General features: G+C 39.2%; 47 protein-coding genes, 2 pseudogenes and 2 riboswitches (2 of these 51 running past the window's edge). Of the genes and pseudogenes, 26 read left to right on the top strand and 23 right to left on the bottom strand.

What is annotated here, in order from left to right:
- On the top strand, nucleotides 1-681 hold the 3' portion of the coding sequence (locus H5120_RS02635; RefSeq protein WP_182673509.1) for a M48 family metallopeptidase. Its footprint begins 117 nt before the window's first position; the window shows 681 of its 798 coding nt (coding positions 118-798); its start codon lies off the left edge, out of view; it ends in the stop codon at nucleotides 679-681.
- Between the two features lie 110 nt (nucleotides 682-791).
- On the opposite strand, the gene H5120_RS02630 is transcribed toward H5120_RS02635, so the two are convergent.
- The 3 genes from H5120_RS02630 to H5120_RS02620 form a co-directional block, all read right to left on the bottom strand.
- Nucleotides 792-1,808 carry an alpha/beta fold hydrolase gene (locus H5120_RS02630; protein WP_182673508.1) on the bottom strand — a complete coding sequence of 339 codons (1,017 nt, stop codon included), beginning with the start codon at nucleotides 1,806-1,808 and terminating at the stop codon, nucleotides 792-794.
- Between the two features lie 198 nt (nucleotides 1,809-2,006).
- Nucleotides 2,007-2,795, bottom strand: a complete 789-nt coding sequence (locus H5120_RS02625; RefSeq protein WP_024604219.1) for a nucleoside-binding outer membrane protein — start codon at nucleotides 2,793-2,795, stop codon at nucleotides 2,007-2,009.
- A gap of 132 nt (nucleotides 2,796-2,927) precedes the next feature.
- Nucleotides 2,928-4,241, bottom strand: a complete 1,314-nt coding sequence (locus H5120_RS02620; RefSeq protein WP_182673544.1) for a Na+/H+ antiporter NhaC family protein — start codon at nucleotides 4,239-4,241, stop codon at nucleotides 2,928-2,930.
- 354 nt (nucleotides 4,242-4,595) lie between these two features.
- Between H5120_RS02620 and dapB the strand changes: the two genes are divergently transcribed.
- From dapB to ribB, 6 genes are all read left to right on the top strand, one after another.
- Nucleotides 4,596-5,399 (top strand): 4-hydroxy-tetrahydrodipicolinate reductase, encoded by an 804-nt coding sequence (gene dapB, locus H5120_RS02615; protein ID WP_182673507.1) that lies wholly within the window; start codon nucleotides 4,596-4,598, stop codon nucleotides 5,397-5,399.
- A 361-nt stretch (nucleotides 5,400-5,760) separates the two neighbouring features.
- The gene (carA, locus tag H5120_RS02610) at nucleotides 5,761-6,897 is read left to right on the top strand and encodes a glutamine-hydrolyzing carbamoyl-phosphate synthase small subunit (RefSeq protein ID WP_182673506.1); all 1,137 of its coding nucleotides are present in this window, start codon (nucleotides 5,761-5,763) and stop codon (nucleotides 6,895-6,897) included.
- A 16-nt stretch (nucleotides 6,898-6,913) separates the two neighbouring features.
- Nucleotides 6,914-10,132 carry a carbamoyl-phosphate synthase large subunit gene (gene carB / locus H5120_RS02605; protein WP_182673505.1) on the top strand — a complete coding sequence of 1,073 codons (3,219 nt, stop codon included), beginning with the start codon at nucleotides 6,914-6,916 and terminating at the stop codon, nucleotides 10,130-10,132.
- Between the two features lie 48 nt (nucleotides 10,133-10,180).
- Nucleotides 10,181-10,657 carry a transcription elongation factor GreA gene (gene greA, locus H5120_RS02600; RefSeq protein WP_004335404.1) on the top strand — a complete coding sequence of 159 codons (477 nt, stop codon included), beginning with the start codon at nucleotides 10,181-10,183 and terminating at the stop codon, nucleotides 10,655-10,657.
- Between the two features lie 337 nt (nucleotides 10,658-10,994).
- Nucleotides 10,995-12,053 carry a S66 peptidase family protein gene (locus H5120_RS02595; protein WP_182673504.1) on the top strand — a complete coding sequence of 353 codons (1,059 nt, stop codon included), beginning with the start codon at nucleotides 10,995-10,997 and terminating at the stop codon, nucleotides 12,051-12,053.
- A 76-nt stretch (nucleotides 12,054-12,129) separates the two neighbouring features.
- Nucleotides 12,130-12,301, top strand: a riboswitch (FMN riboswitch).
- Nucleotides 12,302-12,546: 245 nt separating this feature from the next.
- Nucleotides 12,547-13,200, top strand: a complete 654-nt coding sequence (gene ribB / locus H5120_RS02590) for a 3,4-dihydroxy-2-butanone-4-phosphate synthase (RefSeq protein WP_182671740.1) — start codon at nucleotides 12,547-12,549, stop codon at nucleotides 13,198-13,200.
- A gap of 80 nt (nucleotides 13,201-13,280) precedes the next feature.
- Here ribB and H5120_RS02585 read toward each other — a convergent pair whose 3' ends face one another.
- Entirely contained in the window at nucleotides 13,281-13,937 is a 657-nt protein-coding gene (locus H5120_RS02585) for a nitroreductase family protein (protein WP_004335410.1), read from the bottom strand.
- A gap of 344 nt (nucleotides 13,938-14,281) precedes the next feature.
- Nucleotides 14,282-15,306: pseudogene (locus tag H5120_RS02580) on the bottom strand (zinc-binding alcohol dehydrogenase family protein).
- A gap of 133 nt (nucleotides 15,307-15,439) precedes the next feature.
- Here H5120_RS02580 and H5120_RS02575 point away from each other — a divergent pair.
- A complete protein-coding gene (locus H5120_RS02575) occupies nucleotides 15,440-16,375 on the top strand; it encodes a LysR family transcriptional regulator (RefSeq protein WP_182673503.1) in 936 nt (311 codons plus the stop codon).
- 55 nt (nucleotides 16,376-16,430) lie between these two features.
- Here the strand turns inward: H5120_RS02575 and H5120_RS02570 are convergent, their stop codons facing one another.
- The 5 genes from H5120_RS02570 to H5120_RS02550 all read right to left on the bottom strand — a co-directional run bounded on the left by H5120_RS02570 (nucleotide 16,431) and on the right by H5120_RS02550 (nucleotide 23,160).
- Nucleotides 16,431-17,321: a dienelactone hydrolase family protein gene (locus tag H5120_RS02570; protein ID WP_182673502.1), complete on the bottom strand. Its 891-nt coding sequence runs from the start codon at nucleotides 17,319-17,321 to the stop codon at nucleotides 16,431-16,433.
- Between the two features lie 106 nt (nucleotides 17,322-17,427).
- Entirely contained in the window at nucleotides 17,428-18,384 is a 957-nt protein-coding gene (locus H5120_RS02565) for a hypothetical protein (RefSeq protein ID WP_182673501.1), read from the bottom strand.
- 124 nt (nucleotides 18,385-18,508) lie between these two features.
- The gene (locus tag H5120_RS02560) at nucleotides 18,509-18,688 is read right to left on the bottom strand and encodes a hypothetical protein (RefSeq protein WP_133120253.1); all 180 of its coding nucleotides are present in this window, start codon (nucleotides 18,686-18,688) and stop codon (nucleotides 18,509-18,511) included.
- 141 nt (nucleotides 18,689-18,829) lie between these two features.
- Nucleotides 18,830-21,979, bottom strand: coding sequence for an efflux RND transporter permease subunit (locus H5120_RS02555; RefSeq protein WP_182673500.1), 3,150 nt, complete (start codon nucleotides 21,977-21,979; stop codon nucleotides 18,830-18,832).
- Between the two features lie 2 nt (nucleotides 21,980-21,981).
- Nucleotides 21,982-23,160: an efflux RND transporter periplasmic adaptor subunit gene (locus H5120_RS02550; protein ID WP_182673499.1), complete on the bottom strand. Its 1,179-nt coding sequence runs from the start codon at nucleotides 23,158-23,160 to the stop codon at nucleotides 21,982-21,984.
- Between the two features lie 169 nt (nucleotides 23,161-23,329).
- Here H5120_RS02550 and H5120_RS02545 point away from each other — a divergent pair, with 169 nt between their 5' ends.
- Entirely contained in the window at nucleotides 23,330-23,593 is a 264-nt protein-coding gene (locus H5120_RS02545; RefSeq protein WP_008134548.1) for a YkgJ family cysteine cluster protein, read from the top strand.
- A gap of 383 nt (nucleotides 23,594-23,976) precedes the next feature.
- Here the strand turns inward: H5120_RS02545 and H5120_RS02540 are convergent, their stop codons facing one another.
- Nucleotides 23,977-25,827 carry a TonB-dependent siderophore receptor gene (locus tag H5120_RS02540; protein ID WP_182673498.1) on the bottom strand — a complete coding sequence of 617 codons (1,851 nt, stop codon included), beginning with the start codon at nucleotides 25,825-25,827 and terminating at the stop codon, nucleotides 23,977-23,979.
- Nucleotides 25,828-26,167: 340 nt separating this feature from the next.
- Between H5120_RS02540 and H5120_RS02535 the strand changes: the two genes are divergently transcribed.
- On the top strand, nucleotides 26,168-26,659 hold the full coding sequence (locus H5120_RS02535; RefSeq protein WP_182673497.1) for a peptide-methionine (S)-S-oxide reductase: 492 nt from the start codon (nucleotides 26,168-26,170) through the stop codon (nucleotides 26,657-26,659).
- Between the two features lie 6 nt (nucleotides 26,660-26,665).
- Here H5120_RS02535 and H5120_RS02530 read toward each other — a convergent pair whose 3' ends face one another.
- The 5 genes from H5120_RS02530 to H5120_RS02510 form a co-directional block, all read right to left on the bottom strand.
- Nucleotides 26,666-27,031, bottom strand: a complete 366-nt coding sequence (locus H5120_RS02530; RefSeq protein WP_182671694.1) for a hypothetical protein — start codon at nucleotides 27,029-27,031, stop codon at nucleotides 26,666-26,668.
- A 124-nt stretch (nucleotides 27,032-27,155) separates the two neighbouring features.
- The gene (locus H5120_RS02525; RefSeq protein WP_024595193.1) at nucleotides 27,156-27,707 is read right to left on the bottom strand and encodes a DUF4136 domain-containing protein; all 552 of its coding nucleotides are present in this window, start codon (nucleotides 27,705-27,707) and stop codon (nucleotides 27,156-27,158) included.
- Between the two features lie 108 nt (nucleotides 27,708-27,815).
- Entirely contained in the window at nucleotides 27,816-30,593 is a 2,778-nt protein-coding gene (locus tag H5120_RS02520) for an ATPase (protein WP_182673496.1), read from the bottom strand.
- On the bottom strand, nucleotides 30,590-31,138 hold the full coding sequence (locus tag H5120_RS02515) for a condensin complex protein MksE (RefSeq protein WP_024605891.1): 549 nt from the start codon (nucleotides 31,136-31,138) through the stop codon (nucleotides 30,590-30,592). Before H5120_RS02515 ends, H5120_RS02520 begins: the two co-directional genes overlap by 4 nt.
- 3 nt (nucleotides 31,139-31,141) lie before the next feature.
- Nucleotides 31,142-32,413 carry a hypothetical protein gene (locus H5120_RS02510; protein WP_182673495.1) on the bottom strand — a complete coding sequence of 424 codons (1,272 nt, stop codon included), beginning with the start codon at nucleotides 32,411-32,413 and terminating at the stop codon, nucleotides 31,142-31,144.
- Nucleotides 32,414-32,635: 222 nt separating this feature from the next.
- Between H5120_RS02510 and nhaD the strand changes: the two genes are divergently transcribed.
- Nucleotides 32,636-33,883 carry a sodium:proton antiporter NhaD gene (nhaD, locus tag H5120_RS02505; protein ID WP_101217585.1) on the top strand — a complete coding sequence of 416 codons (1,248 nt, stop codon included), beginning with the start codon at nucleotides 32,636-32,638 and terminating at the stop codon, nucleotides 33,881-33,883.
- Between the two features lie 101 nt (nucleotides 33,884-33,984).
- Nucleotides 33,985-34,157, top strand: a riboswitch (Lysine riboswitch).
- Between the two features lie 75 nt (nucleotides 34,158-34,232).
- Nucleotides 34,233-35,636 (top strand): lysine-sensitive aspartokinase 3, encoded by a 1,404-nt coding sequence (gene lysC, locus H5120_RS02500; RefSeq protein WP_182673494.1) that lies wholly within the window; start codon nucleotides 34,233-34,235, stop codon nucleotides 35,634-35,636.
- Between the two features lie 33 nt (nucleotides 35,637-35,669).
- Here the strand turns inward: lysC and H5120_RS02495 are convergent, their stop codons facing one another.
- Nucleotides 35,670-36,428, bottom strand: coding sequence for a 4'-phosphopantetheinyl transferase superfamily protein (locus tag H5120_RS02495; RefSeq protein WP_182673493.1), 759 nt, complete (start codon nucleotides 36,426-36,428; stop codon nucleotides 35,670-35,672).
- A 141-nt stretch (nucleotides 36,429-36,569) separates the two neighbouring features.
- On the opposite strand from H5120_RS02495, the gene H5120_RS02490 reads away from it, so the two are divergent.
- Nucleotides 36,570-37,892 (top strand): sodium-dependent transporter, encoded by a 1,323-nt coding sequence (locus H5120_RS02490; RefSeq protein ID WP_007375800.1) that lies wholly within the window; start codon nucleotides 36,570-36,572, stop codon nucleotides 37,890-37,892.
- A gap of 93 nt (nucleotides 37,893-37,985) precedes the next feature.
- On the opposite strand, the gene H5120_RS02485 is transcribed toward H5120_RS02490, so the two are convergent.
- Nucleotides 37,986-38,966 carry a 2-hydroxyacid dehydrogenase gene (locus H5120_RS02485; protein ID WP_182673492.1) on the bottom strand — a complete coding sequence of 327 codons (981 nt, stop codon included), beginning with the start codon at nucleotides 38,964-38,966 and terminating at the stop codon, nucleotides 37,986-37,988.
- Nucleotides 38,967-39,064: 98 nt separating this feature from the next.
- On the bottom strand, nucleotides 39,065-39,625 hold the full coding sequence (locus H5120_RS02480) for a glutathione peroxidase (RefSeq protein WP_182673491.1): 561 nt from the start codon (nucleotides 39,623-39,625) through the stop codon (nucleotides 39,065-39,067).
- Between the two features lie 121 nt (nucleotides 39,626-39,746).
- Here H5120_RS02480 and H5120_RS02475 point away from each other — a divergent pair, with 121 nt between their 5' ends.
- A complete protein-coding gene (locus H5120_RS02475; protein WP_182673490.1) occupies nucleotides 39,747-40,628 on the top strand; it encodes an NAD(P)-dependent oxidoreductase in 882 nt (293 codons plus the stop codon).
- 270 nt (nucleotides 40,629-40,898) lie between these two features.
- On the opposite strand, the gene sbcB is transcribed toward H5120_RS02475, so the two are convergent.
- Nucleotides 40,899-42,344 carry an exodeoxyribonuclease I gene (gene sbcB, locus H5120_RS02470; protein ID WP_182673489.1) on the bottom strand — a complete coding sequence of 482 codons (1,446 nt, stop codon included), beginning with the start codon at nucleotides 42,342-42,344 and terminating at the stop codon, nucleotides 40,899-40,901.
- A 290-nt stretch (nucleotides 42,345-42,634) separates the two neighbouring features.
- On the opposite strand from sbcB, the gene H5120_RS02465 reads away from it, so the two are divergent.
- The 4 genes from H5120_RS02465 to H5120_RS02450 all read left to right on the top strand — a co-directional run bounded on the left by H5120_RS02465 (nucleotide 42,635) and on the right by H5120_RS02450 (nucleotide 46,256).
- On the top strand, nucleotides 42,635-43,267 hold the full coding sequence (locus H5120_RS02465; RefSeq protein WP_007581913.1) for a hypothetical protein: 633 nt from the start codon (nucleotides 42,635-42,637) through the stop codon (nucleotides 43,265-43,267).
- A 42-nt stretch (nucleotides 43,268-43,309) separates the two neighbouring features.
- On the top strand, nucleotides 43,310-44,122 hold the full coding sequence (locus tag H5120_RS02460) for an alpha/beta fold hydrolase (protein WP_182673488.1): 813 nt from the start codon (nucleotides 43,310-43,312) through the stop codon (nucleotides 44,120-44,122).
- 187 nt (nucleotides 44,123-44,309) lie between these two features.
- Complete coding sequence (locus H5120_RS02455; RefSeq protein WP_002963246.1) at nucleotides 44,310-44,714, top strand: hypothetical protein; 405 nt, start codon at nucleotides 44,310-44,312, stop codon at nucleotides 44,712-44,714.
- A 291-nt stretch (nucleotides 44,715-45,005) separates the two neighbouring features.
- Nucleotides 45,006-46,256: a sodium:proton antiporter gene (locus H5120_RS02450; RefSeq protein ID WP_182673487.1), complete on the top strand. Its 1,251-nt coding sequence runs from the start codon at nucleotides 45,006-45,008 to the stop codon at nucleotides 46,254-46,256.
- A 76-nt stretch (nucleotides 46,257-46,332) separates the two neighbouring features.
- On the opposite strand, the gene H5120_RS02445 is transcribed toward H5120_RS02450, so the two are convergent.
- Nucleotides 46,333-46,881, bottom strand: coding sequence for a hypothetical protein (locus tag H5120_RS02445; protein WP_182673486.1), 549 nt, complete (start codon nucleotides 46,879-46,881; stop codon nucleotides 46,333-46,335).
- A gap of 379 nt (nucleotides 46,882-47,260) precedes the next feature.
- On the opposite strand from H5120_RS02445, the gene H5120_RS02440 reads away from it, so the two are divergent.
- The 7 genes from H5120_RS02440 to H5120_RS02410 all read left to right on the top strand — a co-directional run bounded on the left by H5120_RS02440 (nucleotide 47,261) and on the right by H5120_RS02410 (nucleotide 55,183).
- Nucleotides 47,261-47,668, top strand: coding sequence for a hypothetical protein (locus H5120_RS02440; protein ID WP_007583292.1), 408 nt, complete (start codon nucleotides 47,261-47,263; stop codon nucleotides 47,666-47,668).
- A gap of 513 nt (nucleotides 47,669-48,181) precedes the next feature.
- On the top strand, nucleotides 48,182-48,592 hold the full coding sequence (locus tag H5120_RS02435) for a hypothetical protein (RefSeq protein WP_010553497.1): 411 nt from the start codon (nucleotides 48,182-48,184) through the stop codon (nucleotides 48,590-48,592).
- 555 nt (nucleotides 48,593-49,147) lie between these two features.
- Nucleotides 49,148-52,237, top strand: a complete 3,090-nt coding sequence (locus H5120_RS02430) for a pilus assembly protein (protein ID WP_182673485.1) — start codon at nucleotides 49,148-49,150, stop codon at nucleotides 52,235-52,237.
- A gap of 250 nt (nucleotides 52,238-52,487) precedes the next feature.
- A complete protein-coding gene (locus H5120_RS02425; RefSeq protein WP_182673484.1) occupies nucleotides 52,488-52,826 on the top strand; it encodes a methanolan biosynthesis protein EpsI in 339 nt (112 codons plus the stop codon).
- A complete protein-coding gene (locus H5120_RS02420) occupies nucleotides 52,819-54,159 on the top strand; it encodes an SPFH domain-containing protein (RefSeq protein WP_182673483.1) in 1,341 nt (446 codons plus the stop codon). Before H5120_RS02425 ends, H5120_RS02420 begins: the two co-directional genes overlap by 8 nt.
- Before the next feature lie 152 nt (nucleotides 54,160-54,311).
- On the top strand, nucleotides 54,312-54,578 hold the full coding sequence (locus tag H5120_RS02415) for a YrhK family protein (RefSeq protein WP_182673482.1): 267 nt from the start codon (nucleotides 54,312-54,314) through the stop codon (nucleotides 54,576-54,578).
- A gap of 89 nt (nucleotides 54,579-54,667) precedes the next feature.
- Nucleotides 54,668-55,183 (top strand): M23 family metallopeptidase, encoded by a 516-nt coding sequence (locus tag H5120_RS02410; protein ID WP_182673481.1) that lies wholly within the window; start codon nucleotides 54,668-54,670, stop codon nucleotides 55,181-55,183.
- Between the two features lie 74 nt (nucleotides 55,184-55,257).
- Here H5120_RS02410 and H5120_RS02405 read toward each other — a convergent pair whose 3' ends face one another.
- Nucleotides 55,258-56,427 (bottom strand): MFS transporter, encoded by a 1,170-nt coding sequence (locus H5120_RS02405; RefSeq protein ID WP_182673480.1) that lies wholly within the window; start codon nucleotides 56,425-56,427, stop codon nucleotides 55,258-55,260.
- A 243-nt stretch (nucleotides 56,428-56,670) separates the two neighbouring features.
- Here H5120_RS02405 and H5120_RS20180 point away from each other — a divergent pair.
- Nucleotides 56,671-56,804, top strand: a pseudogene (locus tag H5120_RS20180) (LysR family transcriptional regulator); the annotation flags it as partial.
- A 19-nt stretch (nucleotides 56,805-56,823) separates the two neighbouring features.
- On the opposite strand, the gene H5120_RS02400 reads toward H5120_RS20180, so the two are convergent.
- Nucleotides 56,824-57,671: the 3' portion of a LacI family DNA-binding transcriptional regulator gene (locus H5120_RS02400; RefSeq protein ID WP_010553502.1), read on the bottom strand. Its footprint extends 154 nt past the window's final position; the window shows 848 of its 1,002 coding nt (coding positions 155-1,002); its start codon lies off the right edge, out of view; it ends in the stop codon at nucleotides 56,824-56,826.

Genomic DNA, 57,671 nt, shown 5'->3' with positions numbered 1-57,671 from the left:
ACAGCTAGCTTTGCAGATATGAAAAGAAGCCAACCAATTAATAAAGATCCAAAAACAAATGCATATGTAAATTGCATTGCTGAAAAAGTAGTCGCTGTATTACCAAAAGAATACGCGTCGCAAAATTGGGAAGTAGTGGTATTTGAAGATGAATCTGCTAACGCTTTTGCATTACCTGGGGGTTACATTGGGGTTCATACGGGCTTATTAAAAATAGCCACCAATCAAGACCAATTAGCAACAGTGCTAGGGCACGAAGTAGGGCACGTAATTGCTGAGCATTCTAATGAGCGTGTTTCACAAAGCTCTATTTTAGATACCGGTATGCAACTGGGCAGCGCGGCACTTGAAATGGGTAATATTCAATACCGTAACGAAATTATGCAAGGCTTAGGTTTGGGCGCACAATACGGAGTTGTTTTACCATTTAGCCGCTCTCACGAATCAGAAGCCGATACTATAGGTCTGGATTTAATGGCACAGGCGGGTTTTAATCCACAAGAGTCGGTTACACTTTGGGAAAATATGAGTGCAGCGGGCAGCGGTACAACCCCTGAGTTTTTATCTACTCACCCAGCGCCAAGTAACCGTATTAAAAATTTACAAGCGCAAATGAGTAAAGCACTAAGCGAGCAAAGCACTGCTAAAGCACAGGGTAAAAACCCACAATGCACACTGTAGTTAAGCGCTTTACTATCTGAAGTAGTGTACGTTTAGTATTAATGCGTAATTAAAATAAAACCCCTGTAAGTATTTACCTACAGGGGTTTTATTTTAGTTTTTAAGCGTGGTTATTCAGCAGCAAGTGCTTGTTTAAATACATTTTTAAAGCGTTCGAAATCTTCAATGTGCGGCAGGTGCCCTAAATTATCCAGTTCAAATAATTGTGCGTCAGGGATAAGTGTTGCAGCGTGTTTGCCTAATTTATCATATCGACCAAGCTCGTAATCAACACCGTCTTTTTTCCAGTTACGGCCAGGGCCGGTTCTATCGCGTGTACCAATAATTAATTTAACCGGTACTGCTAAATCTTTAAATTCAGTTATTACAGGTTGAGTGAAAATCATATCGTATGTTTTTGCATTTACCCATGCCATTTGTTCTTTATCTGGGCCTTGTATTTGCCCTGTTATAAAGTCGGTTAAGGCTGAATATGTGGCATTCCACTTACCATCGTAGTAATTTTTTTGTTGGTATTTTCTTACGCCTTCTGGCGTTTTTGAAAATTCGTTTTTATAGAAAAAATTTGTATCTTTGTAATCAACATACTGCAGGTAGTTTTCAAGCCCAATAGGGTTAAGTAAAATTAATTTACTTGTTGTGTTTGGGTACATTAATGCAAAACGACTCGCTAGCATCCCACCCATAGAGTGCCCTAATACAATTGACTCTTTTATATTAAGTGAGTCCATTAACGCATGAGTATGATGAGCAAGAGCCGCAAATGAATACTGGTAATTAGTTGGTTTAGATGATTTTCCAAAACCAATTTGATCAGGAATTAATACGCCGTAGCCTAAAGATTGCAGGTATTGCGCAGTGGTAGTCCAGTAATCTGCATTAAAATTTTTGCCGTGCATAAGCGTCACTGTAGGCATGTCGGATTTGGTAGGCTTTAAGTAAATATAGGCCATTTTAAGAGACTGTTTTTGTGACTCAATGTTAAAGTAATTTACTTTAAAGTCGTACTGGTAACTGCTTAAAAGCGCATCATAAGAAAGTGAAGAGGTATCTTGCGTTGTGCTCGCTAATGCATTGTTTGTTAATAACAATAAAGTAGAAAAGCAAATAACTTTAATCGACGACATTTGGTTACTCCAATTAAGGACAAATAATATGAGCTCTAATATATAAAACTCAGAATAATTCATTATAGTAACCAAACATTTAGTACTATTCAATTGAGGCTTTGTCATGCTCAACGTTGTTTAATTTGGAGATGAAAAAAGCGAAGCTAAAAGAGAGCTTCGCTTATTAATGTAGGGTAAAACGAGTATCGTTAAAGCTTAAAACGTCCACTCAATATGGATTTGTGGCACTGACTCAGTGACTTCAGTACCTAGTTTATTGTGCCAGTATTGTAATTCCATACCCAACAGTAGTGTGTTTTCTTTCATTTGAAGAGCGTGGCCCATATCCCATACTAAAATAGGCTGTGCGAGTATCCACGCCTCTACATCGTTACCAAATTCATCTTCACGTTCTGCAATGTATTCAGCGTGGCCTTTAAAGCTAAATTTTTGTGAGCCAATAGTGAAAGGGTATTCAAAGGCAACATCAAGCATCCAGCTATTTGTTTCAATAGGAGCCCCGCCTTTTGCTACACCTTCACTATCGTCAATGTAAGCTGTGAATAGCGTTTGAAAAAAGTTAAACCCAGGTACATCCCAGCTTAATTTAACACCAGGCAAGTATTTCATTACTTTAGCGTCGCCAGCAACGTTAATACCACCGGTAAGGCCCACATCTAATAATGCGCCTGCGCCAATTTTTTCGCCGCTAATGGCCGATAAGCTTACCGTTGAATACCACTCACCATAAAAATCAGCATCTTGGTAACCATCATCGGTATCGTCTTTACTGTAATCGATAAAAAAGAAGTTATCGCCGTAATCGTAACCCGATGCATGTTGAACCGAGTAAACAGTGGTGTTTGACTCTTGCTCAGTGAATGGGTTTTTTTGGTTGCCATTATTAATATGTAGTGCTGTGCTGCTCCAATTAGCCGCAAAAGCAGAAGACGATAAAGCAATTGATGTAAAAGTAACGAGAGGAAGTAATTTTTTAAATTTCATATCTGTATTTAACTATAATTTTAGTGACACGCGAAGGCGCGCATTATAGCAAAAGTGATTGATATGTAGAGTATTATTTTAACATATGTTGCAGCTTACTTATTAAGCTGCAACATAGTGTGGGTGTTTAAACTATGCTTTATTACGGCGTAAGCAAATAACTGCAATGGCTATAAATGCTAAAATAAAGCAGTAATAAGAAGACGTTGATACTTCCCACGGGCTAATTTTAAACGTAGCACCTAATAACAATGCTTGGGCACCGTATGGCAATGAACCCTGTGTAACACAGGCAAATATATCAAGTAAACTGGCAGAGCGTTTACCGCTTATTTCACCGTCATCTGCTAGTTTTTTAGCAATAGGACCCGCGACAATAATAGACACTGTGTTATTAGCAATACATACATTACTTGTTAAAACTAACGCAGCGATACCTAATTGATCTGCCACTTTACGGTGCCATTTTGCAATGATTTTAGTAATCGCTTGAATTTTTTGAGCAATGTAATCAAGACCACCGTTAATACGAATAAATTCAGATAAGCCACCAATAAACATAGAAAGTAAAAATATTTCCTGCATATCAGTAAAGCCTTTGTAAATGTCTTTTACAAAGCTTGCGCCTTCGTAACTTCCTGTAAAACCCATTAATGCGGCAAAAATAATACCGCTAAACAACACTACAAATACGTTTAAGCCAGCAACTGCTAACACTAAAATAAAGGCATAAGGAAGTACTAACCAAATATCATAGTCTTTAGTTTCAACTACTTGTGCAGCAGGTGTTAAATAAAACAACAGGGCGATTGTTAGAATGGCTGCAGGGACTGCAATTTTAAGATTTTCTTTAAACTTGTCTTTCATTTCACAGCCCTGCGTGCGCGTAGCTGCAATAGTGGTGTCTGAAATAATAGATAAGTTATCGCCAAACATAGCGCCAGATACAATCGTACCTGCCATTAATGCTGGGTCTATACCTGTTTTAATTGATACCGCATAAGCGATAGGGCCAATGGCGCCAATCGTACCCATTGACGTTCCCATTGCAGTAGAAACAACGGCCGCAATTAAAAACAAACCAGGGAGCAATAACGAAGGTGGAATAAGTGATAAGCCTGCATTTACTACCGCATCTACTCCACCGGTTGCACTTGCCACAGCCGAAAAGGCACCTGCAAGTAAGTAGATTAAACACATGGTAATAATATTGTTGTGTCCGGCACCTTTAATAAAGGTCTCTACACATTGGTTTACCGTGCCTTTATTTAAAATAAACGCAAGCATAATAGCGGGCAATATAGCAACAGGTGCAGGTAGTTGGTAAAAAGCATAATCAACCCCTTGCGATTGCAAATACAAACCTGAGCCTAAAAATAGCGCTACAAAGGTAAGTAGGGGAAGTAAAGAAAGTATTGCTTTGTTTTTATTAAATGATGGCTGCATCATAATCCTCATAACCAGTAAAATTTATCACAGCCAAAACTCCTCTTTTAGCTGAATTTAGCAGTACAACTTTTTATTTTAAAAAGTTGTTAGCCGCAGCGTCCGCAAGCCAAAGACCAAATCGACGCGAAAGAGAAGTTTAAATGTATAGATGGCTAAAGTAAACTGGTATTGTTATTATTATTAAATTAAAAGGTCACCTGACTATTGCATGACTTTTAGATAATATCTATAAAGCAACGCGATTTTCAGCGATTAATATTTATCCAACTGCATAAAAATACCCACCTGCGTATTTTGTAATGCCCGGATATATGGCTAATAAACGGATTCAAATTAAATTAGGTAAAAACCATGACTACAAATCGAATAGGTGTTTTTGGTGCTAACGGCAGAATGGGCTTAGCCCTATTAGAAGCCGCGACAATTAAAGAGCAAACACAACTTACAGGCGCATATGTTCGTAGTGGTTCATCGCTATTGGGCATTAATGTAAATAAAGTAAATAGCGCAGCCGATAACAGTGTTAGCTTTAGCGACGAAAGTACAATAGATGATGTAGATGTTTTAATCGACTTTACGCTGCCAGCGGGCATGAAAAACCATTTAAAAACAGCTGTTGCACAAAAAATTCCTATGGTAATTGGCACAACAGGTTTAACAAATGATGATATGGCGCTATTACATGATGCTGCTAAACATATCCCTATTGTATTTGCGCGAAATTACAGCGTAGGTGTCAATGTATTACTCAACCTTGTGCAAACTGCAGCGACTAAATTTGGTGACGATTTAGATATCGAAATATTTGAAGCGCATCACCGTCATAAAATAGATGCACCATCGGGTACCGCACTGGCAATAGGTGAGTCAATCGCACAGGCGAAATGCTGGGATCACGACGAGGTTGCGGTATATGACCGAAGCCAAGTAGAAACGGCTAAATCTCAAAATGAGATTGGTTATTCTGTCCTAAGAGGGGGCGATATAGTAGGTGAACATACCGCATACTTCGCTACAATGGGCGAAAGGCTTGAATTAACACATAAAGCGAGTTCAAGAATGACGTTCGCTCTAGGTGCTATAAGGGCTGCAAGCTGGTTAAAAAACAAACCTGCTGGACTTTATGATATGCAAGATGTGCTAGATCTTAAGTAGTTTAGTTACTATTTTAACTGTTTGAGTCTAATTTCACCTACAGTGACTTATTTGTAACAATTAACCAAATAATGTTAGACCTAAATAGCAACTTCATGTAATATGCAGCCAATTTGCCAAAAATTACTAAATGCGTGTTTCCAATTATACCCAAGTGGCTAGTAAATCCAGGGTTTCAGTGGGAATGAAAATAGTTTTAGGCAAGAAAAATGATTGAAGGTTGAATGCTTTACATCTGCATCATTTAAGACTGCGTAAAACAATTTAAGCTCACAAAAATCTGGTTTTGACGATCCCTCTGGGTATTGGCGGGGTGTTAGGCAATTGCTTACTCCCGTTTTTTACTGTTAGGAGGTTTAACTTGACTAAATCCGCTCTGTTAGTCCTAGAAGACGGAACAGTGTTTCGCGGTACTGCAATCGGCGCTGACGGCATGTCAGTCGGTGAAGTGGTATTCAATACGTCTATGACTGGTTATCAAGAAATTTTGACTGATCCATCATACGCGGAACAAATCGTAACTTTGACGTACCCACATATCGGTAATACGGGTACCAACAGCGAAGACGAAGAAGCGAATCAAATTTGGGCTAAAGGCCTAGTGATCCGTGATTTGCCACTGCTAGCAAGTAACTTTCGTAACGAGCAATCGTTAGATGATTACTTAAAAGAACGTAATATTTTAGGTATTGCGGACATCGACACCAGAAAGCTAACTCGAATTTTGCGTGATAAAGGCGCACAAAACGGGTGTATTGTTGCCGGTGACGAGCTAGACGAAAATAAAGCGTTACAAGCCGCGCAAGCCTTCCCAGGCTTAAAAGGTATGGATTTAGCAAAAGTTGTCTCAACCAAGGAAAATTTTGAGTGGCGCGAATCAAGCTGGACATTAGGTGAAGGATTTAAAACCCTTGACGCTGCTGATGAAAAGTTTCATGTTGTTGCCTACGACTTCGGTGTAAAACGTAATATTTTACGTATGCTTGTAGACCGTGGTTGTAAACTTACAGTAGTACCAGCGCAAACTTCAGCCGCTGACGTACTTTCTTTAAACCCTGATGGTATCTTCTTATCTAATGGCCCTGGTGATCCTGAGCCATGTACTTACGCTATTGAAGCCATTCAAGCCTTTTTAGAAACCGACACACCTATTTTTGGTATCTGTTTAGGTCATCAGTTATTAGCCCTTGCCTCAGGTGCTAAAACAGAAAAAATGAAATTTGGCCACCACGGTGGTAACCACCCAGTTAAAGACCTAGACCGTAATGTAGTTATGATCACAGCTCAAAACCATGGTTTTGCAGCTCAAGAATCAAGCCTACCAAGTACGCTTCGTGCTACGCATAAATCGTTATTTGATGGAACGCTTCAAGGTATTCATCGTACTGATAAGCCTGCGTTTAGCTTCCAGGGTCACCCTGAAGCAAGTCCAGGTCCACACGATGCAGCACCATTATTTGACCACTTCATCGATTTGATGCAAGCGCGTAAACACTAATTTAACTGGAGTAATAATGCCAAAACGTACCGACATAAAAAGCATTCTTATCTTAGGCGCAGGCCCAATTGTAATTGGTCAAGCTTGTGAATTTGACTACTCTGGTGCTCAAGCGTGTAAAGCACTTAGAGAAGAAGGCTATAGAGTTATATTAGTTAACTCAAACCCTGCAACTATCATGACCGATCCTGAAATGGCCGATGCTACCTACATCGAACCAATTCACTGGGAAGTGGTAGAAAAAATTATTGAAAAAGAAAAGCCAGATGCAGTACTGCCTACAATGGGTGGTCAAACAGCATTAAACTGTGCACTTGATTTAGACAAGCACGGTGTATTGGCTAAGTACGGCGTTGAGCTAATTGGCGCAACGGCAGATGCAATCGACAAAGCAGAAAACCGTGAACGCTTTGACGTAGCAATGAAAAACATTGGCCTTGAATGTCCTCGTGCTGAAATTGCTCACTCAATGGAAGAAGCTAAAGATACAATGAGCCGAATTGGCTTACCATGTATCATTCGTCCTTCTTTCACCATGGGTGGCACCGGTGGCGGTGTTGCTTACAACATGGAAGAGTTTGAAGAAATTTGTGAGCGCGGTTTAGACTTATCGCCAACAAACGAATTATTGATTGATGAATCACTGATTGGTTGGAAAGAGTACGAAACAGAAGTTGTACGTGATAAAAACGATAACTGTATTATTGTTTGTACCATTGAAAACTTTGACCCTATGGGTGTTCACACTGGCGATTCAATCACCGTTGCACCAGCGCAAACGCTAACCGACAAAGAATACCAAATTATGCGTAACGCCTCTATGGCGGTATTACGTGAAATTGGTGTAGAAACTGGCGGTTCTAACGTGCAGTTTGGTATTAATCCTGAAGATGGCCGTATGGTTATCATTGAGATGAACCCACGTGTATCACGTTCATCTGCACTTGCATCAAAAGCAACGGGTTTCCCAATTGCTAAAATTGCTGCAAAGCTAGCAGTAGGTTACACGCTTGACGAGCTTCAAAACGATATTACTGGCGGTAAAACTCCAGCATCTTTTGAGCCTTCAATCGATTACGTTGTAACAAAAATTCCTCGCTTTAACTTTGAAAAATTTGCCGGTGCTAACGATCGTTTAACTACGCAAATGAAATCAGTTGGCGAAGTAATGGCGATTGGTCGTAACCAACAAGAATCATTACACAAAGCATTACGTGGTCTTGAAGTGGGCGCAACAGGTTTTAACCCAATAGTTGCACTTGATGACCCTAAAGCGAAAGAAAAAATCATCCGCGAATTACGCGAACCAGGTGCTGAGCGTATCTGGTACATTGCCGATGCAATGCGCCATGGTATGAGCGTTGATGATGTTTATGAGCTGACTAAAGTTAATCGCTGGTTCTTAGTACAAATAGAAGATATTTTAAAAGACGAAGCAAAAATTGGTGAAGTAGGTATGGCTGGTTTAAATGCCGACTTCCTACGTAAACTTAAACGCAAAGGTTTCGCAGATCCACGTATAGCTGAAATTGCTGGTGTATCTGAAGCTGAAATTCGTAAAAAACGTCACCTATTAAACATCGTGCCAGTATACAAGCGTGTTGATACGTGCGCCGCAGAATTTAGCTCAGACACAGCTTACATGTACTCATCTTACGATGAAGAGTGTGAAGCAAACCCAACAGATAAAGACAAAATCATGGTTATTGGTGGCGGTCCTAACCGTATCGGCCAAGGTATTGAATTTGATTACTGTTGTGTACATGCCTCGCTTGCGCTTCGCGAAGACGGCTATGAAACCATTATGGTTAACTGTAACCCTGAAACGGTTTCTACCGATTACGATACATCTGATAGATTATACTTTGAGCCAATTACACTTGAAGACGTACTCGAAATCGTACGTGTTGAAAAGCCAAAAGGCGTTATCGTGCAGTACGGTGGTCAAACACCACTTAAATTAGCACGTGAGCTTGAAGCGAATGGCGTTCCAGTAATTGGTACTTCACCTGATGCGATTGACCGTGCAGAAGATCGCGAACGTTTCCAACAACTTGTTGAGCGTTTGAACTTACTTCAGCCAGAAAATGCAACAGTAACTTCAACTGAAGAAGCACTACTTAAATCAGTTGAAATTGGTTTTCCACTCGTTGTACGTCCGTCGTATGTACTAGGTGGTCGTGCAATGGAAATTGTATACGATGAAGACGATTTGCGTCGCTACATGACCGAAGCTGTATCTGCATCAAACGAAGCACCTGTATTACTGGACCGTTTCTTAGATAACGCAATTGAAGTTGACGTTGACGCGATTTGCGACGGCGAGCAAGTAATTATTGGCGGTATCATGGAGCACATTGAGCAAGCCGGTGTTCACTCTGGTGACTCAGCATGTTCATTACCAGCACATTCTTTATCGCAAGAAGTGCAAGATGTGATGCGCAAGCAAGTAACCGACATGGCGCTTGAGCTTGGTGTTGTTGGCTTAATGAATACACAGTTTGCTGTAAAAGATGGCAAAGTGTACTTAATTGAAGTTAACCCGCGTGCAGCACGTACTGTACCGTTTGTATCAAAAGCAACCGGTGTAGCGCTTGCAAAAGTGGCGGCTCGTTGTATGGCGGGTCAGTCTTTGGCAAGCCAAGGTATTACTAAAGAAGTGATCCCTCCTTATTACAGCGTTAAAGAAGTTGTTTTACCATTTGCTAAGTTTCAGGGTGTGGATCCAATTCGTGGCCCTGAGATGCGCTCAACGGGTGAAGTGATGGGTGTTGGTGATACTTTCGCCGAAGCATTCGCAAAAGCACAATTAGGTGCAAGCAACACTTTACCACGCGGTGGTCGCGCGTTATTATCTGTTCGTAATAGCGATAAGCCACGCATTGTTGAATTAGCCAAGATTATGACCGACTTAGGTTTTGAACTTGACGCAACGGGTGGCACGGCACAAGCTCTTGAAGAAGCTGGCATTGAAGTACGACGTGTAAACAAAGTATATGAAGGCCGCCCGCATATTCTTGATTATATCAAGAATAAAGAGTACAGCTATATCGTTAATACCACCGAAGGTCGCCAAGCGATCGAAGATTCGAAGGTGTTACGTCGTGGTGCATTGCAAAATAAAACCAACTATACGACAACCTTGAACGCGGCTTTTGCTAACTGTACTGCTAACAAAGCAGATGACCGTAGTAAAGTAACGTCAGTTCAAGAGCTACACCTGCGATTGAACTAAGGAAATGTGCCAAGGCCAACTAGGGCCTTGGTGTTAAGTGAGAAAAGTATGCAATCAATTCCGATGACAGTTCGTGGCGCAGATTTACTGCGCAAAGAGCTTAACGAATTAAAAACAGTTACCCGTCCAAAAATTATCGCCGACATTGCTGTTGCGCGTGAACACGGTGACTTAAAAGAAAACGCTGAGTACCACGCTGCACGTGAGCAACAGGGTTTTTGTGAAGGTCGTATTCAAGAAATTGAAGCTAAACTTTCAAATGTTCAGATAATCGACGTAACTAAAATGCCAAATACGGGCAAAGTTATTTTTGGTACCACAGTAACTATAGTAAATGTAGATACGGATGCTGAAGTAAAATATCGTATTGTAGGCGATGATGAAGCAGATATTAAAAACAACTTAATTTCTGTTAATTCACCGATTGCACGTGGCTTAATTGGTAAACAAGTAGACGATGCAGTGTCTATCCAAACGCCAAAAGGTATCGTTGAGTACGAAATCATTGAAGTTGAGTATCTTTAACGCATAACTCACTTTAACGTTTTAAATAAAAACCGATGTATTTACATCGGTTTTTTTATGCCTTAAATAAGTCGCTATAACAATTAATCACTATACTGTTCAGGGTATTCATATTGCATAAAGAGTAAGCATGATGATATAGGTACATAATCACTTTATACCAATCTGCTTATATATGGGGTCTATTTAACGTTAAGAAAATTACGCTAGAACTAGGCAAAAGTTTTAATATCTAGTTGTTCTAAATAAAAAACTTTTAACGACGTTATAGTGCAATTTAATTCGTTAAATTGATCAAAGATTTATGCAGGTTGGTATTATTAAAAAGGAACACTCAATGGCTAATATACTTTACCCAGCGCCTTTAAAAGTAGGCTCTAAAATTGCTATTTGCTCGCTTTCATCTGGGCTAAAAGAAAAGTATCACGGACGCTTAGATATTGTTATAAATGGACTACAACAACGAGGGTATAATGTTGTTGAAGGCGAGTTTTTACGTCAAAATAAACCACGCGAACAGCTTAATGCTAAAGCGCATGCTAAGCAGCTAATGGGTTTTTTATTAGATGATGAAATAGATGCGATTATGCCGCCAATGGGTGGTGAGCTGGCAATGGAAATACTGCCACTACTTGATTTTAACGCCATTAAAGAAGCAAAGGCTAAGTGGTTAGTTGGTTTTTCTGATGTGAGTACTATTGCATGTGCACTCACTGCTAAGTGCCAATGGGCAACCCTTCACAGCGCCAATCTTATGCAGTTACACCCAGATGAAAAAAATCCGTACAGTTTACAAATATTTGAAACTCTGACCTACGAAGCCGGTAGTAAATTTGAGCAAGGTCCTTCTTCTTTATACCAAAAAAATAAGCCTAATTACGCGCAAAACCCGAACGAATTACTCAGCCCGAGTGAGCCCACAAACTGGCAATGTTTAAACTACACAGATAAACGTACCATAGAAATGTCTGGCCGGTTATTTGGTGGGTGTTTAGATACCGTAGGTTTATTGCTCGACTCGCCATTTTTAGCGCTGCATGAGTTTAAAAAGGACAGTGCGCCCGAAGGGCTTATTTTATACCTCGAAAACTCAGAACTTACACCAACAACCGTTGCACGATTTTTACTGTCATTAAAATTAGCCGGAATATTTGATGACATCAATGGCTTGGTTTTAGGGCGAAGTGAAATAACACAAGGTCATTACGATGCCTTTGATTATCGCCATGCGCTTGATGTTGCGCTAGGTGGGTGTTTATTTCCTGTAATTTTTGATGCCGATATAGGGCACGTTCAACCTAACTTAAATTTGGTCAATGGTGCTACCTGTACGCTAGTTGCTGATATAAACGAAGGTATAGTAGATCGCGCATCGTTAAATATTCAACTTTCGTAGTTTTTATTGTATTTAGTTTTGAAAAACAAATAAATACAAGCGTATAATATGCCTACAGTAAGTGCTAATGCTTACTGTAAATTCTCAGGGCGGGGTGAAATTCCCCACCGGCGGTATGTTTAATGTTTTTTATGACTTAAACGAGCCCGCGAGCGCTTTATTTAACTTATTTTAGGTTAAGTAAAGGTCAAGCAGATCTGGTGAGATGCCAGAGCCGACGGTTACAGTCCGGATGAAAGAGAATATGGCTTATTATACTAAAACCAATTTTATTAAAGACATGACCGTTGTATCGCGTTAAGTGAGCTATTTTCTTTGCGCTATAATTAGTCACTAATTTAATGTTATTGGTATAACAGTGTGCGCTGCATTTTGCTGCGTGCTTTTTGTTATTTTATTTAAGCTATTTTGGTAGTGATCGCTTTAAATTTAAGTGATGTATTACTGATCCTTTCACAGTCCTGAATCTATTATTTTTATTTGGAATATAATGATGATTCAGTCTCTACTTACTCAATTCGGCGAAAGCCATACCCGCGTACAAAGCGCCATCACTGCACTACAGCAAGGCCAAGGCGTACTTGTTGTTGATGATGAAAACCGTGAAAATGAAGGCGACTTTGTTTTTTCAGCTGAGCATTTAACGACTTCTCAAATGGCCGAAATGATCCGCGAAGGCAGCGGTATTGTTTGTTTATGCATGGGGGATGAGCGCATTAAACAGCTCGACTTACCGCAAATGGTAGCTAACAATACGAGTCAAAATAACACCGCTTATACAGTCACTATTGAAGCTAAGCATGGCGTAACAACAGGTGTGTCTGCTGCTGATAGAGTAACTACTATAAAAGCAGCGACAGCCGATAATGCAAAACCAAGTGATTTATCGCGCCCAGGGCATGTATTTGGTTTAAAGGCACAAACGGGTGGCGTATTAGTGCGTCGCGGTCATACCGAAGCATCCGTTGATTTAATGCAACTTGCCGGCTTAAAACCATTTGGCGTAATTTGCGAACTGACAAATCCTGATGGTTCAATGGCGCGCTTACCTGAGGTGAGTGATTATGCTAATAAACATAATATGACCGTGGTTTCTATTGAAGATTTAGTGCAATACATTCAGGCTGCACAGCGCAAAGTAAGTTAAACTGCTTTAAAGCAAAAAAACCACTTATTTAAATAAGTGGTTTTTTAATATTGTTATCATTTAAGTTTATAACGTATTACTTATAAAACCTGAATAACTTGCTCTTTTGCTAAGCGAGATTTAGGTAATTTAGCATTATAATCTTCAGCGCTATCATGATAGCCAAGTACTAATGCCACGTCGCATACGTAACCATCAAGTTCTTTTTCAAAGACTTCGCCAATCAGCTCGGCATCTACGCCTTCCATTGGGGTTGAATCAATGCCTAAACGTGCAGCGGCATGCATAGTGTTACCCAGTGCAATGTAAGTTTGTGCTTTAGTCCACTCTTCATTAACGCCTTGCTCATCAGTATTCATATCAACAAACGCATAAGCACCAAAAGCTTGTTCGCGATTTTCTGCTTTAGTACGGCCATTTTTAATATCTGCATCAATAACTTGAGCGTAGTCATCGCGGGTATATTTAGGATTGTGAGCGAATAATATTATATGCGAAGCTGTTTTAATATGTGGCTGGTTAAACGCAAATTTATTAGCAAATGTACTATGCATACGCTCTTTAGCTTCATCTGATTCAATTACGATGAATTTCCAAGGCTGCGAGTTAATAGATGATGGAGATAGGCGCATAGCTTCGTAAATAACGGCTAAATCGTCTTGAGATACACGTTTCGTTGCATCGTAACGTTTTGCTGTGTAACGCTTTTCTAAGTCATTAATAATAGGGTGAGTCATTAGTTTCTCCATTGAGTAGGTGTTTTACCAGTATTTACTATGTTGAGTCAGTTTTAGTAAAAACAAACCCTTTTAAAAATTTATTACAAAAATAATATCGTGTTTTTAAATCACTCTAATTATTTAATTCAATTGATATCTACGTAAAGTAAAGCCTATCAATATAGCTAGGTACGGATAGTAGTGGGTTATTACAATATGATAAACAGGTATATGGTTGAATCATTATCAAATATTATTAGGTAATAGTTTCTTTAATAAATATAAATACAGCCATAGCCACCCCGAAATATTGGTTGAAGACACCAATTAATTCAGGCAGCGCGTATTTGGTATTTATAGAATTAAAAACCTTCCAACACTATTTTGCCAATAGAGCGACCTTCTTCAAGTTCTGCGTGTGCAATACGCAGGTTAGCCGCATTTATAGTGCCTAAATTTTTACCAATCGTTGTTTGAATATGGCCCTGATCAATTAACTCAGCAACATGATTTAATAACTTGCTTTGCTCAATTAAATCTTTGGCATTAAACATTGAGCGGGCAAACATAAATTCCCAATGTAGCGATAAGCTCTTCATTTTTAATTTACTAACATCTAATAACTCAGGATCGTCAATCATTGCAATTTTACCAAATGGTGCAAGTACCTCTGTATACGCTTCAAAGTAAGTATCAGTACTGTGCAGACTTGCTACATGTGTTACCGAGTCAATGTTTAATGCGTCAATTTGAGCGGGTAATGGTTTTGTATGATCAACAACATAATCTGCGCCTAGTTTTTTAACCCATGCCTGTGAGCTTTCACGCGATGCAGTGGCAATCACTGTTGCACCAGTAATCGCTTTAGCAAGCTGAATAAAAATAGAACCAACGCCGCCTGCGGCACCTGTTACTAAAATAACTTCGTCTGATTTTGTTGTTGCATCAGCTGCTTGTTTTACAATGTTTAAATGCTCAAATAATAACTCGTACGCTGTTATTGCAGTAAGGGGTAATGCAGCAGCTTCAGCATCGTTTAAGCTCTGCGGTTTGAATCCTACAATGCGCTCATCCACTAATGGAATTCTGCATTACTACCTGGGCGAGTAATATCACCTGCGTAATAAACCGCATCACCTGGTTTAAAGTCTGTAACAGCTTCACCTGTTGCAACCACTTCGCCAACTGCATCCCAACCAATTACTTTTACTTCACCGTTTGTTGGTGGCATATATAGGCGCACTTTATAATCGGAAGGGTTAACTGCAATAGCTTTAACTTTAATTAATAAATCACGACCTGTTGCAACTGGCTGTGGTAATTCAACATCAATTAACGATTCAGGATTAGAAACAGGAAGAGATTTTTTATAACCAATGGCTTTCATAATAAGTGTCCTAATTTGTTTACATATAAGGTGCAAGCCATGCTTTGGCTAGCTGATGGATAGATAGTAGACCTTGCTTTAATATAGATAAACCGCATAATTGTTGGGTCATTATCAAATATAAATAGATAATATGAACATAGAAGATTTAAAACTTATTTTAAAAGTAGCTGAGTTTAGAAGTATTACGCTCGCAGCTGCTAAGTTAGATATGCGTACAGCCACAGCAAGCGCTGCTATTAAACGTGTTGAGGCAGCCCTTGGTAGTGAGCTGTTTGTTCGTACAACACGTCATTTAAGGTTATCGGCTGCTGGGGAGCGCTACATACCACAATGTGAGCAGGCTTTAGCTGTACTTGAGCTTGCAAAGCAGAATCTAAAAGGTGAGCACGACGAAATTGAAGGGGAGTTGCGCGTTGCCCTTTCATCTGATTTAGGCCGTAACTTAGTGATTCCATGGATTGATGAACTCATGGACACTTATCCAAAGCTAAGTTTAAGAACGCATATAAGTGATAGTAATATCGACTTTTACCGTGACTCAGTTGATATAGCGCTTCGTTATGGCTCGCCTAATGATGCTAGCGTTTATGGATTCAAAATTTGTAACGTACCGCGCTTGTTATGTGCAACTGACGAATATCTCTTACAAAACGGGGCTCCCATGCATCCCGATGATTTAGCGTCGCATCAAGGTTTGTTTTATCAGTTGCAGGATATTATAAATAATACGTGGGAATTCACCGATGGTGAGTCAAAATATAAAGTTAAAATGAATGGCAGGCGCGCCTCAAACGATGGCGATTTAGTAAGGCGCTGGTGCGTTGCGGGTAAAGGCTTGGCTGTAAAATCAGCCCTTGATATAGCCGATGATTTACTCAATGACAGGGTGGTTACTGTAATGCAAGATTATCAACATGTTAATGGTGAACTTTGGCTTATTTGCCCAAGTAGGCAGTCAATAACCCCAGCGGTGCGTTTACTACGTGATGCATGCAGAGCAAAATCCCAAGCTATTTTGCAGCAGTTGGTAAAGAAAGGAATTATTGATAAAAGCGTACTGAGCTAATTAGTCTACTTAATAGTGCCACCGGCTTAGATCTGGTGGCATTATTTTTTATTCGCTAACTTAGCTTTTTATTAAAAAACTCAACGGTACGTTGCCATGCAAGTTCGGCATTGTCTTTATCATAGCGACCCGTCGAGTCGTTATGAAAACCATGATTTGCCCCTTTATACATATGCATAGTGTATTCAACATTATTAGCTTTTAAATCTTGTTCGTACTGTGGCCACGACGCGTTTACACGTTTATCCAGCTCGCCTAATTGAATCATTAACGGTGCTTTAATATTTTTACGTAAACTTTCACTGGCGGGAGTGCCGTAAAAAGGCACGCCAGCGCTGATTAAATTACTATCTACTGCCGCTAAATAATTAACAATGTAGCCACCAAAACAAAAACCGACAGCGCCTAATTTACCGTTACTGTTAGCATGCGATTTTAAAAAGTGCGCTGCGGCAACAAAATCGTTTTGAATTTTAGCGCGATCCATGGTTTTTTGCATAGCGCGTCCTTCATCATCGTTACCAGGGTAGCCACCCAGTGGAAAGAGCGCGTCGGGTGCAAACGCAATAAAACCGACTTTAGCTAAGCGTCTTGCTACATCCTTTACGTAAGGGTTTAATCCACGGTTTTCGTGTATCACGAGTACAACGGGAAGCTTGCCTTCTATGTTTTTAGGGGTTGCTAAGTAACCTTTGCCTTTACCGTGCCCGTCTGGCGAATCGAATTCTTCGTACGTTGCTGTTATATCGACGTCATTAAACGACACTTGTTCAGCCAATGCGTAATTAGGTAATAATGCTGATGTAAGTACAGCCATCGAAAAGCCAAGAGCAGCAAGGCCACCGAGTTTCTTCATAAAAGTACGTCGGTCCATTAAACCGTGGGCGTATTCGTCATACCAATCAAAGGCTTCTTGAGGAATGTGATCAGAGGGAGATGTATTCATGGCTGTTCCTTAACTTTATTATGTCTATTTATTATTTAAATACCATAACGTATTAGGGATAAAAAACGAGCAATATTTCTCTCAATTATTAGGACTGTTGCCAAAGTTATCCGTCAAGCAAGGAAAGGAGCACATTCCTTTGTTGTGCGGATATTAAAGAAACCATTTCAAGGTGATTTAAATCTTTTATCTCATAAATGCTCACTTTTGGATTATTAAGAGTAAGCAACCCATTATATGGACTCACTTTGTCTGCATTACTTGCAAGTATGTAAGTTTTTTCAGAATAACTAGGTGTGCTAAGTGCATTGAATAGATTAAGTTTGTAAGCAGGAACTCCACTTTCTTCAATTATTTTAATAGCCACTTCATTCAAATAATCATCACCTAAAAACATACTATAAGTAGGGTGAGTTAACCTAGCAATAGTATTTAATGCAGTTTTAAAATTAATCATAGGAGCAATAAGTATATGTTTATCAATATTTAGCTTGGTTTTTATGTGACTACTCGCAACTGCACCCATTGAATAGCTAATAAGAGATATATTTTCATATTCTTGTATCTTTATATATTCACTCACAATATTTGCGTTTACTAAACCAAAATCAAATGGTTCGTTTTGGTTAGGCGAAGGTGCAACAATAACGTCAGCTCCTGTAAAATGAGCAAGCCAGCGTGATTGCATGCCATAGATCGTGTAATCAACACCATAGCCTGGGAATAAAACGATTAAATTATTTTTTTTAACAGAGTGCTTATTTTCGTTATTTAAGTTTTCTTCGAACGTTTTAATTTTAGAATCGATTTTTAATTCAAAATTGAGTGTAACCGTTGAAATTTCTGTGCCATTATTAAACATTGTTGGTGAGGTGTATAAAAAATCCACACAATGTTTATTGCTTATACAATGTTGGGTTTTCTTCCCCAAAACATTGCTATCTACAACTGCTTTATCAAAAATAACAGGTTTAACTGGCTTCGTTATTTGCTTGGCAATAAAGTGCTGACAGCCGCTCAAAAGAGCAACATAAGACAAGATTAGAACTATAAAAAAACGCATTAGATTCCTTTCCTATATACAAAAATTTGTAAAAATAAAGCCTTAAGTGTCTAACTTTTAAGTACCTTCCATAGTATAAGATACAACGAATTTAAATAATGTGAACTTACCTAGGTTTGTAAATTCATTCATAACCAGTCTCTGATAAGCCCTCATCTACGCCGATTAAAAAGTCGAGCCCTACAAACGCAAACGATATTGCAACGGCGCCTAATAGCATTAAGTTGCGGTTATTCTTTTTGTAGCCAATTGTGGTTAGTACAGCAAATACAATAAATAAAATAAGTTGAAGTGTGCCCATCATTATTCCTTTTGAGGGTTATATTTATAGAGTCAAACTATCAGTAAGATAAAGACTTGGCAAATAGGTGAATATCATTTTTAAGCTAAAAATAAAAAGCTCGGCATAATATGCCGAGCTTTTTTGGTTGGGATGTTACTTAATTTAGCTATTAGTAGGCGCTGGTTGGGCATCTACTAGTGGTGGCTTGCCACGCATTTTACGTACTAATCGTTTAGCATCTTCTAGTGCAACATACTGGCACGGTATAAGTATCAGTGTAATTACTGTGGCAAATAACACACCAAAAGCAAGTGATACAGCCATTGGGATAACAATTTTAGCTTGTAAACTCGTTTCAAAAATAATTGGCATTACACCAATAAAGGTAGTGATTGAGGTGAGTAATATCGCTCTAAAGCGACGAGCACCGGCTTGTACTACTGCATCTTTAATTGCAACACCTTCGGCGCGGGCTTTATTTACAAAATCAACCATAACGAGGGAGTCATTTACGACCACACCCGCTACAGCAATAATGCCAAACATAGATAAGCTGCTCATAGTCATACCTAAAATCATATGGCCAAACATCGCGCCCACTACACCAAACGGAATAACCGACATTATAATAAGTGGCTGCGAGTATGAGCGAAGCGGAATCGCTAACAAGGCAAATATAATCATCATTGATATACCAAAATCACGAAGCTGTTCTGAAGCGCTATCCATTTCTTCTTGAATGCGCCCAGCTACATCACTTGTAACGCCAGGGTAGCTTTTAAGTAATGTTGGTAAGTATTCGTCACGAATTTCCTCAGCAATTGCAAATGGTTCGGCTTGGTCGGTATTTACCGCAGCCCATACGTTTACAGTGCGTTTAGAGTTTTCGCGGCGAATACGGTTTACACCGTCAACCAGCTTAACTTCGGCTACTTCACTTAGCGGTACTTCAGCGCCTGTAGGTGTAATAATACGCACACTTGCTATGTCACTTATTGAGTTACGTTCGTCTTCTGGGTAGCGGATCATGACTTTAATTTCTTCGCCTTCACGCAATATTCGCTGCGCTTCTAAGCCGTAGTAACTAAAGCTAACTTGCGACGCTACATCAGCAAGCGTTAATCCCATGCTGTAAGCGAGTGGTTTTAAATCAAGTTGCACTTCGTCGGTAGCGCTTTGCATTGAATCGTTTACGTCGCCAACGCCTTCCATTGTTTGTAATTTGGCTTTTAATTTACCAGCCACTTCTTTTAGCTCGTCAGCATTTTTGCCTTCAAGTTTAAAGCTAACGTCGCCATCATCTCGACCGCCATTCATTATACTGTCTTGAATGGTCATGGTTTTAATGCCTGGTAGGGCGGGCATTTGCTCGCGCCATAACGCACTTAGGGCAAAGGTATCGATAGGGCGTAAGTCAGGCTCTACCAAAATGGCCATAATATTTGCTTGCGTTCGTCCGCGCAGGCTTACCGATAAATCGCGGATCATCGGTTTACCGTATTGCTCTTGTAGTTGCTGATCGACCTTTAACAACACGCTTTCTATTTTACGTGCGGTTTCAAGCGTTGCTTGCTCAGATGAGGCAAGGTTCATTTCTATATCAATACGCGGAAAGTCGTGCGGTATTTTAGGGTTTGGTACAAACTTAACTAAACCACCTGCAAACATACCTGCGCTTACAATAAGCAAACACATAAAGCCAACAATTACGGTATAGCGGTAGTGAATACAGCGGCTAACAAAAGGAAGGTAGTAGTTATTCACAAAGCCTTTTAAACCACTATCAATCACCATACGTAAGCGATGTAATGGATTTTTAGGATTTGGTTTACGTGGGTTCATTGCTGCAATATGCGCAGGTAAAATTAGTTTTGATTCAATGAGTGAAAAAATCAAACATAAAATAATAACGCCACCAATTGCCTTAGAAAAAGCAGCGCCAGGGCCGGTTGCGAGTGTTTGAGGTAAAAATGCCGCAATAGTTGTTAGTACACCAAAGGTTGCTGGCATCGCAACGCGTTTAACACCGCGTACAACGTTATCAAGTGTGTGGCCGTATTTTTCTATTTCGGCACTGGCTGACTCGCCCACAACTATGGCGTCATCAACAACAATCCCGAGTACAAGTATAAAGGCAAAAAGAGAGGCTAGGTTAATTGTTACATCTAAAAAGCCAATAGGCATAAACAAAAAGGCGCCCAGAAAAGACACCGGTAAACCCATCATTACCCAAAATGCTAAGCGTAGCGGTAAAAATAGTGCCAGCACTATCATTACTAACAAGCCACCCCAAATCATGTTATCGACCATCATATCGAGTCGACCTTCAAGGTAGTAAGTTAAATCAACAATAGGAGAGAGCTTAACGCCTGCAGGTAAAAGTGGCTCTTTAGTTGCCATGTAGCTTTTAAGTACTTTTGCTACATCGGTAATGTCTTGATCTTTTGATGCGTTTACTTCAAACGAGAGTGAATTTTTACCATTATATTTTGAATATTGTAGACCTTCTTCAAAGCCATCATTAATAGTTGCAACATCGCCTAAATAAATTTGTGCGCCATCAGCAAGGGTAATAAGTGGCAGTTTTTCAAACTCAAAACCACGGTAGGCTTGTTTTTCAACACGCATCGAAATATAACCATTTTCAGAGCGTATTTGCCCCGCCGACATATTTGCCGAAAAGTTTTGCACGGCGCCTGCAATATCTCTAAATGTTAATCCGTACTCGCGTAGTTTATCAGGGCTGACTTCTATACCAATTTCGTATTCTAAGCCGCCGTTAAAATTAACAAGGTTAACGTGAGGCAGTGCTTGTAACTCGTCTTTTATATCGTTGCCAAGCTCTTTTAACTGGTAGTTACTCATGTCGCCGTAAAGCGCGAGTATCATTACTTCTTGCTCAAATTTATCGCGGCGCACAACAGGGCGTTCCATCCCTGCAGGAAAGGTGTTTATTGAATCAACTTGTACTTTAATTTCATCAAGTACTTCTTGTGGATTGTATTGTTCTTCTATTTCAATCCAGGCTTGTGAAAAACCACGGTTAGAGTAAGTAATTAGGCGTTTAATGCCTTCAATACCTTCGAGGTTTTCCTCAACTTTTATGGTTATGCCTTCTTCAACCTCTTGCGGGGCTGCACCTGGGTAAACTGCTTGTACGCTTATCCAGTTGCTTTCAAACTGTGGGAACATTTGTTTGCGAATGGTCATCGCCATTAAAATACCGCCCACTAATATAAATATCATTAGTAGGTTGGCTGCAACGGGATTTCGGGCAAACCATGCTATTAACCCTGTTTCACGAGTGTTCATGATTATTCCTCTTTCAGCGCAAGTTGAGTTACATCAGTTTTATCAGGCGCAATATCTTCAATTTTTACTGCCATACCTTCAGTTGGGTATTCAAGCGCTGAGGTAACAATTTGCTCGCCATTGTTTAACCCTTGGCTGGCTATAATCATGCCGTTTTGTTCGCGTATAATATTGAGGGTTTTAAACGACAATGTTAAATCGTCATTTAAAATTACAATTTTATTATCTTTAACTAAGTGGTGGGCAACAATAATTGCGTTATCAAGCGGGCGACCTTCAATGGTAGCGTTAATGTATGAGCCAAAACGAAGAGGGCGTGTTTTGTCGCCATAAGGTGTTGCAAGTTGTGCTACCAAATAGCTCATGCGGCTTGTTTGATCAACCACACCTTCGGTGCGAATTACTTTGGCTTGCCACATTGTTTGTTTACCTGCGTATTCTGCGTTAAATATAACATTTGAGCCTACGCCGCCATTTTTTAAATATTGCAGTTCTTGATCGGCAACCGGTAAACGTACCTCTGCAACTGAGGTTGCGCTTAGTGCGCCAAAACTATTACCTGGGTTTACTACTGAACCCAAGCTAATTGTGCGCTCATTAATAATGGCATCATAAGGGGCTTTAATATAAGTACGCTCAAGATTGCGGCTAGCACGCTTAACACTTGCTTGAGCAGAGCGATAACGCGCTAATTTTTCTGCCAGCTGTGGTTTTCGTAAATAAAGTTCTGATGCGATAGCGTCGCTTGAGTCTGACTTAATGCGCTCCCATTCAGCTTGAGCGACATGTGCTTGCGCGCGTTCTATTTCAAGTGCTGAGCTTGCTTGTGCTAAACCCGCTTGCGCTTCAATAAAGTCTGCCTCGTAATCATTTGCATCAATTCGTGCTAAAATATCGCCTTGCTTTACAAACGCGCCTTCAACAAATTGATCTGATACCGAAATAACTTGCCCGCTAACTTGTGCTATTAGCTCGGTACGATACTTTGGTTTAACAATGCCGTACGATTTAACATCGAGCGTTATAGAATCTAAAAGTACGCGTTGTGTTGCTACTAAAGGACGTAAATCTTGCTTTGGCTTTTCTTCGGGTGGTTTTTTCATTGCCATAAAGGCGAAAGCTAAAGCAATACCGCCTGCTAAAACAGCGATTGGGAGTATTATTTGTTTTGTAGTAGCCACAAGGCATTCCTTCATAATTGGTGGTGACAGAGCAATAATACGCAATAAAGTGTTTACAAGCTGTTTTAAGATGTAACAAAGCATTACATGTGTGTGTTACAGCTCACTATGCGACTAATTACGTCCCGAAAAAGAAATTAAAGTAAGCGTTTTTTATACAGAGGAAATTATGAAAACCGAATCGATGAATTGCAGGCTAGGCTGCGGCGCATGTTGTATTGCGCCAAGTATTAGTTCGCCTATTCCAGGTATGCCAAATGGTAAAAAAGCCGGAGAGCGTTGTATTCAGCTGGACGAACGTAATTTATGTAAGTTATTTGGTGATGAAAGTCGACCAAAAGTATGTAGCGATTTTAGCGCCACATTTGATGTGTGCGGGTCAACAAATGCACAAGCCCTAGCGCTTATTACAGAGCTCGAAGAGCTCACTTAGTGAGCTGTCAAAATACACATATATTTACACTTATCTATTAGTGAGTATTTATTTTAAGTCATTAAAAGCTGTGCTTTTCACGCGAGCAAGCTCTGCGTTTACCGCCAAAGTGTAGGTTTGTGTCTGTTTTGTAGACGTGAAGCTTGCTTACGTTACGGGCAAAGCATGTAAAAGTGATTTATTCACAAAGAGGGGAGGAGGCGCTGCGCTTTTAGAGGAGGAGATTAATTTAAAGTAATAGTTGGCTTTTGTTTTTCTCATTTACTCCTAATTCTTTTTTCTTTGTGTAATATTTTTTTCCTAAAAACTGCACTTTTATATAAATAAACACAGCGTTTACAAACCAAAGTATAAATTGAGTTCGTAAACGCTGGCTTTATTTTCTACCAGCTATACGTTGCGCTTAACGTATATTGCTCACCGCGCCCTGGTGTACCTGGTATTTCTTCAAACGACTCATCCCATAAGTTATCTGCCGCTAAGGTGATAAATAAATTACTCAACTGTGGCGGCGTTATTTTAAGCGTTAGCTGGGTAAATAACGCGTTGTCATTGCCGTTTCTAAGTGAATTTTTGTGTTGTGTACGCCATTCGTTATCTATTCTAAATTCTAAAATATCAGTTGGGTTGTACACAGCGCCAAGTGTTAAACGGTGATCAGGAAAGTTTAACGCGTAAAAGCTGGCATCAATATCGGCTGCGCCGTAGTTTTCTGATTTATGTAAATAGGTGTAGCTTGCTATAAGTTTTGCTGTATCAAAGTGCTTAGTCGCTAAAAATTCAACCCCTGCAGTATCAATATCAACTGGGTTTGCAAAGCGCGCTGAAGTTGAATCAAAATTAAAGGTCCAATCGGTTAAGTTATTATCTTTTCGATAAAAAATAGCCGAATTTAACTGCCAGCTTTGTTCTTCAAGTAATAAACCTAGCTCTAAGTTTGAAGTGGTTTCGCGCTCAAGATTGTAATTACTTCTAAATAATCCCCCAGAATCGCTGCCGCCAATGGCTGTGTAGCCTGCAACTTGACTCGCCTCTGCGTATGATAAATAAATAGTTTGCGCTGTGCCGTCACTATTTTGGGTGTTTAAGGTTATATCACCAATAGCTGATACTTCAGCGTCATCACGATTTGTATCGTCGTAAGCTGCGCCTAAACGAAAGGTAAGTTGTTGGTTTTTTAGCGCTATTGTGTATTCAGGCAATATACTCAGCTTATAATACTTTCGTGAAGTAAAGTTGTTTTCAAGTGTTGTTGATTCAATAGAGTCATCTATAAATTGTGCAGAGTAATTTATTGCCAGTGCATCGCTTTGTTCATGACGACCTGAAAGTCCAAGCGATTTAACTTCGCTTTTATGAAAAGCTTCAAATGCACTTGGATTTTCGCGCGAGTAAATATAGTGATCGTCATGGGTACGATAATAAGCAGATACTTCAAAGTGACTGTTATCAGCGTAGCTTTGCTTGTGGTTAAGCATCCAAAGGCGGGTTTCTAAATCTTCAGTTTCGTTAACGCCAAAAGGGGTGTACAAGTTAGGCCAGCCAAAAAACTTATCTTGCGAGCCAAAAAACAAATCTGTTTGGCTGTGTTCGCTTGCTAATTGCACGCGTGCTGAGGCGCGCGAAAAGTCATGATCGCCAGAATCTATTGTTCCATCACTTTGTGAATGAGAGTACTCACCTTCAAAGCCCAGAGTATAGTTAGTTAAGCTATCAAGTTGTGTGTTTTTAGCAGCGTGAATACTTTGCAGGTTAAAGTCGTTTGTGCCAGTACCAAGCGATACACTACCGCCAGTAATAATTGGTTTCCAACCAAACGAAACTGTACCTACAGAGCTGTTCATACCGAACAGTGCGTTATCAGCACCGGTTAAAACATCTGGGCCGGTTAGCATTTGTGGTGCAATAGGTATTTCAGCAAAATAATGCCCAGATTGCGGGTCAAGGAGGGTAGCGCTTCCTACTCTAAAACCTGTGTTTTCAAAAATCCCACCACGAATAGTTACATCAGCTTGCGCCTCAGCCATATTACGCGACTGCAAATCAACACGTGGGTCGTACTCTAAATTAGAAATAGGCGAGTCGAATGTACCTACTGGCAACTTATTTGCAGTGGGTGAGGCCTCAACCGTTATTTTCTCGATTGCCGACTCATCAGATAGCGTATTAGCATTGGCAAATGCAGTAACGCTGCATAATATTGCAGGTATTATAATGTGTGGTGTGCGATTCATGTGTTTCTCATCATTTTTTATTTGTAGCTGCGGTTACAATTAATTTCAAAGCTTATATTTGAGCATGATAAAATAACTAAATGTAACAGCAGTCATTTTGTGCGCGATTGTACATTAATTTGTTAATAACTGCATTTGATAACCATTTACGTAATACCGACTTTATTAAAAACATGGTTATTCTATCGTATTAAATAGCGCACTCACTGCGTTAAAAATTATTTATATAGAACAACTATATGTCATAATTTTCGCCTTGTTATTGCGCTATTTTCTTGGCGCTATAATAGAACACTATTTTAATGCAATCGGTATAATTACTTATTAGGTAACATTTATAATGGATACTAAAGAATATAATACTATTTACTTTGCTGGTGGCTGCCTGTGGGGCGTACAAGAGTTTTTAAAGCACTTACCAGGCGTAATAAGCACTGAAGCAGGGCGCGCTAATGGTACAAGCAAAACCACTGACGGCGAATACGATGGTTATGCCGAATGCGTAAAAGTAATTTTTGATTTAAAAGTCGTTAGCCTAAATAAGCTGTATGATTGCTTTTTTGAAATTATTGACCCATATAGCATTAATAAACAAGGGGATGACGTAGGCCCTAAATACCGCACTGCCATTTATAGCAAAAACCAAAGCCATTTAGATGCAGCAAGCAATTATATAAATAAGCGCAGTGATGCCGATAAAATTGTGGTAGGGGTAGAGCTGCTAACTAACTACGTGCCAAGCGATCCTGAGCATCAAGACCGACTAACTAATCACCCTGATGATTACTGCCATATACCGCTCGAGTTACTGCATAAGTACAAAACGAGTTAATGAAAACTATTGTTTATTTTTTCTTTGAGCTTTTTTGTTTAGCTTTTTCTCTTTTTTACGAGGGAACATATCTCTACTTAAATAAGGTAGCACTAAAAAAAAGATCCCACCCCCTAAGTAAAAAAGAAGGTTAAAAAGATAAGAAAATGGAGAGGTCGATAAAAAATAGACATCAGATTCAACTCGATAATCTGTTGGTGTATGAACATAACCGTCGTATATAGATTTGACCGTTATTATTATAAGCAATAGCCCTAAAGAAAAAGAAAACAAGGAGAATGCTATTTGATTTAATAACATTCTGGTATTACTAATATTAGCGTGTTTTATTTTTGGCTTCTTTTTTGTTTTTTGATTATTTGACCGTTTCATGCTTACCAAAAATATAGATTAATTAACTTTCAGACCTAGTATTAGTTTTGAGTACTGTGATCTATATACAAAAAAGCTCACATTACGTGAGCTTTTTTAAAACTTACTTGTAGCAAAATTTAACTTACTGCTGCTTTTGCGGCGGGAAGTTACTTAATATTTCGCTCACTGTTTTATTAATTGATGCTTCACGTTGTTCTGGCGATTGGTTTTTCTTTAATCGGCCTTCTTTTGCGCCGCGCCATACTAGCTGGTTAGATTCACGATCCACAATATCAATGATCAGTGTACCCACTTCGTATTCACGCGCGGTTGTATCACGTTGAAAACCAGTACCCCAATAACCCCAATGCGGGCGGTAGTTTACATTAAATGTATCTACTTCAAGCTCTTTATCTACCGATGCATGATAGTTAACAAGTACATCAGCATTTGCTGCATCAACTAAGCTCATACCTAGTGTTTGGCTCAGTTCTGCGTTAACGGCAGTGCGAACACGTTTTTCCATTAGGCCATTAATTTGGTAGTTATTTGTGTCTTTAGTTAGGCTGGCGTTTTCTACCCAAGCAAATGTTTTAAAATTACTAAAGTTGGCTGATTTATCGTAATCCCAATCAGGGGTTTGTGTACAGGCTGTAAGTAGTGCTAGCGCTGCAACAATAAGTATATTTTTCATTACGTTTGCTCCAATAAAATGCATTAACTTAAAATAACACACATCGTTTAAATGTGTATTATTTAAACGTCCTATATTTTAGTTTAGTTGGTTTGCCTTAACGGCCAATTAATTGTGTTCAACTTCAATCCAATCTTTTTCATCTACCCAGTTTTGTGCACCGTCTTTTACTGAACGAATCGGCACAATGTAGTCACAACTTATTTGTGGCTTAACTGAGGCAAATATAGGCACAAAACCAAAGCTTAGTGCGGTTTCTATAATCGCTTTTTGATTCTGCGGGTCAATGTCGGCCGCTTCATCTATGTAAATAGGTATACGGTATAGGTTTTGTTCCTGATCGCTTAATAAGTAACGAATAAACAACATGCCACACAATAATTTAATCGTAATACGTGTGCCGTTTGAACCCGCCGAATCTATTTTTTCAAAGTGTTCGGTTTCACCTGCGCGGTTAACTACTTCAAATCGAATATCAAATAAATCGGTAAGTGTTAAACCCGCTTTATCTGATGCGAGTTTAATTAAGTGATCTTTTGCTTCGTTTACCGCGCTTTCGCTGTACGGTTCTTGGCTCAGTAAATCAAGTGTGTCGCCTTGTTCAAACTGATGCGACGTGCTGATAATAGTATCTATACTATCCACCAGCATTTTGCGCGGTATTACGTTAATTTTAAACGCTTGCAGGTTTGAAATTCGGTGCTGGCTTATGCCTTTATTAAAGCTGTTCATTTCGCGGCGAAGGCGGTCTAAATCTTCTCGCAAGCCTTTAATAGTTGCAGCCACTTCGGTAAGCGCAACACGTGCTTGACGTTCAACAGCATCGCGTTCGTTATCAATATTATGAAAGGCGCTTATTAGCTTTTGGTATTTAGTGTATTCATCGTTTTCGTTGTCGAATTTAGTAATACCTGCGTTATATACATGCAAATAGGTGTTACGCACGTTTATGTCAAAATTACGCAGCTCTTGGCAGTCTTTATTAAAATGATGAACAAGGTCGCTTAAGTTATCAAAGTCGACTGTAATATCAATCATATACGGGGTTACTTTACCGCTGTATAAATCAAGCGTGTGATCAATTCGCTCGCTCTTAACTTGGCGCAGGCGCTCAGTTTGGCGATTAATTTGCTCTTGTTTCGATTTAATTAACGAGCGACGATCGGCAATTGAGCCACTATTTTTTTGAATATCTTGCAGGTAGTCGTCAACTTGTTCGCGCTCAGCTAATAACTGCTCTTTTAGCATGGCTTGTGCTTCAACCGACTGCTGCATTACCTCAAACTGCTCTAAACGTTTTAGGGCGCTTTCTGCGCTCATAAGCTCATCGTATAACGCGTCTTTCTCTTTTTGCTTGTCGGCAACGTTTGCAGCAACATCGCGCTGTTGCTTAAACTCTTTAAGTGAATGCTCAAGAGCATTTAACTGAGCGGTTAATTGCTCTTTGTTTTCGCCGCTTTGCATTTGCACAGGCGAGAGCTTTTTAAGCTTAATGCTCGCACCTGGTAGCGTTAATACGCCGCCTTTAACGTTTTCACTTAACAGCGATAAAAATTCCCCAAACGCGTCTTCGTCATCAATGGTTATATCGCCATTAGTGGTGGTCGCAAACGAGAGAATATCAGGGTTTAAAATCCGCGATATTTCCTCTACTTCTTTTAACGAGAGGTCTTCGCGCATACGGGTAAACAAATTAAACTCAAGGTTTTTAAGTTGTAGCTTTAAGCTCTTAATTTGTTTTTGTGTTTCGCTAATGCGGTAGTCAAGCGTGTGTAGGCTTTGCCCTTGTGCGCTGGTTATAGAGTGCGAAAGCGACTCGTAATCTTGCTTTAATTGAGTCAGGCTGGTTTTAAGCGTGGCTTTATTTACCAGTTCAAACTCGCTTTTAAGCGCATCGTAATCTAAAAACCACTGCTCAATTTGAGTTTGTCTGCGTTCTATATCACGCGATTGCTGTACGTATAGGCTTTGTTTTTGCTCAAACTCGTGTTTTTCGTGCTCTATATCTTCAAGCGCAATGCCCAACTCATTAAGTTGCGATTCTTGATAGGTATCAAAATCAATCAGTGCTTGGTCAATTTTAGGTGCGTATGCGGCTAATTTACCTTTAAGCACAGTTTGGTTTTCAAGCATTGATTCAAGCGCGGCTATTGGCTCTTGCATTGACTCAAGGGCTTTTAATTCGCGTTTTGAGCGATTTACTTTATCAAACGAGCGACGCCATACTTCATAAAAATCGACCTTAGAGTTCGACATATGGCGTTCAAAAACGCGTAGCATAAAGCGTTTTACGTCGCTTGCGCCTAATTTGTGTAAGTTAAGAATACGTCTAAATATTTCTTTATAAATAGAGGAGTCTTGGACATTGTTAAGCGGGATCATTTTTAGGTTAATGTCGCCGTCAAAAGGCGTTGCGCCGCCAGTCAATAGCGCGTTTAACTCTTGTGCTTTAAGCTCAATAGGGTTGTAGTTAAGCGATTTTAAATGGTTGAACAGCTTGGTAAATTTAATAATAGTTTTACCTTGCGTGTACTGCTCTAAATCAAGCTTTCCTTGATAACAAAAGTACTGATGCGCGTAACCGGCAATTTTACCAAGGCCTGCCACGCCTATTACTACCGAGCCATGAGGCAAGTTAGCTTCTAGTAAAATGTACGACTGATCGGATGAAAAATAAAACTTACGAGTTTCATCTAAATCGTGTCCATCCCATTCTGTTAAGCGTAAATCGTTAATAAGCGGGAACTGCAGGGCGTTAATAACCGAGCTTTTACCTGTGTTATTGGGCGCGCAAATAGAGCTGCTTTTATCAAGCGGGATCACACATTTTGCATAGCCTGCGGTGTTAAGTAGGGCGAGTTTGCTTAGTCCGTATAGATTTTTCATTCCTCGTCCTCTGTAATGTAGGTTTCTTCGTTTACTTCCATGAGTGCATCTATGTAGCGGTGAATTGGCGCTTGTAGCATAAAGCCGCCTTCTACTTCACGGGCTAAACCTAAGCGCACCATGCGCAGGTAAACGTCTTTACGTAGGTCTGATCCCGAAAATATCTCAAGCTGATCAAACAAATGTTTGTTAATTTGCACCAGCGTTTGCATAAGCTCTAAATCGTTTACGTCGTCAAACAATGCGCGCATTGGATCTTTACCCGTATTGGCGTAGTGCTCAATTAAAATGTAAATGGTGAGTGCGATAGCGCGAGATATTTTGCCCATATTGGGTGTGCTTTCGTCGCTACCAAAATAATAAAAGCCACGGCTGTCGTGTTTTAAATCGTTACCTAGGGCGGTAAATAGGGCGGTGTAGTCTTCTATGTGTTGGTCAAGCTCTTGCCACATTACGTTGTCTTGCTCGCAAATGTGATAACCCGCTACTAATTTTTTATTAATGGCTTGTAGATGAGTTAGCTCGTCTAAGTTTATGTGTGTCATGGTTTATTTACCTGCCTTTGGATCTGGCTGAGGCTCTGAATTAAATGGATATAAAGAAAAGTGCTGACCGGCAATTTTTACGCGGGCTTTTTCATCGCTTTGAATTATTTTAATATCGCTGTCGCTGACCAATTTTTGATACAAAAATAGCATTTCGTCGGCATCGAGATCTGGATAGCTTTCGTCTAAAAATTGCAGCAAGGGCTGCGGCTTTTTGCGTTTTTTATTAAAGCGCTTAGCAAAGCTGGTTTTAACATCGTTGTAGTCAGGAATATTAGGCGTAACAAATGCAGGCACGTCTTGCTGGTCAGGCAATTGGTATTCTTCGTGTTCAAATTCAACCAAGCTTGCCATGTAAGCCACAATATGGCGTTGCTGACCAAGTGAATATCGCTGCGCGTCGCTTACAAAATGTGGCTGTACAGCACTTAGCATATTGTCTACGCCATTTTTACGTACCAGCCCAAGTACTTTGGCTGCTTGGCGAGTAATTAAGTTATTACGGCGTAGCTCCTCACGTAGTGGCATAAGCATATCGGCACTTTTACGTAAGCTTTCTCTACCCACTAAATGCATTTCGAGTATACGGGTACGTAATTGCTCCAGCATACGTTTGTCGTTATACGCTTTACCTGAGCGCTCAATGTGCAGTACTTGCTTACTTATTTGCTCTTCAATAAGGGTAAAACATGCATGAAACTCACCACGAATATCAACCATTTCAAGCATTGGCTCTATGTATTCGTCAAAGGCTTCTATTACCGCTTTATAACGCTTTTGCAGCGATTGCACTGCATTATTTGATTTGGCTTGTTCCACAATGTTTAAAATAGCGTTTTCGTTGTGCGTATAGAGCTTCATTATTTTACGCACCCGATCATCCATAATGCGGCTGTAGCGGCGTAAGTCGTCAAAGTCTTCTATTTCGCCAGCGTTATCTAGGCGGTTACCTAAACGAGCAAGGTCCTCTACTAATACGCTAATTTCTTGCGCTAAACCTAAATGCTCTTCTTGTAGTAAAAAAGTAGCAAAATCAGCAATAGCACGATTTATTTCAAGCTGAGAGGATTTAGCCAGTGGAATTAAAATATCTTGGTTTAACAAACGATTTGTTTCTTTATAAATGCGTTCGTTTGACCACGTAGGCTGCTTTTGCTTAATCGCGTTTTGTACGTCTTTTAGGCTAAAGTCAGCCATTTTAAAACGTTTAAATAATAGCTCTAATACACCCCAATGTTCGGTTATGGTGTTTAGCAGCTTTTTAGCTGGGATCATATGGGGTTACAACATCCTAGTATTTTATTATTGAGTTCTTTTAGAAGACTCATTATTACGTATTTTTAATTAATCTTGTTTGTATATAGTATTCGTTTTTAAGACCATTTAATAATAGTTTTTGCATAGAGGCAGTGCTAAAATTCGCGCCGAAAATAGGCACATGAAATGGAATGTTATTTGTGTGTTCTTTAAAACTATATCAAAGGTTGTTTAACTACCATGGTTTCCTCGATTATTCTAACCCTGATAGCGATTGCATTTTTACTGATCGTTATAGAAGATATAATCCATGTCAATAAAGCTAAAACCACGCTGTTTTTTGGTACGCTTTGCTGGATTCTTCTTTTTATATACCCTCTACACGGGCAAAGTCCCGACACGATTCAACACCTCTTAAATGAAAATATTTTAGAAATTGCCTCATTATGGCTATTTTTAATGGCTGCAATGACCTTTGTAGCGTATTTAAATTCAAAGGGGTTTATAGAAAATATTGTGCACCGTGTTATGCCAAAAAGTATTAGCGAAAAAAAGCTCATGTTTTTGGTGGGTGGTTTTGCGTTTTTGTTTTCGTCGATTTCAGATAACGTAACAGCGACGCTTATATCGCTTGCGGTTGTTATGTCGTTAAAGCTTGAACCTAAAAAGCTCGTTAAATACGCCACGCTTATTGTGTTTGGAGTGAACTCAGGTGGGGTATCGCTAATAACAGGTGACGTAACCACACTAATGATATTTTTAGATGGCAAAGTAACCATTGCTCATTTATTACTACTTATAGCGCCAGCACTTGCAAGCGTTATGCTGCTTGCTGCGTTACTGTCTATAGGTATGAAAGGGCGTGTTGAGTTTGCTAGTGCAGGTAAAACCCGCATTGAAAAAACCGACATAACTATTGCTGTTATATTTTTATCTACTGTAGTGAGCACACTTACGTTGAGTGTAATTTACAGCGTACCGCCTTTATTAACCTTTTTGTTTGGCTTATCAGTGATGTTTTTAGTGGCGCAATTTTTAATGCGCAAAAAAGACATAAACAAAGACATAATCGATTTTGTTCGCGATATAGAATACGACACATTATTGTTTTTTGTAGGTGTACTTTTACTTGTAGGCGCACTTAAAGAAATTGGTATGTTGAGTAAATTTACCGACCTATACACGGTAATGGCACCAGAATACGCAAACTACTTAATGGGCATATTATCAGCAGGGGTCGATAACGTACCGCTTACCGCTGCATTATTAAAAGCCAATATAGTAATGAGTCAACAACACTGGTTGTCGTTTACGTATGCAACGGGCGTGGGCGGTTCAATGCTTATTATTGGTTCGGCTGCGGGCATTATTGCCATGAGTAAAGTTAAAGCGCTTACCTTTATGAGCTACTTGCGTTTATCGCTGCATTTATTAATTTGTTACACGGTTGGATATGCGGGCTCGTATTACATGGGCAGTTTTATTTAACTCATAAATTATTAAATGCTTGACAGCTAGACGTCTAAACGATAACTTTCAAAGCCCCGCTACTTAGTGGGGTTTTGTTTTATTAGCCACTGGTTAATAAAGCATTCAGAAGAGGTGCGATACTTAGGTACTTAATGTTAGGCGACGAAAGCCGATGATCATTAAGGAGGGAAGTACTCGCCGAGGAAAACAATGGTACGTCGTCATTGTTTTTCGGTTTATGGGGCTGAATCCTCAAAACTGTCACCAATATAGGTGGAGAGCTTCTGGCAGTGGACTTATCTTCAAGCATTCCTTTGCCAAGTTCTTCTTGTTTTATTGCGGTTTGGATACCGCGAAAGGAGACTAAATGACTACCGTATCAGCGCCACAAACAGTGCCTCAAACAGAGTTAAGCGCAAAATCAGATTACATCGTTGCCAAATTTGGCGGAACCAGTGTTGCAAATTTTGAAGCGATGAGTCGCTGTAGCGAAATTATTGTTGCAGATAAAAGCGTACGTATTGTTGCCGTGAGCGCCAGTGCCGGCGTAACTAATCACTTAGTTGCACTGTGTAAATCAAGCATTACTCCTAGTGAGCGCCAAGAACACATAAACGGCGTTCTTGCTATTCAACAAACTATTTTAGATGAATTATCGCTAGATGCCGATTTAGCGGTTGGCTTTAACGAAACCCTAAAAGCATTTCAAACATTGGCTCAAGAGCCACTAACAACCGATCAGCAACACGACGAGCTACTTAGCTTTGGTGAGCGTTTATCGTCGTATTTGTTTGCTCAGGTACTGCGTTTACAAGGTTTAAATGCCGATCGCTTTGATGTCCGCAAGGTGCTTAAAACCGACAGTCAATTTGGCAAAGCAACGCCCAATGTTGCAGCCACAGCGCAAGCCGCTAAAGAACATTTAATTCCGCTGTTAGACGCTCAAGTAATTGTAACTCAGGGATTTATTGGTAGTGACGAATACGGTCAAACCACAACGCTAGGGCGTGGTGGTTCTGACTACAGCGCTGCATTACTAGCTGAAGCAATTAACGCTAAAAGTGTGCATATTTGGACCGATGTAGTGGGCATTTTTAGCACCGACCCGCGTTTGTGCGCAAAAGCGACGCCTATTGCACGCTTAAGTTTTGACGAAGCCGCTGAAATGGCAACCTTTGGCGCAAAAGTATTACACCCAGCAACTATTTTACCAGCAAGCCGTAGCCACATTAACGTGTTTGTAGGTTCTAGCCGCGAGCCAGAGCGTGGCGGTACGTGGATTGAGCGCGAAAAATCGCAGCAACCAGGTATACGCGCAGTAACGCAACGTAAAAACCAAATATTGCTTACGCTTAAAAGCCCAGAAATGCTACTAGCAAGCGGCTTTTTAGCACGCGTATTTACACTATTAAGTGAATACAATATATCGGTAGATTTGGTAACCACATCAGAAATCAGTGTAGCTATAACGCTTGATAACGCGCAAAACGCCTCGCGCCCAGAGCTTGATCAAGAATGCCTAGATAAGCTTGCAGAGTTTTGTCATGTTTCGGTAGAAAACAACCTAACATTGGTGGCACTTATTGGCTCTGAGATTCAATTACGCCAACACGAAATGAACTTAATGAGTGTACTAAAAGACTTTAACATTCGATTAATTTGTCACGGTGCTAGTAAGCACAACCTGTGCTTTTTAGTAGAGCAAACTGAGTCAGATAACGTAGTACAGTCTATTCATAGCCGTTTATTAGAAAATGATTTTGTTGCGTAAGTAATCGTTATTCAGGGAAATTAACTAGTAAAATCAGTTAATAAAGTCATTTAATAAAAAGCATCGCCAGTCGGTGCTTTTTTTATGCACCACACTCACATCAAAACAAGCATTACTGTCACTGCTATCAACTACAGTAACGCGATTACTGCAAGCACTCAGCTTTGCACTATTTAATTCGTCAAACACATTAGGGCTAAGTAATTTTGCAATAGGGCGGCTGGTGGCTTTAGCAAGTGACTCTTTTAATGTCCAAATTCTAAAAAATGTATCTGCTTGGACTTGGGTATTAGTAGGCTCAGTGATAAGTGTAATTTCATCATTATGATAAAAATGCTTAGCAAGCTTTTCAAACGGGCGCTTTAGGCTTACTTTTTCAATATCAAAACCAAACTCACTTCTATCAAAATTTAGCGCGACCCCAACTAAACCATGCGAGTGTGAAATACAGGTATTAATAACATCACCACTCACATGTATTTGCAGCTTTGAGCTTGCTTCGTCAAATTCGGTACTCATTTTATTAAGGGCTACGTGAGCATGTTGCGGCTGCGTTACTTTAATAAGGTGTTTTAACAATAACCGCGTAGCTAAATACTCTTGCTTAGCTTGTGGGCTTTTACGGCGGTTTATAATGTTTAACTCAAACGGGCTTAAGCAATCGGGCAAATTAAAGTCACTAAGCTCAAGTGTTTTAGCATTAAATAATAAAATGCTGTTACTCGCTAAAGACAAATTTGCCAATTGAGTTGAAGTAATACTCAAGGCGTTTTTAAAATAGTGTTCAGTCATAAAAGCCCTAAAGCAAAAGAAGTCGCTGATATTGTGAGCGGTTAGCGCCACTAACAAAGGCTGGGTACAATTTTATTACTCAGCTGGCATGAAATATGGTTTAATTCACAATAATCAAAATAATAACAGATTTGTAGATGTATGGCACAAGTGCGTGATGGGTTTCAAAGCCGACTTGGTTTTGTTTTAGCCGCTGCTGGCGCAGCAGTGGGTTTGGGTAATATTTGGGGTTTTCCTACGCAAGCGGCCAACCATGGCGGCGGTGCTTTTTTACTGGTTTATTTTATTGTTATATTTTTACTTGCGCTACCTGCGCTGTATACCGAACTTTATTTAGGTCACAAAGCACAAGCCAACCCGGTAAAAGCATTGGGCGACGCATGGCAAAACACTAGCCGTAAAGTAGGTGCAGCAGCCGGTTACATAGGTCTTGCGGGCGCAGTTGTTATGCTAAGTTTTTATTCAATAGTGGCAGGGTGGATGCTTTCGTACGCTATTGAACCCATAACAACCTTTTTAGGTTTCACAGGCGCAAGCGAATTTTTACATAGCGACTCAGTGCTGCGTAATTTTGTATTTACGCCGCTTATGCTTATTTTAACAGCCAGTATTATTTTAAAAGGGGTTAAATCGGGAATCGAAACCTGGTCGCGCCGTTTAATGCCACTGTTGCTTGTGCTGCTTGTTGGTTTAATTGCCTACATTGCAACACTCGATGGCGCAAGCGAAGGCTTTGCTGCGTATTTAATTCCTGATTTTAGCCAAATACTCGACCCTAATTTAATTATTGCGGCAATGGGGCAAGCGTTTTTTTCGCTCTCACTAGGTGTGGGCTGTATGATGATTTATGGCTCGTATTTACAACCAGATGCTAATTTACCAAAGCTCACAGCAGGTGTTGCACTACTTGATACTGGCGTTGCTTTTTTAGCTGGGTTACTCATTATTCCTGCTATTTATGTGGCGCAACACAACGGTGTTGAAGTATTTAGTGGCGGTAAACTGATTGGCGAAGGGCAACTTATTTTTGCTATTTTACCTGAGCTATTTAGCACCATGGGCGAAATTGGCCTATTAGTTGGTTTATTGTTTTTTGTATTAATGTCTATCGCATCGGTTACGTCAACTATATCGACCACTGAAATTCCGGTAGCGTTTTTAGTCGAAAACCATAACGTTAGTCGCACCAAAGCAACATGGGCAGTGAGCGCCGTTGTACTTGTATGTGCAAGCGCAATTATATTAAATTTTGATTGGTTATTTGGCTTAGTAATTATGCTATTCACCCAATACCAACTACCGCTTATGGGTTTATTTTACTTTATTACGGTAGGTTGGATGTGGCAGCGTGGTAATAAATTACACCAAGCAACAACCGGCGTACATTACTGGTTTGCTCAGTATATTCGTTTTGTTTGCCCAATATTAATGACCTTAGTATTTGCAAACGTCGCATTTGGCTAAGCTCTGCTTAAAGTAAATTATTAAACAAAAAAGCGAATAGGGCTCACCTTATTCGCTTTTTTTGTACCGGTTATTTAGGTAAAGCCTAGGTGTTTATAAAACCTCGTTAGTCAGAGGCCTACCTTCACTTACTTCAAGTGCATTTTGTATTGTTGTATTAGCAATTTCTGTGAGTGCCTCTTGGGTAAAAAAGCCCTGATGCCCCGTTACTAATACATTTTTAAAGCTCACTAAGCGCGAGAATATATCGTCTTGGTTTATTTCGTCGCTGTGATTTTTAAAAAATAGCTCCGACTCTTGCTCGTAAACGTCGAGCCCTAAATACCCTAATTTTTTAGTTTTAAGCGCATTAATGCACGCTTTGCTGTTAAGCAGTGCACCGCGAGAGGTGTTAATAAGCATAACGCCGGTTTTCATTTTACTAAACGCCTCATCATCGATTAAATGATGAGTTTGCTCCGTTAAAGGGCAATGCAAAGAAATTACATCGCTTTGGCTAAGTATGGTGTCTATATCGGTAATTGTATAATTGCCAGGTTGTGCGTATGGGTCGCACACTAATACATTAGCGCCAAAGCCATTTAAAATGTTGCACAGCGCAAGGCCAATTTTGCCGCAACCTACAATACCCACGGTTTTATTGTTCAAGTTAAAACCAAGCAATCCGTTTAAATCAAAATTGTCTTCGCGTACGCGGTTATACGCTTTATGCGTTTTACGGCTAAGCGTTAGCATAAGTGCAATACAATGCTCGGCTACGGCCTCAGGGCTGTATGCTGGTACGCGTAATACTTTAATTTTATGTGCTTTTGCTGCAGGTAAATCAACATTATTAAATCCTGCACAACGTAGCAAAATAGTATTTATGCCTTGGCTTGCCAATTGTTCAATAACAGTGGCGTTTACAGTGTCGTTAACAAATACGCATATGGCATCAAACCCGTTTGCTAAAATTGCCGTTTGTTCGCTCAGGGCTTGTTCAAAATACGTTATTTTTATATCGCGGTGACCGCGTGTACTTTGTTCAAAAAAAGGCAGTTCGTACTTTTGAGTACTAAAAAAAGCAATGTTCATGGTAATAGCCTCGACGCTTAAGGAGTATTATTTATTACTAATACAATAAACTACTTTATAAACCTGTGCTTTAGTAACACGCATTTTATTGATTTAAATTAAGCCTTAGCTGGCGTAAACAAAGGTATTTTTGATGCTACCTTTTTACCACCTCTTGCAGCGCTTAACTTTGCGGCTTGCAGTAAGTTACTTTCTATTACTTGTTTAAGTGTTTCGGGCTTAGTACGCGGTGCATAGCGTGCAACAAGTTGCCCTTGTGAGTTAATTAAAAACTTAGTGAAATTCCATTTAATTGCGCGGTTTTGCGAAATACCCCGCGTATGCGACTTTAAATAATTAAACAACGGATGTGTTTCTGGCCCGTTTACCATTACCTTACAAAATACCTCAAACGAGACATTAAATTGATCTTGGTAAAAGTCTTTAATGGCTAAATTATCAAGCGGCTCATTTTGGCCAAACTGGTTACACGGAAACGCAAGCACAGTAAAACCATTGCTTTTGTATTGCTGATAGAGCTTTTCGAGCGCGTTTAATTGCACCGAAAAATTACACTTACTCGCTGTATTAACAATAAGGACGGTTTTGCCCTGTAACTGGCTAAGAGGAAAATTTTCGCTGTTAAAAAGTGGTGCATTAAATTGATAAATACTGTCCATAGGTTACCTACTTACCTTTCCCGTTAAGGAAATTTTATAAAGACTTTCATTCGCTTTTTTATCGACCGGTTGACATAATCGAGGTCTAGTTTCTAAGTTATCAGTTAAATAGGTCATTTTTATGTCAATGAAAGTCGCATTTATAGGTTTAGGCGTAATGGGTTACCCAATGGCGGGGCATTTAGCAAAAGCAGGGTACAGCGTATGCGTTTATAACCGCACTCAAGCTAAAGCTCAAACGTGGACTGCAGAACATTCAGGAAGCTTTGCATCAACCCCGCGCGAAGCTGCCAGCAATGCCGACATTGTATTTATGTGTGTTGGGAATGATGACGATTTACGCTCAGTAGTGTATGGCGACGACGGCGTGTTAGCGGGCATGTTACCGCACACTGTTTTGGTTGATCACACCACAACTTCTGCCGAAGTAGCACGTGAAGTGGCTGCAAAAGCGGCTCTGCAAAATATCGACTTTATAGATGCGCCTGTATCGGGCGGACAAGCTGGCGCCGAAAACGGCGTACTAACGGTTATGGCGGGTGGCAGCGAAGCCGTATTTGCTAAAGTACAGCCAGTTATGGCAGCGTTTAGTCGTTTTAGCCAATTACTAGGCGGCGTTGGTTCGGGACAACTTTGTAAAATGGTTAATCAAATATGTATTGCTGGTGTAGTGCAAGGTTTAGCCGAAGGCTTACATTTTGCCAAGCAAGCTGGGCTTGATGGTGAAAAAGTTATAGAGACCATTTCTAAAGGTGCAGCCGGTTCGTGGCAAATGGAAAACCGCTACAAAACAATGTGGGCGGGTGAATATGAATTTGGTTTTGCCGTAGATTGGATGCGTAAAGATTTAGGCATTGCACTCGATGAAGCTAAAAACAATGGCGCTACTTTACCAATGACCGCAACGGTCGATCAATATTACGCCGATGTACAAGCACTTGGCGGCGGCAGATACGACACCTCAAGCTTACTAGCACGCATTGAAGCACTGCATAAAAAGTAACGCTGTAGACGCGAAGCTTGCTTGCGTGACGGGCAAAGCCCGTAAAGTGATTTATCACAAAGAGGTTTAGAGGCGCTGCGCTTTTAGAGGCAGTAATAGATCTAAAAAACTATTGTTTTTATGTTTCTCATTTACTCCTCATTCGCTTCTCTTTGTGAAATAGATTTTTCTTTTTTTGAAGTGGTACAGATATTTATAAACAAAAAACGCGACACTTTATTGCTAAAGTGTCGCGTTTTTAATGTGTTATATAAACAAAATTAAAGCAAATTACATGCTTTGAGCGTAATTATATAGCGCCTTTAAAATTGTAAGATTTTTTTCGCTGTCGTCATGTTCATGCGCTAGGTTTTCAAGGGTGATCATAAAATCTTGCGCGTTAATCGACGGTTGATCTTCCCCGTGCATTAACTTGTTTTGGCAATACTGGCGCCATTGGTCAAGCTCTTGCTGGTTTAGCGTTTCAGGCCAGTTACGGGCGCGGTATCTAAACAACAATGTATTAAACTTTTTATCTTCAAAGTCTAACTTCAATCCAGCCAATTCATCTGGTTTTGCATCACGAATAATCGCAAACTTAGCTTTATCAGCATGGCTTGTAAACCCATCGTAAAGTAAGTAGTCAACGTTAGTAGTTGCGCTGTAATCGCCTTGCTCGTTAAACACTTCGGTTACTTTATCGCGAAGGTCGGTATTGGCTTTTAAAATAGCTAAGTTAGCTAAGCATTGCTCGCGGTCAATTCCAAGGCGGGCGGCGTTTTCAGGCAATAATGTTTTAGCTGGGGCTAAAATAGGGCACTTGTTTAAATGCACCAGTTTTAAGCCAACAGGTAATTCACCCTCGGCTAAATCTACACGTTTGGTGTATAAGCGTTTGCGTAACTCTTCTACGTTTAAATCAATGAGTACTTGTGGATTTTGGGTTAAATCAAAACAAATAACCGCGTTTTTATTTACCGGATGAAAGCTCATTGGTGCAATCCAGCTTGTACAGCCTTGTGTTGCAGGTATGCGCGACGTGGTATGCACCAGCGGCGTCATGTTAAATACATCAACCAATTCAGCAAGGGCTTTTTTATTACGCAGCCCAAAAAAGAAGTTATATAGCTTTGGCTGTTTTTCTTTTATTAGTTTAGCCAATGCAATAGTGGCGGTTACATCGCTTAGTGCATCATGCGCAGCGGCGTGTTCAATACCATTGGCTACCGTTAAATGCTCTAGCTTAAAGCTTGGGCTTCCGTCTTCTTTTAACGGCCATTCAATGCCTTCAGGGCGCAGCGCATAACAAGCACGTACTAAATCAATAATATCCCAGCGACTATTATTATTTTTATATTCGCGCTCGTATGGGTCGTAAAAATTACGGTAAAAGCTATAACGGCTTACTTCGTCATCAAACCGAATGCTGTTGTAACCGGCAACACAGGTGTTTGGCACACTAAACTCAGCATGAATTTTTGCTATAAACTCAGCTTCAACTAAGCCTTTTTTCATCGCCACTTGTGGCGTAATACCCGTAATTAAACACGCCTCAGGGTGAGGCAAGTAATCCGCTTGCGGCTTACAATATTCAATAAGTGGCTCGCCAATAATATTTAAATCAAGATCGGTACGAATACCCGCAAACTGGCTCGGCTTATCCTTTTGAGGGCTTGCCCCCCAAGTCTCGTAGTCGTGCCAATAGATTGTTGCTTGATTTTGCTCTTGATATGCCATGCTGAAAACCCTGAGTAGTTAACTTAAAAACGCCTAAATGCGCGCCAAGTTACTAAAATAATGAATTATTTAGATTATGGCATATGGGCGAGGGAGTTTATAGGTTTGGGTGATAAATGATGTGTTAGTGATGTTTAATAATGTAACAATACCAGTCGCTAATATTGTTAGTTAGTGTGGTGAAAATGTCTTTATTAATGTAGTTATAAGGGTAATATTTTATAAATAGGGAATATAAGCATTTTGAACATTAAATTAATAGCGGCTTTGACTAATGGAGAAAGTGATTAATGGTAAATATGATAATTGGACTTCTATGTGCTTTAGCTGGTGGTTATATGGGGCACTATTTTACTGTAAAAATGTTCAATGACAGAGTCAAAGCACAAAATAAAGCTTTATATGATGAATTTGAAATAATTAAAGATATTTTTGCTAGCCATATCAAAGGTTTATTAGATGACTTCGACTCAAATTTAAAATCGAAGTACTCAGGGCTACGTAAGCTAGATATGAGTTTTGTTAATAGTCTATTACTTGAACTGGCAGCATCAAAAGACATACCTTCAAAAGAGGTTCGATTATTGATAAAAAACCTAAATCAAGTCTCAGCAAACCTATCTGAGAAAATATATAGTCGAGAGAGTAAAATTGAAGAATGGTTTAATGCATCACTTAATATAGAGCCTAAAGATAGATTTGCATTTAAATCATCAATCCAATTTCATACCGGTGGGTTATTACTGGTAGCTATTGATGTTATTTACCACACAAGCAAAGTACTTCGTGACCGCAATCACTTTCAATTTAGTTCCCCTTCGCACATCGAATTTGCAGAAGTAGCATGTAAAGTTTCTGGTATATATTTTGATAAGCAAGTTTGGGAACGGATCGTCAGCGGTTCTTTTTCAGGTACTAAATAATATAAATAAATCTTAATAAGAGATTTTTTGGTTCAGAAAGCAATGAGATTAAAATTAAAAGTAACATTCCTTTGCTCATTCCTTATATCTACTAGTGCTTTAGCTGGACTGGCTAAAGTTCAAGTAAATGGCTTTGACGTTGAATACGAGCTAGCTGGTAAAGGTAAACATACTATTTTACTTGAAGCGGGCGGCTCTGCTGGTTTAAGTGATTGGGATCCGGTTTTTGAATCACTTACCAAGCACGCTAAAGTTATACGGTATTCTCGTATCGGTAATGGCGGCTCTGCACAAGTAAAGAAAAACTATAGCTCAGAAGAATATGCAGCTGAGGCTGTGTTATTACTCAAAACACTGAAAATAGAAGAGCCTGTTGTGTATGTTGCGCATTCTTATGGTGCTTATCTAGCGCGTGTATTTGCTGCAACATACCCTAATCAGATTAAAGCGTTGATGTTAATTGAGCCTGCATCAGAGCACGATGTAGATATTATGCGCGCGATTGATTTGCCACGCGCTGAAAAAGAAATTGCAGCAATAAAGCTCGATGACATGAAAAATGGAATGTCGAATCAGTATTTAGATTTTTGGGCAAAACGCCCGCTACCAGATTATCCACAAATTGCTGACATACCCGTGACAGTAATTGCCTCAGTTAAAAAGTACAAAAAGCCATCTGTATTATTTTTTACCGACAAAGCGCGTGAAATGTGGGGCGACTTACACTCAAAGTGGGCTAATGCATTTCCTCAAGGTGAAATAGTAATAACAAATAAAAGCTATCACTACCCGCAAAATGATGAGCCAGAAATGGTTGTAGCCCAAGTAGTTAAGTTGCTTGAACGTACTAAATAGGTGTGGGTTTGGTTGCTGATTGTATAAATACCAATTGCCGTAAATTAGTAGTTTGGCATTAGACTAAAGTCTATAGATTAGATTTATTCACTTATTAGGTTTGTTTTAATCGTTTGTCGGTTTTGTGTTAATTCTCTAAAGTTCAGTTGTCGGCAACAAGCACGGCTTAACCAACAGGATTATGACCATGAAAACACTTATCAAAACTATCGCTCTTAGCTCACTACTTACTTGTTCAGCTGCTGCAATGGCTGAGCAAAGTGATTACAAATTAATGGTTATTGAAACTGCAACAGCGCCGCAGCCACTTGAGCAATCATTTAATAGCTGTGCACTGAATGTTAAGTCAAAAAATTACGCTGAGGCTGAAGCAATTTGTACTAAAGCAATCGCACTTTTAAAAGACGCAGATGGCCCTAAATTTAAAGTACGCCAACTTACGTCATTCGCATTAAGCAACCGTGGTGTTGCACGTTTAAAAGCGAATAACGACACTGCAGGCCTTGCTGATTTATACGAAGCAAACCAAATGTCGACAAGTACAATGGTATCGCACAACTTAACTCGCGCTAAAGAAGAGCTTTCTTTATAAGTATTTTATAAATGCTTTTATAAAGTGCTTACCAAAAGCATGTTATAAAATAGCGAGAGTAAAAAACCCATGTTAGGTTAATTCCTAACATGGGTTTTTTTGTTTTATTTAATGCGTAAATTAATACCTAAATACGTTAACAGACTAGGGGGTGTATTTATAATTAATATTTTGGGTATGCTTGTTTAGGCTACGCGAATATAATGCGAGATAACCGTATAAAAAATAATAACCCTTCTGCTTTGCTTGTTTTGAGCAAGGTATCATTAAATAAATATTGAGATTTAAACCATGGCAACAGGAACCAGCCTAAGCGTACTTGAAATAAGTGCGATATTTTTATCAATTACCGCGTTACTCACCTATGTAAACCATCGTTTTATTGGCTTGCCAACAACCATTGGCGTTATGGTTATTTCGATGCTTTTATCTATCGGCGCTATATTTTTGGGCTTTTTAGGATTTGATGATCTTATAGATTACGAAGTGAGCTTGCTCGATCAGTTAGATTTTACTGAGGTTTTGCTTGATGGCATGCTCTCTATGCTGCTTTTTGCTGGGGCGCTACATGTAAATGTTAGCGATTTAAGGCGCTATAAATTGCCAATAGGTATTTTGGCCTGTGTTGGTACGCTGTTATCTACGGTTATTATTGCTGGTGCGCTTTATTTAGTACTTCCTTTGCTTGGTTTTGATTTAGCGTTTATTTGGTGCTTACTGTTTGGCGCATTAATTTCGCCAACCGACCCTATTGCAGTAATGGGAATTTTACAATCTGCGGGGGCGCCTAAAAGTATTGAAACCGTGATTGCGGGTGAATCGTTGTTTAACGATGGTATAGGCGTGGTTATTTTTGTGCTTTTATTGGGTGTTTTATCAAGTGGTGATATTCCTACAACTTATTATGTAGCGCACACACTGGCGGTTGAAGCCGGTGGCGGTATTGTTTTTGGTTTGGTATTAGGTGGTATTTTATATTACTTACTTAAAAGTATTGATAGTTACCAAGAAGAAGTACTCCTTACTTTAGCGGGCGTTATTGGTGGTTATGCACTTGCAAGCCATTGGCATTTGTCGGGCCCACTTGCAATGGTAATGATGGGGTTAATGGTGGGCAATCATGGCCGTAGTATGGCTATGAGCGACAAAACACGCCATTACGTTGATTTATTTTGGGAGCTGATTGACGAAATTTTAAATGCTATTTTGTTTGTACTCATAGGGCTTGAGGTCGTGATGATTGCATTTTCGAGTAATTTGTTTATTGCTGGTGGCTTAACAATTTTAATAGCGTTACTCGCACGTTTAATTGTTGTGGGTATAACAACCACTACATTTAATAAGCAATTAGAGTTGCCATCTGGCGCGTGGAAAGTTTTAACCTGGGGTGGCTTGCGTGGTGGTATTTCGGTTGCACTGGTATTGCAACTACCTGATGGGAACGAGCGCGATATTTTATTGGCTCTTACTTATGCGGTTGTGGTGTTTTCTATTTTAATTCAGGGTTTGAGTATTGGTAAAGTAGCCAAAACTATCCGTTAAATATAATTTATTATAAAGCGTGTGAAATAGGTGTATTTCACACGCTTTTTATTTTTCTTATAAAACAAAAGGGGAGTTAAAATGTAAAGCTGAGCTGCACACCGCTGTAAATATGTTCTTGTGCTTCCCAGTAGTCGCCATCTATTTGGCGTGCTCGGGTAAATATTTCTATTTTAAATGGCTTAAAGTGATAACCCGCACCTATACCTGCGTAGCCGTCTATGTCGTTGTTCGATTTTTCTATTTGGTAGGTGTTATCGCCTCTATCGTTTTTAAAGGCAAGTTCGAACAGATCTAAGCCAAGCTCGGCGTATATAAAAAAGTCATTAAAATAACCAAGCTTCATGCCATTGTCCAACGTTATAAATTCTTCTTGCTCGCCTTGTTTATTATCGATTACTGCCGCGCCAATTGCGCTTGTAAAAACAACACCAAAGTTACTGTAATTTTGTTTGACCATCATTTCTAAACCCGCAGATGTAATGCTGCTATCGCCATTAAATTCTGATTTTATAAACATACCGGTGTTAGGCATGTTGTTACCGAGTAAAAGCCTTGCGTTAGCATTTTGGCTAAATGATAAAAGCGTGCTTAATAAAACAAAAAGAGGAAGTGTGTGTTTCAAAAAAGTTAATCAATTAATGATGAAAAGTTACCAGAGCTACAATTATAAATACATGACTTAGTATTGCATGTAATTAAATGTATAAATTTGTTTGATTGTTATTCAGCTAAGCCAAAGTAAGGTGTCTAAAATAAAACCAACTAAATAAAAGCATAAATAATTATATGTACTTTAAAATGCAAAGTAGCGATTTTAGGCACGATTATTAGTTCGTAAGTTATTTAAATATATAGAAAAAATTTAAACGTATTAGACTAAGGTCTATAGGTTAAATTTTCTCACTTATTAGGTTTGTTTTAATCGTTTGTCGGGGTTGTGGTAATTCACTAAAGTTCAGTTGTCGGCAACAAGCACGGCTTAACTAATCAGGAATATGACCATGAAACTTACACTTATCAAAACTATCGCTCTTAGCTCACTATTAACATGTTCAGCTGCTGCAATGGCTGATCAAAGTGATTACAAATTAATGGTTATTGAAACTGCAACAGCGCCACAGCCACTTGAGCAATCATTTAATAGCTGCGCACTGAATGTTAAGTCAAAAAATTATGCGCAAGCGGAAGCAATTTGTACTAAAGCAATCGCACTTTTAAAAGACGCAGATGGCCCTAAATTTAAAGTACGCCAACTTACGTCATTCGCATTAAGCAACCGTGGTGTTGCACGTTTAAAAGCGCATAACGATACAGCTGCACTTGCTGATTTATACGAAGCATCAAAATTGTCTAACAGCTCAATGGTATCGCACAACTTAACTCGCGCTAAAGAAGAATTATCGTTATAAAAAACCTTTATAACGTGTTTTATAAAGTGCTTACTAAAGCATGATATAAAATTGCGAGAGTAAAAAAGCCGATGTTGGATTAAACCCCAACATCGGCTTTTTTGTGTTTACTTAACTTTGTATTGTGTTATACCAATCCGCAATAATACATAATCATTTTGCGGGGCTAAATGTGTCGCTAACTGCGTTAAAAAATTCTCATTTAGAACAACCAAATAGCGAATTTTTTGCCTAGCTATCAACACGTTTTTCCATCCTCAAAATAGACCACTTAATTAAGCGAATTGGTATTATTAAAAATAAAAAAATGTATTTTTCTATTTATTGTTTAGTTGTTTTTATGTTTTTTAACTGGTTGTAATTACTAAGTATTTTTACAGGTGCTAGACTAAAGTCTATAGGTTAGATTTATTCACTTATTAGGTTTGTTTTTATCGTTTGTGGTAATTGAGCTAACACTCTAAAGTTTAGTTGTCGGCAACAAGTACGACTTAATTAATTAGGAATATAATCATGAAATTTACACTTTTAAAAACCATCGCTCTTGGCTCATTATTAACTTGCTCAGCTGCTGCAATGGCTAATCAAGGTGATTATAAATTAATGGTTATTGAAGACTCTGTAACTGCAGCACCTGCATTTGAAAAATCATTTAATAGCTGTGCTTTAACTGTTGAATCAAAAAACTACGAAGAAGCAGAAGCTATTTGTACACAAGCAATTGCATTGCTTAAGCAAAGCCATGGTCCGCGTTTAAAAGTACGTGAACTTACATCGTTTGCATTAAGTAACCGTGGTGTAGCACGTATTAAGGCTCAAAAAGACACTGCTGGTATTTCTGATTTATATGAAGCAGTTCAAATTTCTAAAAACTCACTTGTAACACATAACTTAACTCGCGCTAAAAAAGAGTTATCTTTATAAGAATGCTTGTATAAAGCGCCTATAATTTAGCGAGAGTGTAAAAGCCCATATTAGGTAGCACCTAATATGGGCTTTTTTGTATGTTTGAATAACCGTAGTTACCTATAAACACACTTCTTTGAATAAAACAGTTTTACTGAATAATAGTGTTTTTAAAGGTGATTTTTAGAGCTTTACGTTACTAATTTATATTGGTAAGTACTTGTTACCTAAAACATAGATCTATAAATATAGAAACATAGGTAAAAATATAGTTTTTTAGCATGATTTAACTGTGCAGTAAAACGGGATTGTTTTATTTAAGCTGTTGTTTTTAATTGATAATAAAACCTAATGTCTTTGACTTTAATCTATTTTTATTTAAAATCGAAGTAATATATATTTTATAGCATTGACGCCACGTGGGTGCTAATCACTGTTTTGTGATGAATAGCTAGATATGACTTTTGTTTTAATTTTTAGTCCCACCTCAATATTACTAAAAATTAAACAGGGAATAGAGTAGTTATTAACTTGCGCAATAAAAATAAAAAGCGCAAATAAAGGGATTTAAAAATGCAATTTAAACTAAAAAAAATAGCTGCCTTGTTATTCGGGGTAGGTATTAGCGTTTCTGTATTTGCCGAAGATATAGAACTATACGTAAACCATAATGTTGAAACCGACGAAAACCCTCGTGTACTTATTATTTTTGATACTTCAGGAAGTATGAAGACTAAGTTGCCTAATGGTGGACCTAGAAAAATCGATGCTGGTATAAGCGCAATGAGTCAGTTAGTTACCGATAATAGGTCTATCGATTTTGGTTTGATGCGTTTTAAAAATGATAATGGCGGCTATATTATGGCTGGCCTTGGATCTCCCCATTCTACAATTCTAAGCCAAATTTACAATTTACCAGCAGCTGGTAGTACCCCAGTTACAGAAACCCTATGGGAAGCCTACTTGTATCTAACAGGTCAGAAAGTGTACTACGGGCAAAACTCAAATGAGCGCGATTTTTCTGCTGAAACTGGTTCTCTATACTACGACAATAACTCTCGATACATATCACCATTTACCCAAGCAGTTGGTGCCGACGTACGTTGTGATAACTCAATCAATTTAATTTTGATGACTGACGGTGATCCACAAAATGATACTAACCGAAACAATGATATCAAATCATTATACAAATCTACTTTTGGCTCAAACCCTACTAAAACAAGTAGTAGTTATTTAGCCGCTTTAGCTCAGATAATACATGGTACAAGAGATGTAGAGGTGGATTTGTACGACACTACGCCAGAGGTTGCCGATACCGGACGCGTTTTTACTATCGGTTTTGGTAGTGGCATGAGTACAAATGGTAAAAAGTTATTAGAAAAAACCGCTTTATTGGGCGGCGGCGAGTACTTACATGCAGAAACATCGACTGAACTTTCTGAAGCGCTTAATAATACAATATCGAAAATACGCGAAGTTAACGATAGTTTTTCATCCCCTACGGTAGCTAGTAATAATGTTGACCAAACACGTAGCCGAGAGTCAATTTACTTTGCGATGTTTTACCCAGAAACAGGCGCACGTTGGAGCGGGAATTTAAAAAAGCTTAAAGTGTCTGGTGCAAATATAGTCGATTCAACTGATAAAATAGCCCTTGATGAAAATGGGTTAATTGATGAGAAAGCGCGAACATTTTGGTTGCCAACTAATAAGCCTGCAGATGGGAATTTAGTAGCTCAGGGTGGCGTAAATTTACTTTTATCAACTTTAGACCCCGATAGCCGTAAAATTTATATAGATAAAACGGGCAGTATTATTGATTTTACTTTTGATAAAGTACAAACCATTTTAAATTTAGCGACGAGTACAGTTACCGATCTTGCTCCTGATTTGATTCCTAATATTGGGTTAACTTTACAGGAAAGTGATATTAGCTGGGCACGAGGAATTGATGTTGATAATGAAGACGGTGATAACTCATCAGTAGATCAACGAATCAATATTTTTGGCGACCCTTTGCATTCAAAGCCGGTATCTATAGATTACGGCGATGGAAGTATTCATATACTCGTTGGTACTAATGCCGGCTTTTTGCATATGTTCGAAGACAAAGGCGATACTGTTGAAGAAAAGTGGGCTTTTACACCTGCTGCCTTATTAAAAAACATTCCGGCTTTGCGTAGTAATCTTGCAAATACAAAAGTGTATGGCATGGATGGGCCTATAAGTGTGTTCTTTAATAATAAAGGCTCAAATAGCGAAGGGTTAAACGATGGTGTTATTAGAGCAAGTGATAATGATGAAGTGTGGGCATTTGCAGGTATGCGCAGAGGCGGTAAAAATTACTACGCGCTTGATATAAGTGACCCAAAAAAACCTAAAAAATTATGGAATAAGCCTATTGTTGGTGGCTCAGAAGAATTTAAATATTTGGCGCAAACATGGTCTAAACCTCAAATTGCATACATTAAAGCCTTTGGTGAGGATCCATTGCTAATATTTGGCGCAGGCTACGATACAAACAAAGATAATGCGATTAGAACAACAGATGAAACCGGGCTGGGTATTTACATTGTTAATGCTAAAACTGGCGAAAAGGTATGGGCGCTCACTCCAGATGAACATGGTTTTACCGGTGAGCACAGTATTGCAGCGGATGTAACTACGCTTGACTCAGATTACGACGGGTATATTGACCGAATTTATGCAACCGATACTGGCGGTAATATTTGGCGAGTAGATATTCCTAGTGACGATGAAGATGATATTACTCATTTTAAACTTGCGGAGCTTGGCAGTACATTAGCGTCGCAAGACAGACGTTTTTTTTACAAACCGTTAGTTGCGAGAACGCTGTTTAGTAAAGTCACTAAAACCAATTATGGTGGTGAAATGATCACGACCCGTTTAGATACCCCGTACGACGCAATAGTAATAGGTAGCGGAAATCGTTCAAACCCACTAGCTACTAATGAGCAAGATCAGCTGTATATGATCCGTGATGAAAACACCGTAACAAAAATATTTACTGAATTTCCAGCCCCAATAGTGCCAGATGATTTAATGAAAATGAATGAAGACCCATTCGGTAACGCACTTGATGACGTTGATAAATTTGTTGATCTTGAAGTTGATTTAGCGGAATTTAAAGGGTGGCGATATGAATTAGGGACTGGCGAAAAATCCCTTGCTGCAGCAACCGTCGTTGGTGGGGTTGCTTACTTTACTTCCTTTACGCCTGCATCTTCATCATCAACACAAAACCAATGTTCGTTAACGGGGGGCGGTGGTTCGCTTTATGCTTTTCATTTGCATTATGGAACAAAGGTTTATGACGATGTGAAATTTGTAACAAGTAATGATGTACCAGATACACCGCAGCTATTTTTTGGGGAAGGCCCGTCGTGTGCAGATAATGATGCAGATGGTAAGTGCGATTGGGATGACGAAACGGATGTAACGCAAGTTAGTCAGTTTTATTTAATAGGCCCTGGCATTGAGGGTTCTGATAAGCCAATAAAAGCGATTGAAATACTTGGACCAAATTTAAATATTGAAGATGGAAAAGTTAAGCTAGTAAATGGCGCTGAACCAATTGGTTTTGGCTTCAAAACTCAACAAACGTATATTTATAAACGCGAAGAAAACGATAGTAATTAATATTTAAAACTAAGCTCAAAAATAAGCTTAAAAATAAGTAGTTATAAAACGGCTGCCCTAATCAGGTGGCTTTTTTATTAATATAAACCTACTTTTCGATGCTCAGTATAATTTCAGCTTTAAATTTATTCGTGATTATTTAATCTGTTTTTTGCTTGGGTTTAATGTAAAATCATCGGCTTAACAAATTTGTATCAATTTTTACAAGTGTTATTACTGATAAATATTCTAACCAATTTAAGTAGATCTTATGATTATTTATATTATTGGGCTAAGTTTACTTGTTATTATTTTATGCGTTGCACTTTATGTAATTTACAGCAACGTACATAAAAGTCGGGTAAGAAAATCCAAGGAATACAACGTACTGTTTGATAAAGACACGATAGTGGATGAACTAATCACTCAACTAACAGAAAAAAATCAAACACAAGAAAACCAAGATAAAACAGCTAAAGGTAAAGAAGAGATCCTTGCAACATTTGTTGAGTTACATCGCTCTGGTAGCTTTTGCGCACATTTGAGTGAACAGGAAATTATTTACTTTGTTAAAAAGAAATTAAACATGGAGAGTAATATAAATGGATAGCGAAAAAGCAGTCCCAGCAGTAAAAAGTGACTCATTTATGAGTCGATTTGGTCGTCGTAATGTAATTATAGTGTCATCAATTGTTGTTGTATTGGCAGTAATAGCAACCCTTACATCGCAAGTTGTTTCGTGGAATGAAGCAGATGAGCGTTTAGTACATCAATCAGCTTTTACAGGTAACTTAACCGTAATAAATCAAGCCGGCCCTTACTTAAAAGCATTTGGTAGTACATCCGCTTATAAAAAAGTAATTTCTATTAACTTTACGGGCGATGCCGGCGCAACAGCAAGCGCAATTGTACCGCTAATACCAATTCGATTTTTAGATACTACAACGGGTGGCGCACGAGGTGTCTCTCGTTTTAGATTGCCAGGCAATGTCCCAGCAGCTGAGTCGGGTGCTCTACGTGGTTTACTTAAAATACACGAAGAGTTTGGTTCACAAGAAACATTAATATCTAATTTATTAATGCGTGCGACCACTGAAAATGTAAAAGCGTCGGCGCGTATGATGTCGGTAGAGCAACATTACTCTGGTGGTAATGGTCAATTAAGCCAAGATTTTGCGGATCAATTAACTAACGGTATTTTTGTTACTGAACAAATTATTAGTACGGGTGAGCGCGATAAATCTGACGATTTAGGCAATTTAAGTAAACAGCAGCGTGTAACAATTAATATTAAAGCGGATGACGAAGGTAATTCGCTACGCAACGCTCCTATTTTAGGCGCATATGGTATTACAGTAGTTGATGCCAGCATTATTGATATTGATTATGAGAGCAAAGTAAATGCTCGCCTTGAAGCCCAAAAGCAAGCAGCTGCTGATGAAGCACTAGCGCGTCAAAACCTTAAAAAAGCTGAGCAACAAGCACGTACCGAAGTGGCTTTAGGTGAACAAGCAATTGCTAAGCAACGTGCTGAATCTGAAAAGCTAAAAATTAAAGAGCAAATTGATGCTGAGCGAATTAAGGCAAATGCCATTATTTCTGCGCAGCAACGAGTGGCTGTAAAAGCGGAGCTTGCAAAAGAGCAAGAAGAGATTTTAAAGCAACAACGTTTAGAAGCATTAGGTATGGACGTTTTAGCTGAGGCTCGTTTAAGAGCTAAGTCTGCTGCACTTGATCCAAAGTATGTATTTGATGAAACGCTAAAAGCAGAAGTTAAAATTCAAACTGCTTTATTTACAAGCTTAGGTAATAGCCGTTTAGTGCCTGAAATTGTAATAGGCGCAGGCCAAGGCGAGCAAAGTAATGGCTCTGAATTTATGCGTTTATTAGCCGCCGATGCTGCATTAAGTCTTAAAAAGCGTTTAGAAAAAGAGAAAAAATAAACGATTAGTTAAGTATTGCACAAACAATAAAAACGTTGGCTGATTCGCATTGGCCAGCGTTTTTTATTGCGTAAATTTTGTTATTGTATGGTGCGGCTTAGCTTGTGAAAACAAGCTTTTTAAATTATGAAATAAAAGAGTGAGCAGTACTTATGGATTCCAGTAATCAGTTTATTTTAGATTTAGGACAAGAGCATATTACCATCCAGCGACGATATGAAGCGCTGGGAGCGTTTAACGATTTTTTGATTGCTGTTTGGTTTTTAATTGGCAGTTTTTTCTTTTTAAATGACTCACTAATAGAAAGTGGCACATGGCTGTTTATAGCGGGCAGTGCTCAATTGCTTATAAAACCTGTTTTGAAGTTGATCAGCTTAGTACATGTTAGTCGGGTATTTCATTCAAATAAAACTTCATAAGTAAAACCATAAATACGACTCATGATGAGTTCAGTTATTACGGCTAATAATTTACCAGTATAAGTTATTTAAATATCAAGGATAGAAAAGTGAAAGTACTTAAGTGGATTGCAATTGGAATAGCTATTTTATTAATAGTAGGCTTACTAATTCCCGAAAAAATAATGATTCCGGTACAAGGTGCCACAAGTAAAGATTGGAACCATAACACGTTTTGGTACGAGCCTTGGGGTAGGTCGGGTGTGCACAAAGGAGTTGATATTTTTGGCACAAAAAATACCCCCGTAGTTGCCTCAACAAGCGGTATTGTTATATTTGCAGGTGAGTTAACCCGAGGTGGTAAAATGGTTGCGGTGCTTGGGCCTAAATGGCGCGTGCATTATTTTGCACATTTAAATGACTACTCGGTAAGTACAGGTGATGTAGTAAGCATAAACAGTCAAATTGGCTTACTGGGCGATACCGGAAATGCCGCAGGAAAACAGCCTCATGTGCATTATTCTATTTTATCGTTAGTGCCTATGCCGTGGCTTTTTACAACGCAAAACCAAGGGTGGAAGAAGATGTTTTTTTTGAGCCCACATAAAAAACTCACTGCTAAATAATAGTTTTAGCTGTTAAATCAAGATGTTTAACAGCTAGAATTAGTTAATAAGCAAGCGTGTATTTAAGCTAAAAATTAGCCTGCAACAGGTGTTTTACCCGCGCGAATATTTTTAATGCTTTTAATAAACATATAAATACAGGTAGTGATTAAACAGCCTGCTAAATAAAACACAATACCGTTTGGTGCATCAGATAAATTTGCGGCGAGCATAGGGCCAAATACCGAACCAATACTGTAACTCAAAAGCATTACCTCAGTTGCAGATACTATTTTTGCCATTGGTAATGAGTCGCACGCAAGTGTTATAGCAATCGGGTAAAGTGCAAAGCTGCATGCGCCTAGTATTAAGTAGCTTACTATTAATCCTGCTAAAGTGTTTGCTTGTAGTATACCCACAGCACCGGCTGCGCCTACTAAACAGAACATACCCATCAATAAGCTTTTTTCAAGCCGAGTAGATAAGTAACTCACAAGCGGCTGCACGACCATGCCGCCTAAAATAATAACCGCCATAAGTGTCCCTGTGTACTGAGCTTGATCAGCTTGTGCTGAAATATACACCGGCATTAAGCCGTAAATAGGACCCAGTAATAAGCCCGATGCTAAGCATCCGAGCATAGCTGGGTGGCTTAATGTTTTTATTTCTTTTAGTGGTAGCTTTTCAAGGTGTTTTTTTTCGGGCTGACCTTTGGTTATTAATAAAGGCGCTAAAATAGCTAAAAATAATAACGAGGCTACAAATAAATAAGGCGTTGAACCTTCGGTGCCAAGAGGCCCTATAGCAAGCTGACCAACGGCGCTGCCCCCGTAAAGTGAGGTCATGTATAAGCCCAAACGTTTAGCGCGCGACTTTGCTGTGTTAGTCATTAATAACCAAGACTCAACAACGACAAACACACCGGCAACAGCAATACCTGCTACAAACCGAGCAATTAACCAGTTAACGGTATTTGGCAGTGCAAGTTGTGCAAGCACGCTTGCTATTAATAAGCTTAAAAATAATATAAAGGCGAAGCGATGACCAATTTTTACCACAATGCGCTCTATTGTGGTGGCGCCAATAAGTAAGCCAAAGTAAAAAATGCTCGCAAGCCAAGGCGCTAGGTTTTCATCGAGTTTAAATGCGGGTAACGACAGCGGAATAAGGCTCATTAAAAAGCCGGATGCGATAGCAAAAAATGACAGCCCGATAACGGGTGCTAAAGGGTTATTAGAGGTGCTTGTGGCGGCTGATTCGGCCATGTGTGTTTATCGACTCTTGAAGGTAAATAACCACTGTTTTAAAGTTTGAGAGGTTACTTTAATAATAAAATTTGCGCGAATTTAGAGCCAAATTAAAAATAAGTAAAGTGATATTTTATTAAACAATATAAATAAACTTTAAAACGATCTATTTGGTAAATTATCGGATCTATTATGCTTTTTATTGTAGTTTTTTCATGTGGATATTGTTTTATATTTGTGAGCATTTATGTCTGAATAGGGTTTTTTGTAATGCAAGCAGACAGGCACATATCGCATGCTGCACGTCACTTGTAAAGTTTACGCAGCAGCGCGTAGATCAATATTTAGATACGCAGTGGGTGCGTAACGAGTTACATAACTTAGATTTAAACTAGATTTAAATTAGGTTTAAAGTTAATTAATATCGGGTGTAGAGTCTCTTAAAATAAGCTTTGGCTGAAACACGTGCTTTACTGTTATGCCGCTTTTTTTGTAAATGTCTTTAAGCACTAAGTTAGCCGCAGCTCGGCCCATTTCGGGAACTGGGTTATCTATTGTAGTCAGTGTTGGGTAGAGATAATTGGTAAAAATTACGTTATCGAACCCAATAATGGCTAAATCTTTTGGCAGGTTAAAACCGTGTTCGCGGGCGTATTTCATAGCACCCGATGCCATTTCGTCATTGGCGCATACAAGCGCGGTTATTTGCGCTTTATTTTGAATAAAATGCCTTAAGCCGTCGCTTCCGCCGGTTTCTTTAAAGTCGCCTATGTAAAATAGCTTTTCGTCAAAGGTTAGGTTGTACTCTGCTAGGGCTTGTTTGTGACCTTTTAAACGGTTTGACGCGTCTTCTTTAAACTGCGGGCCTGCTATGTACGCAATGTTTTTATGGCCTTTGTTGATCATGGCTTTAGTGGCTAAGTAGCCGCCCATTACGTTGTCGAGGCTAATGCAGTTTTCTTCAATTTCTTTAACGTAGCGGCTCATTAAGTAAATAGGGGTTTTACCTTTACTTAACTCAATTAGGTACTCGTTTGATACAGCTTCTACGTGGGCAATAATAGCGTCGCAATTACGGCCTATTAAAAACTCAAAGCCGCTTTTTTCTTTTTTCTCGTCACTGTGCCCAGGCGTAATAATAACGTGTTTACCCGCTATACGAAGGTGCTCTTCAATGGCTGACATCATTTGACCAAAAAACGGACCATCCAACTCAGAAACTAAAATACCGACGCTGTTTGTAGTGCTAGATGCCAAAGAGC

The sequence above is a fragment of the Pseudoalteromonas sp. SR43-2 genome, from assembly GCF_014163885.1.
Classification (GTDB): Bacteria; Pseudomonadota; Gammaproteobacteria; order Enterobacterales; family Alteromonadaceae; genus Pseudoalteromonas; species Pseudoalteromonas distincta.
Note: the sequence above shows the minus strand (reverse complement) of the source record. Positions and strands in the feature narration are given on the sequence as shown.

Coding starts and splice junctions, on each gene's coding strand:
- H5120_RS02480 (WP_182673491.1), bottom strand. CDS start 39,625: ATGGACAGTATTTATCAATTTAATGCACCACTTTTTAACAGCGAAAAT.
- H5120_RS02485 (WP_182673492.1), bottom strand. CDS start 38,966: ATGAACATTGCTTTTTTTAGTACTCAAAAGTACGAACTGCCTTTTTTT.
- H5120_RS02565 (WP_182673501.1), bottom strand. CDS start 18,384: ATGCGTTTTTTTATAGTTCTAATCTTGTCTTATGTTGCTCTTTTGAGC.
- H5120_RS02405 (WP_182673480.1), bottom strand. CDS start 56,427: ATGGCCGAATCAGCCGCCACAAGCACCTCTAATAACCCTTTAGCACCC.
- ribB (WP_182671740.1), top strand. CDS start 12,547: ATGATTCAGTCTCTACTTACTCAATTCGGCGAAAGCCATACCCGCGTA.
- H5120_RS02455 (WP_002963246.1), top strand. CDS start 44,310: ATGAAAACACTTATCAAAACTATCGCTCTTAGCTCACTACTTACTTGT.
- H5120_RS02465 (WP_007581913.1), top strand. CDS start 42,635: ATGGTAAATATGATAATTGGACTTCTATGTGCTTTAGCTGGTGGTTAT.
- H5120_RS02540 (WP_182673498.1), bottom strand. CDS start 25,827: ATGAATCGCACACCACACATTATAATACCTGCAATATTATGCAGCGTT.
- carB (WP_182673505.1), top strand. CDS start 6,914: ATGCCAAAACGTACCGACATAAAAAGCATTCTTATCTTAGGCGCAGGC.
- H5120_RS02555 (WP_182673500.1), bottom strand. CDS start 21,979: ATGAACACTCGTGAAACAGGGTTAATAGCATGGTTTGCCCGAAATCCC.
- lysC (WP_182673494.1), top strand. CDS start 34,233: ATGACTACCGTATCAGCGCCACAAACAGTGCCTCAAACAGAGTTAAGC.
- H5120_RS02535 (WP_182673497.1), top strand. CDS start 26,168: ATGGATACTAAAGAATATAATACTATTTACTTTGCTGGTGGCTGCCTG.
- H5120_RS02420 (WP_182673483.1), top strand. CDS start 52,819: ATGGATAGCGAAAAAGCAGTCCCAGCAGTAAAAAGTGACTCATTTATG.
- H5120_RS02495 (WP_182673493.1), bottom strand. CDS start 36,428: ATGACTGAACACTATTTTAAAAACGCCTTGAGTATTACTTCAACTCAA.
- H5120_RS02625 (WP_024604219.1), bottom strand. CDS start 2,795: ATGAAATTTAAAAAATTACTTCCTCTCGTTACTTTTACATCAATTGCT.
- H5120_RS02460 (WP_182673488.1), top strand. CDS start 43,310: ATGAGATTAAAATTAAAAGTAACATTCCTTTGCTCATTCCTTATATCT.
- H5120_RS02510 (WP_182673495.1), bottom strand. CDS start 32,413: ATGATCCCAGCTAAAAAGCTGCTAAACACCATAACCGAACATTGGGGT.
- H5120_RS02630 (WP_182673508.1), bottom strand. CDS start 1,808: ATGTCGTCGATTAAAGTTATTTGCTTTTCTACTTTATTGTTATTAACA.
- H5120_RS02570 (WP_182673502.1), bottom strand. CDS start 17,321: ATGAATACATCTCCCTCTGATCACATTCCTCAAGAAGCCTTTGATTGG.
- H5120_RS02575 (WP_182673503.1), top strand. CDS start 15,440: ATGAACATAGAAGATTTAAAACTTATTTTAAAAGTAGCTGAGTTTAGA.
- H5120_RS02440 (WP_007583292.1), top strand. CDS start 47,261: ATGAAACTTACACTTATCAAAACTATCGCTCTTAGCTCACTATTAACA.
- H5120_RS02425 (WP_182673484.1), top strand. CDS start 52,488: ATGATTATTTATATTATTGGGCTAAGTTTACTTGTTATTATTTTATGC.
- H5120_RS02520 (WP_182673496.1), bottom strand. CDS start 30,593: ATGAAAAATCTATACGGACTAAGCAAACTCGCCCTACTTAACACCGCA.
- H5120_RS02415 (WP_182673482.1), top strand. CDS start 54,312: ATGGATTCCAGTAATCAGTTTATTTTAGATTTAGGACAAGAGCATATT.
- H5120_RS02620 (WP_182673544.1), bottom strand. CDS start 4,241: ATGCAGCCATCATTTAATAAAAACAAAGCAATACTTTCTTTACTTCCC.
- H5120_RS02585 (WP_004335410.1), bottom strand. CDS start 13,937: ATGACTCACCCTATTATTAATGACTTAGAAAAGCGTTACACAGCAAAA.
- sbcB (WP_182673489.1), bottom strand. CDS start 42,344: ATGGCATATCAAGAGCAAAATCAAGCAACAATCTATTGGCACGACTAC.
- H5120_RS02515 (WP_024605891.1), bottom strand. CDS start 31,138: ATGACACACATAAACTTAGACGAGCTAACTCATCTACAAGCCATTAAT.
- H5120_RS02545 (WP_008134548.1), top strand. CDS start 23,330: ATGAAAACCGAATCGATGAATTGCAGGCTAGGCTGCGGCGCATGTTGT.
- H5120_RS02475 (WP_182673490.1), top strand. CDS start 39,747: ATGTCAATGAAAGTCGCATTTATAGGTTTAGGCGTAATGGGTTACCCA.
- H5120_RS02530 (WP_182671694.1), bottom strand. CDS start 27,031: ATGAAACGGTCAAATAATCAAAAAACAAAAAAGAAGCCAAAAATAAAA.
- H5120_RS02560 (WP_133120253.1), bottom strand. CDS start 18,688: ATGATGGGCACACTTCAACTTATTTTATTTATTGTATTTGCTGTACTA.
- H5120_RS02450 (WP_182673487.1), top strand. CDS start 45,006: ATGGCAACAGGAACCAGCCTAAGCGTACTTGAAATAAGTGCGATATTT.
- H5120_RS02430 (WP_182673485.1), top strand. CDS start 49,148: ATGCAATTTAAACTAAAAAAAATAGCTGCCTTGTTATTCGGGGTAGGT.
- H5120_RS02525 (WP_024595193.1), bottom strand. CDS start 27,707: ATGAAAAATATACTTATTGTTGCAGCGCTAGCACTACTTACAGCCTGT.
- H5120_RS02435 (WP_010553497.1), top strand. CDS start 48,182: ATGAAATTTACACTTTTAAAAACCATCGCTCTTGGCTCATTATTAACT.
- greA (WP_004335404.1), top strand. CDS start 10,181: ATGCAATCAATTCCGATGACAGTTCGTGGCGCAGATTTACTGCGCAAA.
- H5120_RS02490 (WP_007375800.1), top strand. CDS start 36,570: ATGGCACAAGTGCGTGATGGGTTTCAAAGCCGACTTGGTTTTGTTTTA.
- dapB (WP_182673507.1), top strand. CDS start 4,596: ATGACTACAAATCGAATAGGTGTTTTTGGTGCTAACGGCAGAATGGGC.
- nhaD (WP_101217585.1), top strand. CDS start 32,636: ATGGTTTCCTCGATTATTCTAACCCTGATAGCGATTGCATTTTTACTG.
- H5120_RS02595 (WP_182673504.1), top strand. CDS start 10,995: ATGGCTAATATACTTTACCCAGCGCCTTTAAAAGTAGGCTCTAAAATT.